The following is a 57,671-nucleotide window of genomic DNA, read 5'->3' as shown; positions in this document are numbered from 1 at the left end:
TCGGCGAAGAGCCGGCCCATGCCGGTTAGGTCCCACTCCAGGTCGGCCGGCGGTTCTGCTGCCAGGTGGTCGCGCAGGTCATCGATCAGGGTATTGAGCTCCCGCGCCCCGGTGGCGTTCAGGTTGAGCATCAGCCGCGCCTGGCTGTAGTCCCTGTCCACCACATCGAACAGGTCGCGGCCGTCGTGGATGAAGAGGTACTGGGCGATCAGGGCCTCGTTATCGGGGATGCGCCGGTAGTCCGGATCCTCTTCATGGAAGGCCCAGTGCATCTCGGCCACCAGATCGGGCAGAGAGAGGCTGTAGTCCACCTCCGGTCGCTCGTCGAGCCACTCCTGGACCTGTGCCATGGCTTCCAGCCGCTTCGGGTCGAGCAGGCTGTCCACGTCCGGCCCCTTGAAGATGACCTCCAGGGGCATGACCCCGGAGAGCTGTCCTTCGATCCGGTGGGTAGCCTGGGTCAGCGGATGATCGTCGGCGAAGAATTCGTAGAGGTCGGTCTCCACCTCCACCTGGCGGATCATGGGGATGGAGACCACGATGACCAGGGCGGTGACCGCGAGGATGGCCCCGGGTCGGCGCACCGCCCAACGGGCGGTGGTGGCGGTGAAGCGGTCCAGTCCTGCCATCGCCCCGCGACGCCTGACCCACGGGCCGCGGTCGAAGCGCAGGACCAGGGCCGGGATCAGGAAGAGCACGCACAGCGCCCCGAAGACCACGCCGAAGGCGGCGATCAAGCCGAAACTCTCAATCGGACGAATCGGACTGACAGTGAGCGACGCCAGGCCCACTGCCGTGGTCAGCGCCATGAATAGCGTGGGGCGGGCCACATCCCGGAGGGCAGCGCGCACCCGGTCCGGCCCCACTGCGCCCCGTCGGGCATGGTGGAGCACCGCGTTGAAGAAGTGCATCAGCATCGCGACCGTGAGCGCCGTGAGTAGCGGGGGTACGATGGCCGTGATCAGGGTAAAGGGTTTGCCCAGCAGCACCAGCAGGCCCATGGCGGCCCCGGTGACTGCGCTGATGGTGGCCGCTGCCAGGATCAGGACCAGGATGCGGCGGAAGAGGAACCACAGCAGCAGGAGGCCGATGCCCAGGGTGCCGGGGACCAGTAGCATCAGGTCGTTGATCATGGACTGGAGCTGCGCCACGTCCAGGGCGATGTGTCCGCCGATGGCGGTCAATTGCGCCTCGAGCCCGTGCTCTTTGATGCCCGCCCGCATGCGCTGCTCGAGTTCCAGGCGCTGCAGGCTGTCCTCCAGGGCGTGGGGGCGGGCAAGGATGGCTAGCGCCGAGCCGTCCTCGGCCACCAGGAAGCCGGGTGCGAACGTATCGCCGGTCACCCGCTCCCGCCAGTGCTCGGCGGTCCGTTCGTCGAGTTCGTTGACGCGGATCAGCCGCTCGACGGCGAAACCGTCCACCGTGGCCCGGATGTGGTCGTTGGTGGTGGGGGCGAGGACACGCTCGACGGTGAGTGCGGCCTCCAGGTCCTCCACCAGGGCGTGCAGGCGGCCGAGGAAATCCGCTTCAAAGAGGTCATCCCCCTCGAAGAGCGCCACCAGTAGCTGCTCCTGGGGGAAGATATCGCGGACCTGTTGATCCGTGACAACGGCGGGTGCCTCTTCCGGGAAATAACTCTCTGGGGCGTTGTCGATCTGCAGCTGCAGCAGCAGGGGGCCGGGCAGCAGGACCAGAAGGGCCAGGAGGATCAGGGCCAGCCGCGGGCGGTGGAGCATCCATTGCATGCCGTCAGTGTCCTTTAAAACTGGCCGCGCCATCCGGCGACAAGCAGTCGGCGATCCCGGTAGAAGCCGCCCAGGCTGTCGTCCTCGCCGCCCATCCAGTGCCCGCCGAAGAACAGCTCATTTGGCTCGGCGGCGATCCAGGCCAGCTCGGGGTTGAGGTAGTTGTCGCGCCGGTTGATCGCCGCCGAGAAGCGCAGGCGGGCTCGCCACTCGTTGCGCAGGAAGAAGTCCTCGATCTCGCCGTTGATGTAATAGATCTCATCCGGATCTAGCGCATCTTCGGCGTCTATAAGGTGCTCGCCGAGCAGCTGGACGGTCAGGCGCAGATCGTCCCGTGGGGTGGGGAAGCCTTCGGTGCCGATGACCCAGTCGAAGCCCTCGGTCTTGTCGTAGGCAAAATCCTCCTCCCGGGTGATGGGGACATCGCTGAGCCAGGCCGCCTCGATGCGCCAGGTCCAGCCGCCGGTGACAAAGCCGAGATCGCCGCCGACCACCCAGGTCATGGGGTGCTCGGCATCAAAAGTGACCGAGGGAAGGGGGTCGTTGGGGTTGAGTGCGCCCAACTCTGCCTGGCTATCGTCACTGAGCCGGTAGTACGGCTGCGAGTGCCGCACCCGCTGCAGCGTGGCGGCGAAGTCCACGGATTGGCCGTCCCGGCTGATGCGCAGCCCGCCGCCGCCGCGGCCAGAGGGGGCGTCCCCGAAGTCGGCGTTCTGGATCAGTGTGCTCAATGGCGTTCCGTTCGGGAGTTCGGCCTCCGGGTCGAGTCCGAGCAGACGTCCAGCCTCACGGTCGACCGGGTGCCAGATGCTGTCGTCGTCAGGCAATTCGGCCTCACGGAAGCCGATCAGCCCGACGAGGTCGAGCTTCCAGGGGCCCTGGAAATACTCGAGCCGGGCAGCCGGGCTGGCACGCCGACGGTCGGCGAGCTCATCCAGGGCGAAGCGGGTGAGGTCCTTGGTGCTGAGGCGGTCCGTGGGCGGGGTCTCATCCACCCGGCCCCAGAGGATTTTCTGCGTCCCCAGGGTCATCTGCCAGTCCATGGCCCGGTAGCGCAGGAAGTTCTCCCCGTAGTCCAGTTCGGCGGTCGAGACGGCGGGATATTCGCCACCCTGCTGTGCATAGGCGTCGATGCGAGCGCCCAGGCGAACTTCCCACTGCGTGCCGATGGAGCGGTCGGCGCGCAGAACACTGCGGCCGTGGGCAGTCCAGTCCTGCGGGCGGTCGCCGGAGGTCAGCGCGCCGAACTCGAGCAGCCCGCTCTCCAAGCGAAAGCGCCAGTCGTCAAGCAGCCCTTGCGCCGGCCGCGTGCCGCTTTCCGTGTCTTCGGCATCGGCGTCACTGGCCTCTGCGTTCTCTTCCGGCGCATCGAAGCGCAGCGTCTGCCCCTGGACCGCGCTTGTGGGCCCCAGGAGTGCAACGACGAGCAATCCGACCAGCCATCGGCCCGGGTTAGGGCCGGAAGGGGCGCTCGCGGCTCGGGTTCGACAGGACACGACTGGTGAACAGATCCTGCGGGAGGCCTTGGTCATAACGGGTGTCATCCACTTCGAGGACGGTCTGGGTGCCCTGCTCCAGGTGGCTCATGGTGCTGCGGGTGACGGTCCAGTAGCCGTCGATCTTCTCCAGCTCCTGGACCTCAAGCCGCTTGATCGGATCCTCGCCGCCGCGGTAGAAGTCGATGCGCAGCTCGACCAGGGTGTCAGGATCGATCCAGCGCAGGCGTCTGGAGTAGGTGGAGTTGTCGGCCTCCACCGGCTTGCTCTCCAAGAGCCAGACCTCCCGGCCGCCGTAGGTGTCCGTGCCGATCAGCCGGTGTTCATCTTCCTCCGGGCGGCGGTCTTCCAGGTCTTCGAAGTACAGATCCGACTGGACGAAGCTCGAGCCGCGGTTGTCGCCACTGACACGCCGAACCCGATCGGCCGCCGGGAGGTAAAGCCATTGGTCACTCTCGCCGTCGGCGTGATTGTGGACGAGCAGGGCCGTGTCCTCGATATTGGCCGGCGAGGTGAAGCGGATCAGGCTCCAACTCTCGCCATCGGCACCATCGAGTCGGTACTCGAAGCTCTCCCGAACCCGGTCCCGGCTACGTTCGCCCGTGAGGGTCATGCTGCCGCGGGTGACCAGATCGTCGCCGTCCGGTCGGTCGAAGACGGCCTGGGCGAGTTCCTCGCCGCTCGGGGCTTCGTCCGCCAGTGCCACCGCAGGGGCAAGCATGGCAGCACCCAGCAGGGCCGCCAGAATACGATGCGAAGGCCAGCAGGCTTTCGATAGGGGCATGGGATCCTCCATTCAGCGACCAGCTTGAGCGGCTTGGTGGTCGTTCCGCATGGCGGCCAGGCGCCGGAGGGCGATCCGGATCATCAGCCGCTGCAGGGGGTTGCGGTTGCCGCCCGGGCGCCAGGTGCGGGCCATGCGCTGCGTATAGGCGTCGAAATGGAGCCCGTGCGGGGCCCAGCGAATCGGGCCGCGGTTGAGAACGACCTTGAGCACCTCGGTACCGATGACCCCTGCACACAGCTCGCAGGCCATGGGTGTCGACGGCCCCCGCTGCGCGGCGAGATCCACCGCCGAAGGGTCGGCCAGATAGTGCATGTGCAGCCGGGCCGGGGCAAGTCCAACCATGAACCGCACGGCAAGCTCCTCATCGCTGAGCCCGCTGCGCAGGTCGAAGTAGTCATCGAACGACAACCCCTCGGGGTCGAAGCTTAGCAGGGCAACGCCCATCCCCAACGGTGCTGCGGTCACCGCCGGGATGCCGAGCGCGGCGGCCCGGGCGAAGACCAGTCGCCGTGTCTCGAAAGCGAAGAAGTCAAGGCCATCGACATAGACGTCGGCGCCGTCGAGAAAGGCGTCTACGTTGTCGGCGTCAATGCCGCCAGGGAAGGTGGCGACGGACAGCTCGGGGTTGATGGCCAGGGCCTGTTCCTGGAGGACATCAAGCTTTGAGCGGCCGAGGCTGTCCATGGTGGCGCCGGCCTGTCGATTGAGGTTGTGCAGCTCAAACTGATCGTAGTCTGACAGGCTGAAACCGCCGATGCCCAATCGCGCCAGCGTGAGTAGGTGACTGCCTCCGACCCCTCCCAGTCCGGCGATGGCGACTCGGGCTTGGCGCAATCGGTTGAGTTCGGCGGGGGTGACCCAGCCGATGGTGCGTTTGAACGCAGTGGCGTAATCGAATTCCGTCAATGCGATCCCCTCTCCAGTGCGCGTTGGGCTACCGCTCGGTTTCGAGTGCCGACGCCTGCTGGAAGCTGCGCAGCGTCGGGATCTGCTTCGTGGCCATGCGGAATAGTGGCGAGAGCAGTTGTTCGGACTGCTGGATGTTCTCAATGGCCTCGGAGAAGCGGATGTGAAAGGGGGCACGCCAGCGCCCATGGTAGTAGAGGGTCTCGCCGATCTGCCGGAAATGCAGACCTTGCCGGCCGGAGTGACGGGCGAGTTGCGGCTCCATCATGGCGTAGGCGTGTTCCTTGCCGGCGAGCTGAACGATCCGCGCCGACGCCATGAACAGGCTCACCGCGGCCAGCGGGAAGGTCCGTGGGTGGTTTTCGATCGCGGCCAGTGCATCCAGGTCGCCGTAAGCGGATTTGCCTTCGCCGTGGCGTCTCCGGAAGTCGCTGTGCACCGCCAGGCGCGAGATCTCGCAGATCGACACCGGGTCGTGGGCTGCCGGGTGATCCGGATCCTCCGGGTTGAGGGAATCGCGGCAGTTGTGGACCAAGGGCAGTTCCGGGTGCGTGGCGTTGGCGTCGACGTGGACGATGCGGACATGGCCGGCGATCCGGTGCAGGGACGGGTGGTCTGGTGGCTCATAGCGAAGCAGGCAGTGCCAGGACTGGTCTTCGAACTCGTCCGTCTCCCGCTGATCGGGGTAGTTCTCGGGGGCATCGAACTGCAGCTCAGTGCAGTAGACGTCGTAGCGCAGGCGTTGTGCCTCTGCGAGCTCCTGCGGGTTGCCGGCCAGGGTCAGCCGGAAGAGCTCCTTGAAGGCAGTCGTTATGGGCGTGTGTCCCGGCACGTCACGCATGGCTGGCTCCTTGAGTGGCCGCTAGAGTGTTGGGGTTTTTCGGACACTATAGCGCGCCCGCTACCACGGCGCATCGCCGAGGGCAGGATGCCCCACCGCGGCGTGGTGGAACGGTTCAGCCAGCGGTGGGCGCATCCGCTGCGGAAGCCGGGGTTGCCGGTAGCCGCGTCCGGAGAGGCTGGTCCAGTGCCGGGTGGGTGCCGCTGGGTCTGATCAACGCGGACGCCCGCCGATACGCCGGCTCCTCCTGCTGATGTCCCGGGTATCCCTCCTTGCATTGCCAGTGCTCCAGCCCCCTCCCAAGCGGCCCCAAGCCATTGCCGCATGGGTAACGCAGACCGCGGTGGCAGCATGGCTCGCCAAAGCGCTTCAGCGGGAGCCCTCGATGGTTGAGCATCCGCCGCAGTCCCGGGCGGACCAGGAAAAGCAGCTGATCCAGGGCATGCTCTGTAGCCGCCTGGTGGGCGGCCCGGCAGAGCCGGAAGAGCGCGGTTTGTGAGTGCCGCGGTGCGCTGTGTCGCACGATCAGGCGAGACACTTCACCTCTGCGCTCATGGGGGACGTCCTCTGCCAGCGAGCACATGGCCTCGATGGGCCGAGGCCGGCCCGAGGGAAGCAGTAGGCGAAAGGCTCCGAACCACGGGGCGTGGGGGCGGCGCTGACGGATCAGGAAGTGCAGCGCGTGCCGATCGTGTTCGTCGGTCTCAAGCCCGTTAGGGAACGCCTCCGGGGGCTCGAAATTCCTCTCCTGACAGAACACAAGATAGCGGAGCCGGAAGTGCTGTCGCCGGGTCTCGGGCGTATCGGCCAGAATTACATCATAACTGTGTGGTTGTTGCACAAATCCGTTCCTCAGAGGCCACCGAGATAGACAGCTCAGGCGCACCGTCCATTGCAGAGTCCATCCCGTTATAACCTCTTAAAAATCGAGGAAATGCGCCAGCGTGTCTCGCCGACAATATCAGATCTCAGCGCCGGGCCGAAATCGCCTCAGTTGTCAGAATCACGTCGGCGGGCCAATAAACTCCAATCCGTAGGCTTTTTGCCCAACGTAAGCGACTCGGGCGGGTCGGGGCCGGCGGCCGCTCATGCGGATGCGGACGATATCCCGCGGTGCGAGTGGTCGACCGATCCGCTCTGGCTGCTCGACCCGGATTTGGGCTCCCAGGCGGGAAAGGTCCCGTATCTCGCACGGGATCTCGGTTTGGTGAGCATGAAGGCTCCCTTGGGCACGGACCCGGTGCCTAGGCAGCCGCCGACGCTCTGACGTCGCGGTGGACGCTGGTTGCTGCGGGGAAGCGTCGGGCCTGGATGGGCGCTCTGATGGGTAGAGGATGTCCAGATACGGGGTACCGATGAGCAGTTCCCGGTGTCTGGGTGTTGCCGACTGGGTATAGATGGTTGCCTGCGCGCGGTTTTTGACCGGAGGCGCCCCGGCCCGATCGATCAGTTCCGCAATCAGCAGGCGCGACAGGCTGCGGTAGCTGCTGATTGTCGCCACGTCCTGATAGATCTGCTCATGGATCTCTTCCAGCGAGCCGGGCCACCGGTCCCAGGGCTGCTCCTTCAGCAAGGGCCACCAGAAATCGGCAAGCTCCTCGGCGACTTTGATGTGTGACATCCCTTCACTCCCCGCGGTTTAAACGGCCCCGTTTAAGTGTGCCTGCAAGATTACTGCCGATCAGGGGCGTGGACCAAAAATCAGGCGCCTACGCGGTTCACCGGGCCGGAGAGCCCTTCCCCTAAAGGTTGTGCGTAAGTTATCTTGACACCTCTTTGAGGAAAGCTTGGCGGCGGGTGGCCCGCGCCCTCAACGGAGCAAACGCCAGCGAAGCTGGCTGGAGTGGACGCACATGGAGCAGGTCGTCCAGGAAATCCTGCATCAACTGAGAGCGACCTGGCGCCGGCGGTGGTGGATCCTGCCCATCGCCTGGCTCGTCTGCATCCCGGGTTGGGCCTACATCCACACCATCCCGGATACCTACCAGGCCTCCAGCGAGGTCTACGTCGATACCGATTCGGTGCTGGACCCGTTGCTCAGCGGCATGGCGGTGCGCCCGGATTCCGAGCAGCGGATGAGTATGATGACCAGCACCCTGCTCAGTCGGGATAATCTCCGGGAGATTGCCCGAGAGGCGGATCTCGACGTCCTGCTGGGTCGGGACGATCTGGACGCCGTGGTCGGAAGCCTGCGCGGCATCGATCTGCGCGGGCGGGATGAGAACATCTACACCATCTCCTTCTCGCACCGGGATCCCGAGGTGGCCTACCGCGTGGTGCGCGAGACCGGCAACCTCTTCATGGAGCGGGGGCTGGGCGATCCCCGTGGGGACCTGGTGAGTTCCCGGGAGTTCATCGAGAACCAGCTCGGGCGGTACGCCGAGGAGTTGCGGGCCAAGGAGGAGGAGATCGAGCAGTTCCGGCGCGAGCACTCGGAGGTGCTGGTCGCCGGTGGGGACTTCTACAGCCGCCTGGAGGCGGAGCGGGAGAGCCTGGAAGAGGCCGAATTCGAGCTCGACCAGGCACGGAGCCAGTACGAGCACCTTGTGGCTCAGCTTGAGGGCGATGGCGACCAGCCTGGGTTGATGCAGCCGCGTCAATACGAGAATCCGGAGCTTGATCGTCGGATCAGCAACCTGGAATCCGAGTTGGACGAGATGCGCCGTCAGTACACGGACGCGCACCCGGACGTGAAACACACGCGGCGGGTCCTTGAGGATTTGCGGGAGGAGCGCGAGCAGCAGGCGGCGGAATTCAGCGAGCAGCTGCTGGCCTCGCCGGTGGATCGGGTGGGCCTGGGGGACGCCGACAATCCCTTGCAGATGGATCTGGCCGAGGCGGAGAGCCGGGTCGCTTCGCTGGAGACCCGCGTCGACGAGCGCCAGGCGCGGGTCGATGAGCTGGAGGCCATGGCCGATGACGTCCCGGAGATCCAGTCCGATTACAATCGACTGACGCGGGATTACGAAGCCCTGCAGAGCAGTTATGATCAGCTCCGGGATCGCTTGGAGCAGGCGGTACTGGCCGGGGAGATCGAGACCGGCACCGATTCGGTGGACTTTCGGGTGCTGGAACCCCCGCAGCAGCCGGGAAGCCCGGCGGCGCCCAACCGGCCGTTGCTCGCCAGTGCGGTGCTCTTCTTGGGGCTGGCTGCGGGGACCGGTTTCGCCTTCCTGCTAGCGCAGATCCGCGGGACCGTGGCTTCGCCGGGCAAGCTGGGCGAGCTTGCCAGCCGGCCGGTGGTCGGGCAGATCAGTCGGGTGCGGACGCCGGCCCATCGGCGGCGCCGGCGTATGGAGATGGTGGTGTTTTTCTCGGCAACCAGCGCGCTCTTTGTGGCCTATGGTGTAGTGGTCGGGATCGTCTTTACCTAGGAGGGTGTGGGCCGATGAGCATAATCGAGCGGGCGCTGGAGAAGCGGCGGGGCAAGCAGCCCCAGCGCGCGGTGGGCGAAGAAGCGGACGAGGGTCAGGAGCTGCAGGGGGCTGCGGAGCAGGCCTCGGGTGCCCGCGGGGACGAAGCAGCCGGTGCGGTTTCGGCGAGCCCGGCTCAGCCGACCGCGGCCCGCCGCAGGGGCGCCGGTGAGTCGACGATTGACCGCCCTGCGGATCGGACCATCGATTACGGCTGGCTGCGCCATCAGGGCATCCACGTCCCCGGCGATGGCCGCAGCGGGCTGGAAGAGGAGTTCCGGCTGATCAAGCGGCCGCTGCTGGATAACGCCTTCGGCCGGCACGGCACGCCAATGGTCGATGGGGGGCGGCTGATGATGGTTACCAGTGCGATTCCCGGGGAGGGTAAAACCTTCACCACCATCAACCTGGCCCTGAGCATGGCGCTGGAGGTGGACCGGACGGTGCTGCTGGTTGATGCTGATGTGGCGCGTCCCAGCGTGCCGCGGGCGCTGGGGTTTGAGGCCGACCTCGGCCTGATGGATGTGCTGACGGACCCCGATGTCAGCCTGCCCGACGTGCTCCTGCGCACGGATATCCCCGATCTGACCGTCCTCGGCGCCGGTCGGCCCCACGGCCGGTCCACGGAGTTGCTGGCCAGTCAAGCCATGTCCGACCTGCTAGCAGAGATCCACGCCCGCTACCCCGATCGGATCATCCTGTTCGATTCCCCGCCGCTGCTCTCGGCCAGTGAGCCCAGTGTGCTGGCCCGCCAGATGGGACAGGTGCTGCTGGTGGTCGAGGCCGAGAGCACGGCGCAGACGGCGGTGACCCGGGCTGCTGAACTGCTGGAAGGCTGTGACGTGGTACTGACCATGCTCAACAAGGCGACGGGCTTCGGTGGGCTGGGTTACGGCGGCTACAGCTACGGCGGCTATGGCGGGTACGGCGCCTACGCCAGCGAGGTCCAACGGGGCGCTGCAACCGGATCCGGCGGCCGTGTCGCTGAGGGGGGCTAGGCCGCGGTCGCGGGCGCTTGCCGGCGTCACCGCTGCCGGGTTGGTGCTGATCCCGGGGGGTGCTGCGGCGAGCACGGAGTGGACGTTCACCCCGCGCATGACCATCGGTCAGGAGTGGACCGACAACGCCGATTTCGCGCCGCGCGGAGGGGAGGAGTCGGATTTCATCACCCTGGTGCGGCCGAGTTTTACGCTCACCGGCGAAGGTGCCCGGGCGCAGCTCAATCTCAACTACAGCTGGAACAATCGCTTCTACTGGGACGATAGCGACCGCGACAGCAGCACCCACAATCTGTCCGGCAGCGGCAACGCCGAACTGGTGCGGGAGTCGATCTTCGTGGACGGATCGATCCGCCGCAGCGTGCGCGCCGAGTCCGCTTTTGACCCGGTGACCCCGCGGGATCAAGAGGAGACCACCCGTTACCGCATCAGCCCCTACTGGGTCTGGCGGATCGGCCGCTTCGCGGACCACGAACTGCGTTACGTCTTCGATGAGGCTCGCTATCACCGCTCGGACCGCGAGCCGCAGCAGGTCCACCGGGTGCGCTATCGCCTCGACAGCGGCCCCATGTTCGGCCGGACCTTCTGGCAGCTCAGCTCGGAGCGTACCTGGGACCGCTTCGATGACCCGGCGCGGGCCAAGGTAGATCGCTTCTTCAATGAGGCCACGCTGGGCTACCAGGTCACCCCCTCGCTGCGCACAAGCGTCTCCGGCGGCGATGGCTGGAATCGAGTGGAGGATCAGCCGCGCCGTGATACCCAGAACTGGCGGGTCAACGCCGACTGGGGCGTCACCCGCAACACACAGCTGCAGGGGAGTTACGGGCAATTCAAGGATGAGATCGACGACGAAGATGAGACCAACCGTCGCGAGCAGCGGTCGCTGAGTCTGGTTCATCAGGCGCCGCGCTCGACCTGGCGACTTTCGTACTCCGAGGCGCGCACCGACGGGCTAGCACGTGCCGCTGATTTCGCTCGTGCGGAGGTGGACCCGTTCCCTGGTGCCGAGGAATCTGGCGTTGTTGATGTTTTTGAATTTTTTGAGCCTAGAGAGGATGAAGCGCTTACTTTTACTGAGACATGGCGCGGCAGCTGGGATTATTCGACCGGACCCAACACGTTCCGCATACAGATCTCCCGGCGCAAGACGGATCAGGATTTCGAGTTGGATAGCGAGGCGATTAGGACTAGGACGGTAGCGGTCGACGACGATTTGATTCCCGTAGCCCAGGGATTGATTGATGCAGAAAGGTTAACGGATGTCGTCGATCGGGACTGGAGGGTGACGGGCAGCTGGAGCTGGGCCTTTGGTGCGCGGACGCAGGCCAATCTGCGCGGGACTCTGCGTCGCTTGGAGGGGAGTACGCTTCAAGTCATCGAGGTGCCAAATGGCGAGGAGTCATTTGATGTGGCGGAGCAGGAGCGAGAAACGGACGAGTGGCGGGTCTCGCTGGGACTCTCGCGCTCCATCGGACGCCGGACCAGCGGTAACCTCGACTTCAGCCACCGGCAAAGCCGCCAGCAGGTTGACGACCAGGACGACGTACGCCGCCGCGAAAACCGAATCAGCGCCCGGCTGACCATGGAGTTCTGAGCCCCCTATGTACGAAGACTTTTACGGTCTGCGCGACAAGCCGTTCGCCCTCAGCCCCGACCCCCGTTTCTTCTATGCCAGCAAGGGCCATCGCCGTGCCATGGCCTACCTCGAGTACGGGGTCCAGCAGGGCGAGGGCTTTATCGTCATCACCGGCGAGGTGGGGGCCGGCAAGACCACCCTGGCGCGCAGCCTGCTCGGCGGCATCGTGGACCGCCCCTTGGTCGCCGCCCATTTGGTGAGCACGCGCCTGAGCGCCGACAACCTCCTGCGCCTGGTCTGCCTGGCCTTCGGCATCGAGGACCCGCCGGAGAATAAGGCCGATCAGCTGCGCGCCCTGGAGGCGTACTTGGTCCGCATCCGCGGCCGCGGTCAGCGCGCGTTGCTGGTGGTCGATGAGGCGCAGAACCTGGGCGATGCGGCGGTGGAGGAGCTGCGCATGCTCTCCAACTTCCAGGGCGAGGAGGGCGGACCGCTGCTGCAGAGCTTCCTGCTCGGCCAGCCGGAGTTCCGCCGCCTGATGCGCAGCGAGAACATGCAGCAGCTGCGCCAGCGGGTTATCGCCACCTACCACCTGGGCCCCATGGACGAGGAGGACACCCGGGCGTACATCGAGCACCGCCTGCGGGAGGTGGGGTGGACCGATGACCCGAGCTTTTCGGAGGGCGCCTGGCAACGGATCTACGACTACACTCGAGGTATCCCCCGGCGGATCAATACGCTGTGCGACCGGCTTTTGCTGATGGGGTATCTCGAGGAGTGCCACGAGTTCTCGGTGCGCGAGGTCCAGTCGGTCATCGATGAAGTGGAGGCGGATCTTGGCGAAGCCCAGGCGGACGACACCGCCGCTGCGGACACGCCGGGTCAGGGCGAGGGCAACGGCGCCGCTGTCGAGTCGGCGACCCTGGATCAGCGGCTGCAGCGCCTGGAGCGCTACCTGGGCTTTACCTATCGACAAGTTCAGCAGGTCCTGACCGTTCACCGAGAGGATTACCAGCGGCTCGATCAGCGTCTGGAGCGCATGGAGCGCTATCTGGTCTCGAACTATCGGCTGGCCCGGCAGATCGGTAGCACCGTCAAGCGCATGCTGGGGGTCCGCAACGAGGCGGAGTGACGGGGTTCGCCGGGATGAAGCCCGGTGTGTCGGGCGAGGGAGCGAAGGAGAAGGGGGCAAAGCCCCCGGGGGGGGATCGTCGATGCAAGCCCGCGGACAAGTCCGGGCCAACGCCCTGACCGTGGATGTCGAGGACTATTTCCAGGTTCTGGCCATGGCGCCCTACGTGCGCCGCGACCAGTGGGATCGCTGGCCGTGCCGGGTCGAGGCGAGCATGGATCGGCTGCTGCAGCTCTGCGCCGATCACCGGGTCTATGGCACGTTCTTCACCCTCGGCTGGGTGGCGGAACGTTACCCTCACATCGTCCGACGCATCGTGGCCGCCGGGCACGAGCTGGCCAGCCACGGCTACGGCCATGAGCGCGTTTGGGAGATGGGTCCCCGGGCCTTTCGCGAGGACCTGCTGCGGGCCCGGCAGTTGCTTGAGGATATCGGCGGGGTGGCCGTGACCGGGTATCGGGCGCCGGCGTTCTCCATCGGGCCGCGGACCCCCTGGGCCCGGGAGATCCTGCTGGAGACCGGACACACTTACAGCTCCAGTGTCTACCCCATCCGCCACGATCACTACGGGGAGCCCGATGCGCCGCGCCAGGCCCACTGGCCGGATGGCCCCGGCGGTCTGTTGGAGATCCCACCGGCGACGTTGCGGGTCTTCGGTCGGCACCTGCCGGCGGGCGGTGGCGGGTATTTCCGCTTGCTCCCGTACCGCGCGTCGCGCGGTGCGCTGCGCTGGATCAGCCAGGTGGAGGGCCAGCCGGCGGTCTTCTACATCCACCCTTGGGAGCTGGATGCCGAGCAGCCGCGCATCCCCGGGATCGATCTGCGCACCCGGTTCCGCCACTACCTGAACCTGGGGCGTACCGAGGAGCGGCTGCGGTGCCTGTTCCGGGATTTGTCCTGGGATCGCATGGATCGCGTGTTCGCCGCCGAGCTGGCCGGCTCGCGGGACTGGCCGGCGGGCCAGGAAGTCGCGGCACAGGCGGTCTGACCCCTGGAAATGGAGGAGAATGCCACATGGCAGTGCGCGTAGCAGCGCTGGAGGACGGGGACGAGGCCCGCTGGGATGCCTTCGTACTGCGCTCGTCCGAGGCCACCTTCTTCCATCGCAGCGGCTGGGCGCGGGTCCTACGGGAGGTCTTCGGCCATGCCACGCAGTACCTCTTTGCCGAGCGCGACGGCGAGGTGGTAGGGGTCCTGCCGCTGGCCCGGGTGCGCAGCTGGCTCTTTGGGGACGCCTTGGTCTCCACCCCCTTCTGTGTTTACGGGGGCCTGGCTGCGGCCGACGAGGAGGCCCGCGCCGCGCTGGATGAGGAGGCGCAGCGGCGCGCGGAATCCCTCGGGGTGGAGCACCTGGAGTACCGCCACCGGGTTCCGGTCCATACCGACTGGCCGCGGCGGGACGACCTCTACGCCACCTTCCGCAAGGCGATGGAGCCGGACGAGGAGGCGAACTTTCAGGCCATCCCGCGCAAGCAACGGCGTATGGTCCGCCAAGGCATCAAGGCGGGGTTGCAGGCGGACTGGGAGACGGATCTGGATCGTTTCCACGATATCTATGCGCGCAGCGTCCACCGCCTGGGGACCCCGGTCTTCCCGCGCCGCTACTTCCACGCCCTTGCCGAGGTCTTTGGCGACGACTGCCGGGTGGTGACCGTCCGCCGCGAGGGCCGCCCGGTGACCAGTGTGCTCAACTTCTACTTCCGCGACGAGGTGCTTCCCTACTACGGGGGCGGGCTTGACGAGGCTAGGGAGGTGGCCGGCTACGACTTCCTCTATTGGGAGGTCATGCGACGGGCCTGCGCCGAGGGGTATCAACTCTTCGATTTTGGACGCAGCAAACGGGATACCGGCGCCTATCACTTCAAGCGCAACTGGGGGTTCGAGCCCCAGCCGCTGACCTACGAGTATCGGCTCTATAAACGACCGGATGTGCCGGATCACAATCCGCTCAACCCCCGCTATCAGCGGGCCATCCGGATCTGGCAGCGGCTACCCCTGGCGGTGGCCAATCGACTCGGACCGCTGGTGGTCCGCAACCTCGGCTGAGGAGGGGGGCGTGGGGGATATCCTCTTTTTGGTGCACCGGCTGCCGTGGCCGCCGAACAAGGGCGACAAGATCCGCTCCTACCATGTCCTGCGCCACCTGGCCCGCCACCACCGGGTGCACCTGGGGACCTTCGTGGACGATCCGGCGGACTGGCCGTACCTGGAGCAGGTACAGGCGTGTTGCGCCGATATCTGCGCCCGTCCCTTGCCCCGCCGCCGGGCCCAGTTGCGGGCGTTGAGCGGTCTGCTCAGTGGCGAGCCGCTGACGCTGCCCTGGTACCGGGACCGGGGGTTGGCGCGCTGGGTTCGCCGGATCCACGAGGCGGTTCCGCTCACCGCGGTGGTGGTGTTTTCCTCTTCTATGGGCCAGTACCTGCCTGAGGGGGACGACGGGCCGGTGCGGGTGGTCGATTTCGTCGACATCGACTCGGACAAGTGGCGGCAGTACGCCCAGCGGCGGGCGTGGCCGATGGCCTCGGTCTTTGCCCGGGAGGCGCGGCGGCTGCTGGACTACGAGCGGCGCCTGGCCGCGGCCAGCGATGCCAGCGTCTTCGTCTCGCCGTCGGAGGCGGAGGCGTTCCGCGGTCTGGCCCCGGAGGCGGCGGCCGCCGTCGTGCCGATGGGCAACGGGGTGGATACGGGGTACTTCGATCCGGGGGCGGTCGGTCCGAGTCCGTACCCCGAGGGGCAGCGGCCGCTGGTGCTCACCGGGGCCATGGACTACTGGCCCAACGTCGACGCCGCCTGCTGGTTTGCCCGGGAGGTCCTGCCGCGGGTGCGGGCGCAGGAGCCGACGGCCCACTTCTATATCGTCGGCAGCCGTCCGGCCCCGGCGCTGGCCGCCCTCGACGGGCAGCCCGGTGTCACGGTGACGGGCTTTGTCGATGACGTGCGGCCGTGGATCGGGCACGCGGCCGTGGCCGTGGCGCCGCTGCGGGTGGCGCGGGGTATCCAGAACAAGGTGCTGGAGGCCATGGCGCTGGCACGGCCGGTGATTGCCTCGCCGGAGGCGCTGGAGGGGCTGCAGGTGGATCTGGACGCCGAGGTGGTCCGCGCGGCCGCGGAGCCCGGGGTGATGGCCGAGGCCGTCTGCCGTCAGCTGGCGGCAGACAGTGAGGAGATCGGCGCGGCGGCTCGGCGGCGAATCCTGCAAGACTATACCTGGGAGCGGCAATTGACGCGGCTCGATCAGTTGCTGGCCGGCGGTACGCGCGCCGGCGTGCCGATGGAGGAGGTTTCTGCGGTGGGGGTGAGCCATGGACGCTGAGACGGCCTCCGCCGCTGGCGTGGGCCAGCGCTCGGCCTGGAAGCGGCACCTGGCAGCGCTGGCGGTCGCCGGGCTGGTTCTGGCGGTGGCGTTCTTCCCTACGTACCAGTCCATTGTCGGGATCTGGTCGCGCTCGGAGACGTTTGCACACGGCTTTCTGATCGTGCCCATTGTGCTGTTCCTGGTCTTCCGGCTCCGTCACGAGCTGGCCCGGGTGATGCCCGAGGTTCAGCCGCTGGCGCTGCTGCCGGTCCTAGGGCTGGTGCTCGGTTGGGTCCTCGGGGCCCTGGTGGACGTGGATTCGGTCCGCCACTTCGCCGCCGTCCTGCTGATCCCGGCACTGGTCTGGCTTGTTTTAGGCAATCGGGTGGCCTGGATCCTGGTCTTCCCCTTGGCCTACCTGCTCTTCGCGGTGCCCTTTGGGGACTTCCTGGTCCCGCCGCTGATGGATGTCACCGCCGATTTCACGGTCTGGGCGGTGCAGATGAGCGGTATCCCCGTCTACCGGGAAGGGCTCAATTTCGAACTGCCCACCGGTCGCTGGTCGGTGGTCGAGGCTTGCAGTGGCGTGCGCTATTTGATCGCCACCCTCGCCCTGGGTACGCTCTACGCGTACCTGGTCTACCGCAGCTGGACGCGTCGGCTGCTGTTCGTCCTCGCCTCGGCGCTGGTGCCGATCATCGCCAACGGCCTACGCGCCTATATGATCGTGATGATCGGCCATCTCAGTGGCATGGAGCTGGCGGCTGGGGTCGATCACCTCGTCTACGGTTGGATCTTCTTCGGCTTCGTCATTGCGCTGCTCTTCTGGATCGGGACCTTCTGGCGGGAAGACGATCCGGGAGACGCACAAGCGCGGCGGAGTGCTCGGGCCGCTGACGATGTGGTGGCTGGGGAAGGTCCGGTGCCATTCCGCGCCGGTGGCCGGCTGTGGTTGGTGGCTGTGACTGGCATCGCCCTGGTGGGCGGCGGGCCCTTGTATGCGCACTGGATGCATGAGCGCGACCTGGGTACCGTGACCGGGCTCCAGGCCGACGGTTGGGCCGCCTCCGGCTGGGAACCGGCCGAGATGAACGCCTGGTTGCCGGGCTATCGCCACGCCCGGGAGACAGCGTCGGAGAAATTCGTCGATGACGAGGGGATCCCGGTGGGCATCCACGTGGGTTACTACCGGGAGCAGCACCGCCACGGCAGCATGGTCGGCTGGGAGAACACGCTGGATGGGCGCGATCGCGACGGTTGGAGCCGTCGGGCCGCTGGCCGGGGCGAGGTGGACGGGTGGACCCGGCCCGCTCGGTATGAGCTCTCCGGCCCGGGCGAGCGGCTGCTGGTCTGGCGCTGGTACTGGGTGGATGGGCATCTGACGCGTAGCGCCCACGAGGTCAAGTTCCGCGAGTCCCTGTCGAGGCTGTTCGGCGGTCGGGACGACGCCGCGCTGCTGGTCCTCTACGCGCGCTACGATGCCGACCCTGCAGAGGTGGAGCCTGCCCTGCGACGTTACGCCGAGCAGGCGCTGCCCCGGGTGCTCGATACCCTTGAGGAGGTGCAGCGGCATTGAGTGTTGAGGGCGAACGATTGGCGAGGGATGGACGGGATCGGCGGCCGCTGGTGGTGCACATCCTCTATCGTTTAGACGTGGGGGGGCTGGAGAACATCCTCGTGGAGCTGGTGCGCAACAGCGCCCCGGACTCATACCGGCATGCCCTGGTCTGTCTGGCCGATTACGATGAGGACTTCCGCCGCCGCCTGCCGTCGGAGGTCCCGGTCTATGCGCTGCACCGGCCGCCCGGGTGGGGGATCGGCACCCTGGTCCGGCTCTACCGCCTGCTGAGGCAGCTTCGCCCGGATGTCGTGCACACCTCCAACCTCGCCGCCCTCGAGTGTCAGCCCGTGGCCGCGCTCAGCGGGGTCCCCGCCCGGGTGCACGCCGAGCACGGCTGGAACATCACTGATCTCCACGGTAGCCGCCATCGCTACCGGTGGCTGCGCCGGGTGTTGAGCCCCTGGGTTCACCGGCACGTGACGGTCTCCGGCCATCTGGCCGAGTACCTGGTCGAGCGGGTGGGGGTGTCACGGCAGCGGGTCCGCCACATCTACAACGGGGTGGATACCCGGCGCTATCGGCAGAGCGATGCGGACGTGGGGGCGGCATCGGAGGGCGCGCACCCCGTGGTGATTGGTACGGTGGGGCGGCTGTGTGCGGTCAAGGATCAGGGCACGCTGATCCGCGCCTTTGCGCGGTTGCTGGAGCATGCCCCGGCATCCCCGGCCCCGCGTCTGGTGCTGGTCGGCGGTGGCCCGGAGGCGGACACCCTGCGCGCCCTGGCCGACGAACTCGGCATCGCCGGGCAGGTCGAGTTCGCCGGCAACTGTCCGGCAGTGGCCGAGCGTTTGGCGGGGTTCGATGTCTTCGTGCTCCCATCGCTGGCGGAGGGCATTCCGGTAACCGTCCTCGAGGCCATGGCCAGCGGCCTGCCGGTGGTCGCCTCGCGGGTGGGCGGGGTGCCGGAACTGGTGCAGGACGGGGTCACCGGTACCCTGATCCCCCCGCAGGATCCGGAGCGGCTCAGCGAGGTGCTCCGGGGGTATCTGATCGATGCGCAGCGCCGCCGCGCCGAAGGGCGCGCCGGCCGGGAGCGGGCCGTGGCGCACTTCTCGCTGGAGACGATGGTGGCCGCCTACGAGGGGCTTTACCGTGAGCTGTTGCCCGGCGCGCCGGAGCATCTACCGTTGGCTGGAAAGGACTGATCCGCGGTGTGTGGGATTGCCGGCATTCTGGATCGTGGTCGCGGCGGGGGAGATCCGGGGCAGGAGGCCCTGATCCGGCGCATGACCGATACCCTCAGCCACCGGGGACCCGACGCCGCCGGGGTGCACTGTGAGCCGGGTATCGCTCTGGGGCACCGGCGGCTGTCGATCATCGACCGGGCCGATGGCCAGCAGCCGCTGACCAACGAGGACGGTCGGGTCTGGACCGTCTTCAACGGCGAGATCTACAACCACGCCTACCTGCGCGAGCGACTGCAGGGGCTGGGGCACCAGTTCCGCACACGCTGTGACACCGAGGTCATCGTCCACGCCTGGGAGGCCTGGGGGGAGGCGTGTGTCGAGCACTTCCGGGGCATGTTCAGCCTGGCGGTCTGGGATGGTCGGGAGCAGACGCTCTTCCTCGCGCGTGACCGACTGGGCAAGAAGCCGCTTTGCTACGCCGAGCTCGCCGACGGGCGGGTGCTCTTCGGCTCCGAGATCAAGGCGCTGCTCGCCTGTCCCGATCTGCCGCGGGATCTCGACGCATCTGCCGTGGAGACTTACTTCGCCTACGGCTACGTGCCGGATCCGCAGAGTATCTTCGCGGCGGTGTGTAAGCTGCCGCCGGGGCATACGCTCACGTTCCGCAGGGGCGAAGGGCAGGCGCAGCCGCGCTGCTACTGGTCGCCGCGGTTTACTGGCGACTCCGATCTGAGTCCCGAGTCGGCCGTCGAGGAGATGCGTGATCGGCTGCGCGAGGCGGTGTCCGTGCGCCTCGAATCCGAGGTCCCCCTGGGTGCCTTCCTCTCCGGTGGGGTGGATTCCTCCGCCGTGGTCGCCTCGATGAGTGAACTCGGCGGTCAGCCTGTAGACGCCTGCTCCATCGCCTTCGGGGATCCCCGCTACAACGAGGCGGATCACGCCCGCAGCGTGGCCACTCATTTGGGGCTCAACCACCACCTCTACGAGCTCAGCCCGGAACGTTTTGACCTCCTCGATGAGCTGGCGCTGCTCTTCGATGAGCCGTTTGCCGATCCCTCGGCGCTGCCGACCTACGAGGTCAGCCGGGTGGCCCGGCAGCACGTTACTGTCGCGCTCTCCGGGGATGGCGGCGACGAGGTGCTGGCCGGATACCGCCGGTACCGGGGGTACGCCCGCGAGGCGCAGATCCGTGATCGGCTGCCGGGCTCGCTGCGCCGCGGGCTCTTCGCCCCGTTGGCGCGCTGGTATCCCAAGGCCGACTGGGCGCCGCGGGTCTTTCGGGCCAAGGCCACCTTCGAGGCCCTGGCTGCAGACCCGGTGGCGGGCTATCTGCGCAGCGTGGCGGTGGTGGACGATGCGCAGCGTCAACAACTGTTCTCCGATCAACTGCGTGGCGAGCTGCAGGGCTACCACGCCGCGGAGGTACTGCGCCGGCACGCCGCCGACGCCCCGAGCCACGATCCGGTGGCCTTCGTCCAGTACCTGGATCTAAAGACCTGGTTGCCCGGTGACATCCTGACCAAGGTGGATCGGGCGAGCATGGCCCACGGCCTGGAGGTCCGCGCGCCTTTGCTCGATCACACTTTGGTGGAATGGGCCGGCGGGCTACCGACGGACTGTAAGATCCGCCAGGGGCAGGGCAAGTGGTTGCTCAAGCGGGCGGTGGAGGATTGGTTGCCCAGGGAAGTCCTCTACCGGCGCAAGCAGGGGTTCGATCTGCCGGTGGCGGAGTGGTTCCGCGGGCCGCTGCGGGATTCCTTGCGCCAGGCACTCCTTGGCGAGCGGCTGGCCGATAGCGGCTTCTTTGATGTCGACCGCCTGCAGGCGCTGCTCGATGAGCACCAGTCGGGGCGGCGCAACCACGCCCGCCCCTTGTGGGCGCTGCTGATGTTCGAGTCTTTCCTGCGCAGATCCCTGGAGCGCTGAGGTATGTAGGCCAGTTGGGCACACGGTCTGAAATCAACAAGGAATGTCGAGTGTGAGGATCCTCTACCACCACCGCACCCGGGCCGAGGATGCCCAGGGCATCCACATCCAAGCCCTCATCGAGGCCTTCCGCGCCCTCGGGCACCGGGTCGACGTGGTCGAGCCCGGTCCCGCCCGCCGTCGGCGGGCCAGCGACAGTCGGCCGGTGGCGAGCGCGTCGGGGCAGGCGACTGGGGGGGCGACGTCGGGCGTCGAGGACGCCGAGGGCACCCCGACGCTGGCCGGTCGGCGGATCCCCCATTGGCTCTATGAGGTGCTCGCCCTGGCCTACAACGTGCCGGCAGCGCTCATGCTGCTCCTGCGTTGCCTGCCCCGACGCCCGGATCTGATCTATGAGCGTTACGCGCTCTTCTCTTGCGCGGGTTTACTGGTGGCCCGGTGGATCCGGCGCCCGCTGGTGCTCGAGGTCAACGCCCCGCTGAGCCTGGAGTTGCAGGAGCACGGCGATCTTGTGCTGCGCGGCCCGGCGCAGCGGATGGAGGACTGGCTCTGTCGCGAGGCGACCCGGACCGTGGTGGTCAGCCATTCGATGGCGGAGATCTTCGCCGACCGCGGGGTCCCGCGGGAGAAACTGCTGGTTATGCCCAACGGGGTCGATAGCCGGCGGTTCCATCCAGCGGTGGATGGCTCGGCCGTGCGCAGCCGGTATGGCCTGGAAGGGTGCCGGGTGGTGGGGTTTGTTGGCTGGGTGCGGCCCTGGCACGGGGTGGATGGTCTGCTCACGGCCATGGCCGATCGCCTGCGGGGCGGGGCTGCCGAGCGGGTGCTGATTGTCGGCGACGGGCCGGCGGTCCCCGCATTGCGGCGTCAGGCCCGGGCCCTGGGGATCGAAAAGGCGGTGATCTTTACCGGGCCGGTGGCTCAGGAGGAGGTCCCGGCGCACCTGGCGGCGCTCGATATCGCCGTGCAGCCGGATGTGACCAGCTACGCTTCCCCCATCAAGCTCTTCGAGTACCTGGCCATCGGACGGGCTGTGGTGGCACCGGATCGGCCCAATATCCGCGAGGTGATCGAGGAGGGCGCCAGTGGTCGTCTGTTCCCGCCGCGGGACTGGGAGGCGTTAGGGGCGGTTCTGGCGGAGCTGCTTGATGATGCCGAGGCGCGGCACTCGCTGGGCGAGGGCGCTGCGGCGCGCATCGAGCAGGGGGGATATCGGTGGGTCGATAACGCACGCCGGGTCCTGGAGGCGGTGGACGACGGGAATCAGCGGCATGTCGTGGCGGGGGCCTAGGTCTGTGCAGGAGCCTTCCGGCTCGGATGGGGGTGCGGGCCCGCGGGTTGTCGTGCTCACCCGGGTCTACCCCAACGCGGCGCAGCCGACCTTCGGCGTCTTCGTCCAGGAGCGCATGGCCCGTGTTGCCCGGCACCTGCCCCTGGTGGTGGTGGCGCCGGTGCCCTGGTTCCCCGGGGAGGGACTGATCCGCTACTGGCGGCCCTGGTTCCGGCCCCGGGTGCCGCGCCACGAGCAGCGCGAGGGGATCGACATCCAACACCCCCGCTTTCTCTGCATCCCCGGGGTGGGCAAGAGCCTGGACGGGCTGTTCCAGGCGCTCGGGGTCCTGCCGACCCTGCGGCGGCTCCGTCGCGCCGGGCAGCTGGATCTGATCGATGCGCATTTTGTCTACCCCGATGGCGTGGCGGCGTGGCTGGCGGCGCGGTGGCTCGGTTGCCCCTACACCATTACGTTGCGCGGGACCATCCTGCGTATCTCGCGCACCCGGCTGGCGCGCTATCAGGCCCGCCGAGCGCTGCGCGGGGCGGCCCGGGTCTTCTCGGTCTCCGACTCGCTGCGCCAGGTTGCCCTGGCCATGGAGCCCGATCGCGTCCCGGTGGAGGTGGTGCCGAACGGGATCAACCTCGATCTCTTTTATCCGGAGGACCGGCGGGCTTGCCGTCAGGCGCTGGGTATCCCGGCCGATGCCCGGGTGCTGATCACGGTGGGGACGCTCAACGAGCGCAAGGGTTTCCACCGGGTCATCGAGCAGCTGCCGCAGATGCTCCAGGAGCAACCGGATCTTTACTATCTGGCCGTCGGCGGGGGGAGCCCGGACGGCAACGATGAGCGCCGTCTGCGGGCGCTGGCCGAGAAAAAAGGGGTAGCCGACCGGGTGGTGTTCACGGGTCCGGTCCCGCCTGAGCGGCTTCGTTACTGTTATTCGGCGGCCGATCTGTTCGTCCTGCCGACCCGTTTCGAAGGGTGGGCGAACGTCTTTCTGGAAGCCTTCGCCTGCGGCCTCCCGACGGTCGCCACCGATGTAGGTGGCAATCGCGAGGTCGTTTCCAGCGACACCCTGGGCCGGTTGGTACCGTTCGGGGATGGCCCGGCCCTGCGTCGGGCCATCCTCGATGCGCTGAGCCGGGAGTGGGATCATGCGGCGATCCTGGCATATGCCCGGCGGAACAGCTGGGCCGAGCGCATCCCGGTGCTGGTGGCGCGGCTGCAGCAGGCCGCGACTAGCCGATCAGCCCGCCCAACCCACCCCCGCTGTAGAGGCTGAGGGCACCGAAGAACGCGATCATCAGTCCGATAAGTGCCAGGGTGAAGACGGTGATCTCCCGGCGCTGACGGCGGTATCGGGTCGGGGTGCGGACGCGACTGACCACCCCGAGCACCGGTCGTCCGGTGAGCCCGGCCAGTTGCGCCGGGGCGGCCACCGTCCCGCGGATCTGCGAGATCAGGAAGGCGACGCCGGTACCAGCGCCGAGCCCGAGCAGGAGTACGCCACTGGCCAGCAGGGGGCGGTCCGGGGCCGCGGGGCTGTTGGGCCGTTGCGGTGGCTCCAGGACCCGGAAATCCACCGCCGCGGTCTCGGTCTCCACCGTGCCGGTGAGCACCGCGCGTTCCCGAGTACTGAGCAGTTGCCGGTAGCTCTGTTGAAGGACCTCTCGATCCCTTTCCAAGGAGGCGAACCGGGATTCGATGGCGGGCACCTCGTCCACTAAGGCCTCAAGATTGGCCACGCGGCGCTCGTGTTCCCGTACCCGGGTGTCCATGGCGGCGGCCCGGCTCTCGGCCTCGGCCAGGGCCAGGCGCAGTGGGTTGTCGACGCCGGAGAGCTCCAGGCCGCCCTCGCTCATGGCGAGCTCGACGTTGTTGCGCCGCTCCTCCTCCAGGTCCTCGAGGATACGCCGCGTCTGCACGACGTCCGGATGCGAGTCGGTGAAGTGCCGGCGCATCTCATCCAGTTGCGATTGCAGGCGGCTGATCCGTTCATCCAGGCGGGGGTCGCTGAAAGTGCTCTCGGGTGGCAGGGAACTGCGCCCCTCGTCCAGACGCGCCTTCAGAGTCTCCACCCGGCGCAGGTGCTCCTCACGCTCCAGGCGGGTCTGCTCCAGCGCCTCCCGGGCCCGCTGCAGGCGTGCGTAGTAGTCCCCGCCGACCCTGAGCAGGGCCACGTGCTCCCGCTTGAAGGCCTCGATCTCCTCTTCCTTGTCGCGCAGCAACTGGGCGTAGCGCGCCAATTGCCGCTCGATGAAGTTCTGGGAGCTGAGCAGGTCGGTGCGGGAGTCGCCGAGTCCTCGCTCCATGAAGAGGTTGGAGGTCTCGCGCACCACCCGGTAGGCGACCTCCGGATCCCGGTGCGCGAAGGAGATGGTGTAGATGTTGCCACGCCCCTGGCTGCGCAGCTGGATGCCACCTCGCAGCGTGTTGATCAGGGCCTGCTCGTTGTCCTGGCCGAGGAGGACATCCAGGTCCGACTGCCGGGCGATCTCGCGGAGGTTGTCGTTGCTCAGCAGGGTTGCGGACATCATCCGCATGCGCTGATCGGTGTCCGGGCGGACGGTCATGCCGCGCAGCAGCGGGTCGAGCACGGACTGCGTGTTGACGTAGACGCGGCTGGAGGACTGGTAGACGTCGGGGAGGGTGTGGATGTAAGCCCAGCCGCCCAGGCAGATGACCCAGGCGAACGGAATGATCCACCAGCGGCGATGCCAGATCGCGCGCAGGTACTGAATGATGTCCTTATAAAGCTGCTCCAGCCCCACGGCCTGCTCCCCCACGTCGGACCTCGGCCTGCGGGCCGAGTCGCGGCGGTTCCCGCAACCGCCTCAATAGGGGAGTATAGCCTCCGTACCCGAAATGGGGGAGGCCAAAATCAGGAAGGCGATCAACCTTCCGCCGGCTGGTAGCCGGCGGAAGGTGACTGGTTCCCTCGAGAGAGGACGCGTTACTTGTCCTCGTCCCCGGGGGAGGCCTTGTCGGAGAGCTTCTGCGAGTACTCACCGAGCACTGGCACCTCCCAATCCTTGCTCTGGAAGGCGTTGAAGGCCATGAACAGCAGGCCGATCAGACCCACCCAGAACACCAGGGGCATGCCGGCGAAGGCGGCGTTGAGGATCGCCACGCAGATCCAGACCACGGCGATGACCGCGGAGATCGCCAGGGACTGTGCGGCATGGAAGCGCACGAACGGGTCCGCGCGATCGAGCAGCAGGAAGATCGCCCCCGTAACGGGACCGCCGACGTAGGAGAGGCCGGCTGCGAAGTGGCGCGGCAGCCCGGAGTTGCCGAGGAAGGCCTCGGCGCTATCGCTGCTGCTCTTGCCGGAATCGGAAGCCGCCGAGCTCGCCGTTGTGGAGCTGCTGGTGGTCGAGGCGGAGCTGCTCGCCTTGCTGCTGGCAGTGCTGCTCGTGCCCTTGCCGGCACTGCCCTGCTCGGCAGCGGTCTCCACCGTGCCGGACTTGGCAGCTTCGGACTTGGCGCTCTCGGACTTGGTGGTGCCGGCCTTGGCCGTGCTACCCGTGGATTTGGTGGTGCTGCTCTTGGTGCTCGTTTCCGAGGTTTTCTTGGTCGATTTGTCGTTCATGTCCTCGCTCATTCTGGACACCTCCATGAAAAAGCCCGATCAGGGCGAATCATACCCCCGGCCCGTCGTTACAATACCGAGGAGCGATAACCTCCGCAAACCGCAGTTCCGGGCCGCCCCCTGTTGATTCCCGCGGGTAACCACCATTGCGCGCGGCCCATCGGTTGCCTTTGTGCAACAGGATGTTAGGCGAAACCCGGGGGGTTCCACTGATCCATCATGCGCTCTCTTGCCACATCCAATCGTTTCGACATCAGCGCCGAAAAGCGTTTCAGAATCTGATATCCGAAAGCCGGATCCGCCTCGCAGCGCGCTATGATTGCAGCGCCGTCGAACTCCAGCAATTCGGTTTTATCCTCGGCGCGGGCGTTGAAATTCCAGCGGTACGGGGGAATCAGCCAGGACCAGCCAAGGATCTGATCGGCCCCCAGGTGCTGGACCTCCAGCGTGGGCCCGCTGATCGCCGGGACCTCGAGCACGACATCACCGGAGCGGATCAGGTAGAAGGCGCGCGCGGCGTCGCCGTGGCGGAACAGCACCTCATCCCGCTCCAGGGTGCGAGGGCTGGCGCATTCGGCCAGGAACTCCACGTGGGCGCGCTCCAGCCCCTCGAAGAACTCCTGATCGGACAGGATGTTGGCAATCGTTGCGGGCATGGTGCGTGCCTCCTGGGGCGGATGGTCCGCCGCCGCCGGCCCCGCGCCCGGCCGATCGACGGGAACGGCTCAGCTTGCAATCCGCGATGGCTCCGGCCATCGGCGCTCTTCGCGCTCCCCACTGTAAAGGTAATCGCGTGTCAAAGGCACTGCGTCTTGCTGCCGCGCCAGCTGCAGCTGCAGGACCATCATGCCGCGCCAGCGGAAGGCGGCTTCGCTGACCGCCAGGTAGAATTCCCACATGCGGCAGAACGACTCACTCTTGGCAGCGGCCACGCGTCCGCGGATGCGCTGGAAGCGTGCCTGCCAGTTGGCCAGGGTGTAGGCGTAGTGCAGCCGGAGGACCTCGATGTCCGTGGTGCGAATGCCCACGCGCTCCACCGAACTCATGACCTCGGAGGTGGCCGGGATATAGCCGCCGGGGAAGATGTAACGCCGGATCCATGGGTTGGTCACGCCGGGCGGATTGAAGCGCCCGATGCTGTGGACCAGTGCCACACCGTCTTCGGTGAGCAGTCGGCGGATGGTGTCGAAGTAGGTGTCGTAGAAGGGCACCCCCACGTGCTCGAACATGCCGACACTGACGATGCGCTCGAACGGTCCGGTCACGTCGCGGTAGTCCTGCAGCCGGATCTCGACGCGGTCGGCCACGCCCGCCTGCCGGACGCGTTCCTGCGCCAGGCGCTGCTGCTCGCTCGACAGGGTTAGGCCCACCACTTCGACCTGTTCATGGCGGGCCAGGTGGATCGCCATCGAACCCCAGCCACAGCCGATATCGAGCACGCGGTCGCCGGGCCGCAGGCACAGCTTGCGGCGGATGTGGGCGGCCTTGGCGCGCTGCGCCGACTCGAGGTCCATGTCCGGATCCTCGAAGTAGGCGCAGGAGTAGTGCATATCGGCGTCCAGGAAGTTCTGGAACAGCCAGTCGTCCAGGTCGTAATGGGAGGCGATGTTCCGCCGCGCCGCGGCCGCCCGGTTCCACTGTTGCAGCGGGCGCGCGGCCCACAGCAGCCAGGCCTTGACGCCGCGGGCGCGTGGTGGCGGGAAGTTGTTCAGCAGCACCTCGAGGACGCCGAGCAGCCCGCCTTCACCGGGGCTCCAGTCGCCGTCCATGTAGGTCTGGCCGAGCATGAACTCCGGATCGAGGGCGATGCGCCGCAGGGTGCGCCGGCGGTGGATGTGCATCACCCCGTGCGGCGGGCCGCCGTCCCCGTAGGCGCACTGCTCTCCGTCGTCATAGCGCAGCTCCAGGGTCCCGCGACGGATTCGTCGACCAAGTCGTTGTTCTACCCATTTCATCGACACGACTCCATGATGTCTGTCTGGGCGACCCGGTTCCGGAGGCCGGACACACGGCACTCCTCCCAGTTTGGCTCAGGAATCCAAGGGTGTTGCAGGGGGTGGCCGGGACGCAGGCGCGCACCCCCGTGCGCCGTATCGCCGCGCCTAGCGGCGCAGTGCGCGTCGGGCGCGGACGAGGCTGCGGTACCAGTCGCGCCGGGGCAGCGGCACCGGCGTCGGGCGGCGGCTGAGCAGGCTCACCTGGCTGGCCTGCTCGCTGAGCTGTTGCCCGCGGGAGATGGTCGCCAGAACCCGCTCGCGGGCGCCGTAGGTCTCGGTCAGGAACCGCCTCCCGTCCTCGGTGAGTTCCACGTGGTAGTGGCGGACCAGGGCAAGTGCCAGCTGCTCAGCGGAGCGGCTCAGGTCCTCTTCGACGCTGGCGGCCATCGCCTCGCCGAGGTCGCGTTTCTCCCGGGCGCTCATGCCCGGCTCGAGGCCGCCAAGGTAGCTCGCGTTGGTGGCCCCCAGGCCGCGTTGGACCTCGGGCCGGGAGAGCTGGATGTGCGGTTCCAGGGCCAGCGCGGTCTCAACGGCCAGGTGCCGGGCTCGGTGGGGGGTCAGATCGCGCACCTGCTCGCGGGGGCGGCGGGGCTGCGCGTCGCTGCGCAACCACTCCAGCCCTTCGTCGCGCAGGTGACGCATGATCTGCTGGCAGACGGTCTGCCGGGCGTCTTCGTCCAGGGCGACCGTCCGCTCGACGATGCGCAGGCCCCGGCCCCCCCGGCTGGTGCGCAGTCGCTGCGGATCCCCGGGCAGGGTTCCGGCAAGGTCGTTCCAGCGCTCGGTGGCCTTAAGCAGTTCCGCGTGGGCAGTGCCTAGGGTGACCAGGGCCTCTCGGGCCGAGCGGTACAGCGACAGCGCCGTGCCCAGGGTGTCCGCGGTGCGTGCCAGGCGCTCGCGGCTGGCCCGGTCCAGGGCCCGGCGTTGCTCCAGGGCCTGCAGACGGTCGATGCGCATCTGCAGGTCGTCCATGGCGGCCATGACGCGTTCCAGCAGTTTATTGGAAGGCAACTCTTCGGGGACCAGCTCGTAGGGCAGGGCGTCGGCCTCGATCAGCCAGGCGGCGAGTGCGCGGATGCGGTTGTCGCTGGCGGCCTGGGCCAGGCGATAGCGGCTGCGTGCGGTCTCCAGGGTCTCCAGGGCGCGGGCAAGCTGCCATCGCCCGCGGTAGGTGAACGTGAGGATGGGGATCTCGCGGCCGTTGATCAGCTCGAAGGCCAACCCGAGCATGTCCTCCACGTCGCCCATGGTGATCAGCAGCGGGTTATCCTCCTCGAAACCCGCCAGTACGCGTTCGATAAAGGCCTCGTTGCGCGCGATGCCGGCTCGCAGCTGGGGCACTTCACCGAGGAAGCGCTCGCGCAGGGCGCTGGCGGCCAGTGGGGCCTCCGGCCGGATCTGCTGGTACGCGGTATCGAAGAGTTCCTCGTGCTGGGCGTTGAGGTCCCGGATGCGGGTGAACAAGCCCGAGCGGCGGTAGCTCTCAATACGCGCGAGGACCTCGCCGAGCTGGCGATCGCCGGTGAGGTCCTGGCAGGCCAGGCCGATCCCGGCCGGTGAGAGGTCAACCCGGCGCAGGAGCTGGCGGGCTGCTTCGCTGCGGCGCGCCTGGCCGCTGAGGCCGGCCACATGAAGATCCCGGCTGGCCAGGATCAGGTCGCCGAGGTGATCGATGGTGCTGGATACATCGGCCTGGGCGCGTTCCTGGGCTGGCCCCCAGGTGCTGTCGTAGACGATCTTGGCCAGCAGGCCGATCAGGCCGGAGAGGATGGTGAAGGTCGTGAAGTAGATCAGCAGCTGGGTGTGGGGGGGATGACCGTAGGCGACCCAGTAGCCGCCGGTCAGCCCCAGGCCGGTGACCGGGCCGGCGGTCCAGGCCAGGCTGAGCAGCGAGCGGGAGATGCGCACCCGGCGCACGGCGCGGGACCATTGCTCCAGGCGCTCATTGGCCTCCCGATCCAGCGAAACGCCACGAGGCTGCTCGTCAGCTGACGAACCGTCGGGCGGCTTTTTCTTCCAGCGCAGCAGCGACACCGGGGCGACTTAGCGGAATTTCCGCTCGTACTCTTCGAGCAGGGGCGCGGCCAGATCCAGCGGGATGGCGTAGCTGATGCCGCTGGGCTCGCGTACGGCCGCCTCGCGCCCGCCCTGGACAAAGACCTTGTTGAGCACCGCATAGACCTGCCCGGTGGCCGTGTCGTAGACCGGGCTGCCGCTGTTGCCCGGGTAGGCGGTGCCGTCGAGCTGGAAGACCATCGGCGGTTGCTCGCGGCGCAGACGGGCGACCTGGCCGGGATCGAGCTGGTCATCGCGCTGCGCGGGCAGCGCCAGCGGGGTGCGGGCCGAGATGATCGCGGTGTGCGTGACGGGGTAGAAGCCGATGACCATGCCGATGGGGAACCCGGTGTAGGCCACCTGGTTGCCGGGGCGCAGATCGTCGGGGTTGCCCAGGCTCAGTGCCGGCAACGGATCGCCGTCGATGCGCAGGATGGCGAGGTCGTGGGCCCGCGAGTGGGCCACCGTCTCCGCGGCACGGACCTCCGGCGAGCCCGGTTCACCAACCAGCACGATCAGTTGTTCGCGCCGTTCCTCATCCAGGCGCTCGGGCAGTACATGCTGGTTGGTCAGCACTGCCTTGCCATCCGCGATCACGAAGCCGGTGCCGCGGAAATCGACCCGCGGGTTGCGGGTCGGCGCATGGGTGCCCACGCCAACCACGGACGGGGCGATGGTCTCGATCGTATCCGCGAGTTGATCCGCGGCTTGGCTGGCGGGTGTTACGGCATAGGCGAGGAGCAGCATGGCAGCGAGGCTGAACAGCCAAGTGCGGTCAGCGCGGCGGGGGCTTCGCGTCATCCTTGCTGGCTCCCAAGAGGGTTTTATGAACGTTTGAGCGGACGCATCGTCTACCGTCGAGCAAAGCCGCCGCGGGTAGCATAACACCTGGCTCGAACGAGGCGAGGCACGACTAGACTCAGGATAGCGCATACACGCGATTGCTGACCCAACCGCTGAGGTCGCCCGCCGTGAACAAACTGACTGGACTGCGTCTCGGCCTCCTCTTCGGGGACCCGCGTCTGCCCTACGCCTACGGCCCCTACGGACGGATCGGCCCCGAGGAGCTGGCGGCGGCGGAGGAGGCCAAGCGAGTGCTGGCGGCCCTGCCCGGAGTGAGCCTGCGCGTTTTCGATGACCACGAGCGGCTGATCGATGATCTGCGTGACCATCCGCCGGACCTGGCGGTGAACTTCTGCGACAACGGTTACCGCAACCGCCTGGAACTCGAGGCCAGCATCCCGGCACTGCTGGAGATGCTCGCCATCCCCTACACCGGGACCACGGCTACGGCCATGGGGCTGGGGCGGGACAAGGGGGCGGTGCGCGCCCTAGCCGCCGGACTGGGGGTGGCGGTGCCTGAGGAGTGGCTCATCGATCTGCGCGACCCGCGCCCGGTGGTGCCGAAGCGCTACCCGGTGCTGATCAAGCCGAACGACAGCTGCGGCAGCATCGGCATGGAGCCCGATTGCGTGGTGCGGGACGCCCGTCAGGCGCGGGCCTATCTGGGTCGTCTGGCTGGATCCGGGGTGGTCTGGGCGCTGGCCCAGGAGTTCCTCCCCGGGGCGGAGTACACGGTGGGGCTGGTCGGCAACCCGGCCACCGGGCTGTCGGTCCTGCCGCCGCTGGTCGTCGACTATTCGGCGCTGCCCCTGGAGCTGCCGCCGATCCTCTCCTACGGCTCCAAGACCGACCCCGAATCCGCCTACTACCGGTCGCTGCGCTTCGCCCCGGCGCAACTCGACGAGGCCAAACGGGTCGGGCTCGAGCAGGCCGCGCGGCAGCTGTTCGCGCGGCTGGGGGCGCGGGACTATGCGCGGGTGGATTTCCGTGAGGATGCCGAGGGGAAGCCGCGGCTGCTCGATTTCAACAACCACCCCTCCTGGGGGCCGGAGGGGAAACTGGCGATGATGGCCGGATATGCCGGCTTCAGCTACGCCGAACTCCTCGGGCAGATCGTCCAGGCCGCCGTGGAGCGCTACGCCTCCGGGGGGCGGCCGCTTGGTAGCCCGGTCTAGAGCAGCTGGCGCGGGATCCACTCGTCGTAGTCGCGGTGGAAGATGCGTGCCCCGTTCTCGAAGACCTCTAGCTCGGCGCTGACCCGGAAGTGTTCGGCGGTAGCATTCATGCGGGTCTGGCAGGTCACCCGCACGTCCCAGTCCTCGCGGTGTAGGCGGGCATCGAGGTCGATCAGGGCCTGGGCCGACAGGGGATCGGTCTCGTTGATGCGGAAGGTGCGCCGGATGGTGTGGCCGACGGTGAGATCGATCTCCTCGAGCCGCGCCAGGGCAGCACCCTCCAGATCGGCGGCGTCGCCGAAGGTGCTGTAGATCGTCTCGTTGGTGGTCAGATCGTGCGCTACCGTGCGGTGCGGATCGACCCACTCGAGTGCCGTGGGTTCGGCGCCGGGGCCGCGCTCAGGCGGTGCGAAGGGGGCCAGGGATCGATCCAGGGCGCTGGGCGGGCGTTCCGGGAGCTCGAGGGTGCTGGCCCCGGTATGGACCGTCAGGGCCACGGGCTCGGGCGAAGGCCAGATCAAGGGCCAATAGGTGGTGGAGATGCTGAGCCGCAGGGTGTGGCCGGCCGGGAAGGCGTAGGCGATGTCGTTCAGGGTGATCCGCACCCGGTACCGCTCGCCGGGCTCGAGCGGTCGCGGCTGCTCGTGGCCGTCGCGATGGCAGAGGTTCAGCGCCCCGTAGCTTACCCGGGATGAGGTGCCGTCCGGGGCGACGTCATTGAGGCGAATCACCGCCATCGCCACCGGGCGGTCCACGGACAAGACCAGGTCCACCCGGGGTGCACCAAGGATCTCCAGCCGCCGGGGGAGCGGGTCCGAGTCGAAGACCAGGGACTTGCCGTCATCCTCGCGCTGGTCCAGGGGGCCCTCGCCCTCGGCCCCGTAGCCGTAGAACTCGCCGCCCTTGAGCCCGGTGGTTTGCGGCGAGCGCACGCGCACCGCGTCCTCGGGATCGTCCGGCGTCTCACCCAGGGCGCCGACGTTCAGGTGCCATCGGCGGGCCTGGATGCGCGGCGAGGGCCATTCGGTCTCGGCCACCCAGCGGCCCGGTCGGTACTCCAGATACGGCGAGGGCGGCACCCACTCCTCCAGCCAGACCCGCAGCATGGGCTCGTCCATGATCCCCGTCTCGATGCCCTTGAGCCAGTGGTCCCACCAGCGCACGGCCTCCTGGAACATGCCGATCCGCGGCCCGGGCACCGCGGCGTGGGGAAAGGCATGGGGCCAGGGGCCGATCAACCCCTTGCGCGGCGCGCTCAGGCCGGCCATCAGCCGCGGGATGGCGTTGACATAGCCATCCGACCACCCGCCCACGGCGTAGACGGCGCATTCGATGGCTGCGTAGTCCTCGCAGACCGAGCCGTGGCGCCAGTAGCCGTCACGATGGGGGTGCTGGAGCCAGACCGCCGGGAACAGGCGCAGGCTGTCGAGTCGCTGCTGCCACTGTTCGCGCCAGTTGGCGCCGGCGATGGCCGGGTCCGGTGGCCAGGCCGCCAGGCTGAAGAAACTCGAGCCCCAGGTCAGGTTCTCATTGAGCAGGCAGCCGCCCTTGTAGTGGGCGTCATCGGCGTAGCGGTCGTCGGTGGAGCACATGGTGAGGATGGCGCGCAGTCCGGGTGGACGCCGGGCGGCGACCTGCAGGGCGTTGAACCCTCCCCAAGAGAGGCCCATCATGCCGACGTTGCCGTCGCACCACGCCTGTTCGCGGATCCAGGCGATGGCGTCCACCGCATCGTCCTGTTCCTGCTCCAGGTATTCGTCGAGCAGCACCCCCTCGGAGTCGCCGGTCCCGCGCAGATCCAGGCGGATGGAGGCGTAGCCGTGGCCGGCGAAGTAGTGGTGCAACGGCTCGTCGCGCAGACGGGTGAAGTCGCGCTTGCGGTAGGGCATGTACTCGAGCACCGCGGGGACCGGGGAGCGCTCCGCGTCCTCGGGCAACCACACCCGCGCCGCCAGGCGGACCCCGTCGCGCATCGGGATCCACAGGTTCTCGATGACCCGGATGTTCTGCGGGAACGCCTCGACGATGCGCATGGTTCAGTCGTGGCCCCGGTTGTGCCCGGCGAAAGCCGGTTCCATCCGCCCCGCTGCCGGACGCAGGCCATCCAGGCCTGCCTCAAGCAACCGTTCGGTGGTGCGCACCAGGGTTCGCGCCACCCGGCAGGTGGTCTCGAGGGAGACGGATTCATTGGGTGCGTGGGCCTGGTCGATGTCCCCGGGGCCGTAGATGACGGTCGGCACCCCGGCCAGGCGAACCCAGCCGGACATGTCGCAGCCGTAGGGGGCTGCGGCGATGCGCGGCTCCTGGCGGAACTCTTCCTCGGCGCACTCGGCCAGGGTGCGCACCAGCGGGTGGTCGGCGTCGGTCTCGGCCGAGCCGAAGCCCGAGGCCAGACGCCGAATCTCCGGCGGGTTGCGGGATAGCCAGGGGTCGTCGTGGATCGCCTCGGCGATGGCGTGGCGAAACCGGGCCTCGGCCTCGTCGATGGTCATGCCCAGGGGGACCCCGACGCGGACCTGGGCCTCCAGCGAGTCCATCACCGAGGACGACCAAAGCCCGCCGCGGATGACCCCGACACTGGTGGCGTAGGGCAGCGGGTGGACGGTCATCAGCGGGTGCTGCTCGGCGGCGTTCAGGGCCTGCTCGTCGGCCCGCATGGCCTGGTAAAGGGTGATGAAGTGATCCAGGGCGCTCTCGCCCTGCAGGCGCTTGCTGGCGTGGGCCGATTTGCCGGGTACGCGGATGCGCAGGGACATGGCCCCGGCGTGGGCGATGACCAACTCCGGGATGCCGTGCTGCACCGTCGGTTCGGGGATAATGCAGGCATCGGCGCGCCAATTGCCGCGGATGGCCGCCAACGTGCCGAGCCCGCTGTCCTCTTCAGCCGGGACCGCGGCGAAGATCACCCGCCCCGGGAAGTTGCGCCCCCCTTCGGCGAAGGCCTCGAAGGCGGCCAGTGCGGCCACGAGGCCGGCTTTCATATCCGACGCGCCGCAGCCGAAGACCCGGTCGCCCCGGGTGACCCCGGAGAAGGGCTCGTCCTGCCAAAGGCCGTAGTCGCCTGGCGGTACCACATCCACATGCCCGGTGAGCAGCACGCTGGGACCGGGCTGATCGCCCCGGACCACGCCTACCACCACCGGCGCCCAGGCCCGCTCGACCTCGTGGCCTGGGTAGCGGGGATCGCGCTGCAGTGAGGCGATGCCATCGTTCCAGTAGTCGATCTCAGCGTCGTACTGTTGCAGCCAGTTGGCGATGCGAGCGACCGCCCCATCCTCCTCGCCAGTGATCGAGGGGATGCGGATCAGGGAGACCAGTCGCTCGTGGATGCGCGCTTCGTCGAGGTAGGCGGTACGGCGGACCATGCGTGCTCCGCGGTTTCGGGGGCTACCATGGAGTATATGCACCTGAGACCGACTTCACCCGACGATCTTGCTTTCGTGCGCGCCGTGGAGGGCGCCACGGAGAACGCCGCATTCGTCGAGCAGTGGACCGTGGCCGAGCACCAGGCCTGCATCCACGCCCCGGGCTGCGCGCACTGGATCCTGGAGGCCGGGCGGCCGCGGCGGGCGGTTGGGTATGCCATCCTGCAAGACGTGGATCACCCCGACGGCGTAGTGATGCTGCGCCGGATTGCCATTGCTGGCAAGGGCCGCGGTTACGGCCGCCGGGCGGTGCGGGCCTTGATTACGCACGTCTTCGCCGAGCTGGGGGCGCAGCGCCTGTGGCTCAGTGTGCTACGCAGCAATCGCCGGGCGCTGCGCCTGTACCGCGACCTGGGGTTCGTCGATGACCCACGAGGCTTGCCGGCTCCCGGCTCGCGCATCCTGATCCTGGAGCGCCCGGCGGCCCGTCAGTAGTTGGTTTCTAAAGGCTCCGAGAAGCGAAAATCGAGCTGCTCCATGATGGACCGGAACTTGTCGTGGAGGTGCTGTTCGTCCTCGCCACCGATGAACAGCTCGGCGATCTCGTAGCTGTAGCTGTCCTGCCCGCGCAGCTCGGAGAGCTGCGTCCCCTCGGCGACCTGGATGTGGATGGACAACTCCGGGTGGGTGCGTTGCAGGGCGTGGATCTGCTCGGCATCGGGGACCCGCAGCACGCGGGCGTCCCCGTAGACGCGGGGCATGAACTTGGCCGCCATGGGGAAGCGGCCCTCTGGCCGCGGAAAACGCGGGCGCCGGCCCAGGCTGATGTCGATGGCGACCTCATGGTGGGAGGCGCCGGTGGCGATCTCGAAGATCGGGCAGTGGGACTTGGAGATCCGTGGATTGACCTCGAGCAGCCAGATCTTGTCCACGTCCTCGTCCCAGAAGAACTCCATGTTGAACGGCGTCTGGTCTAGCCCGATGTGCTTCAGCAGTCGTCGGGCGTAGTCCTTCATCCGCTCCTGGACGGGGATCGGGAGGCTGGAGGGGTACTGGTAGCTAACGAAGCTGACCTGGTTGGCTCCGCGCAGGGAGTCCAGGATGGCGTAGACGACGACCTCGCCGTTGAAGACGTACCCTTCCAGGGTGCAGAGCCGGCCCTGGATAATGCCCTCGGCCAGGGCCGTCGCGCCGCTGCCGGACCCCGGCAGCCGCTCCGGGTGCTCAACGCGTTCGGTGAACGCCTGGAACGGTTCGGCGAAGACCGGGATGCCCCGGGCGATGGCATCGATGGCCGCCCGGAACTGGGTGTCGCTCTCCACCCGGAAGCCGAGCAGGGACGAGAAGGCCACCGCCGGTTTCAGCCAGAACGGGTAGGGCAGCTTGAGCGTGGCCAAGGGGTCGTCGGCGTACGGATCGATGGCCTGGAACGGCGGGGTGCACTCCGGCACCGCCGCCTCGCAGGCCAGCCGGTTCCAGTATTTGTGCTCGCAGAGCAGCACGCTTTCCAGCGACGGGGTGGGCAGGCCGTATTCACGCCTCAGGACCGGCAGGATGGAGGTCGTCGGAAAGTCCCAGTGGCCGATGATCGCGTCCACCCGCGGTGCCTGGTCCAGAGTGCGGCGGGCCTGATCCAGGATGGCGGGGATGTCGTAGCGCTTGGGGAGGACGATGGCGCTGTAGTCGGCCAGCGGGTGGAAGGCGTAGTTCGCACTGCCTCGTACGCTGTTCAGGTGCTGGAGATGGAAGTCGTCGAGCCCGACGACGAAGATCTGCTTGCGATCGTCCATGGCGACCCTCAAACGGACGTGCCCCATTGCACGGTTCCCTAGGAGGGAGCGTAGCCGAGAATCGCTGTGTTGCAGCGGTCAGCCGTCGTCGGCCGCCTCGATGCGTTCGAGCCGGGTGCGCTGGGCGTGGTGCTCGCTGCGACGGTCGACGGTGCGCACGGGCAGGCCGGCCCAGCCCTCCGCCATGTACCAGCGCACCGCCCGTTGCTGGCCCGGCTGCTGGCGGGTGAGACGCACCGTGCGAAAGGTGCCCGGGTGTGCGCGCACGGTCTGCCGGCCCTCCACCCGGAAAACGACCTCTTCCACCTCACCCTGCTCATCGACCACCTGGTGGCTGATCTGCGTATGGCGCGTCCCCTCCAGGGCCTCTTCCATGACCTGCCAGCGGTGGGTCAGCGGGTCGAGTGCATCCGGGGGCACGGCGATCTCGTCCGCCTCGACAGCGGCCTCGTCATCGGTGAAGCGCGCCGCCAGGGTGACTTCCTCTTCCGCGTCCTCGAAGGCGGTCTCGGGGTCATACGCCTCGTCGGTCTGGAAGACGGTCGCGGTGCGGACCTCGTAGGTCTCTGGGCGGGCGACATCGCCCTCGAGGGTGCCCTCGCTGATCTCCCGGGTGCGGCGGATGCGCCGATCCCCCGGGTGGTCGGCCTGGGCCGGGCGCTGGCGGTGTTCGCGGATGCGCTCCAGGCGGAAGGTGTCGTCCGCTTCGAAGTCCCAGGTCAGGGTTTCGTAGCCGCGCCACTGCCCCCCGTCCTGGATCCAGTAGCGCGCGCTCCCGCTCTCGGGCAGTTCACCGGCGGCGGCGATGGTGGAGCCGAAGCCGACCAGTACGGCGGCTGTAACACCGAGGCGGTGGCGTAACCGGGCGGGCTTGATAGCAAGCATGGGCTGCGTCGTGTCGGTTTGCCTGTCCCTGTTGTCGGCAGGTGGAGGGTGGGGATGAGGGTGCGAGTTGACGCCGGGATCAGGAGTGCGCACAGTCAGTCGGGATGTTGCACCGCGGCGCGCGGGTGCGCGCGACGCCAATAGAGGGGTAGGCATGAAGATCCTGGTCACAGCCAAGCGGGTGATCGATTCCACCGTCCGGGTGCGTGTGCGCCCAGACGGCTCCGGCGTGGACACGGCCAACGCCAAGATGGCTATGAATCCGTTCGACGAGACGGCGGTCGAGCAGGCGGTCCGGTTCCGGGAAGCGGGTGCGGCCAGCGAGGTGCTGGCGGTCACGCTGGGGGATGCGGGCAGCGAGGAGGTGTTGCGCACTGCCCTGGCCTTCGGCGTCGACCGCGCGCTGCGGGTGGAGAGCGACAACCCCTTGGAGCCCCTGGCGGTCAGCCGGGCGCTGGCGGCGCTGGTCGAGCGTGAGCAGCCCGACCTGGTGCTCATGGGCAAGCAGGCCATCGACGACGACAGCAACCAGGTGGGGCAGATGCTGGCGCAGCACCTGGGCTGGGGGCAGGCCACCTTCGCTTGCGCCATCCACCCCGAGGGTGAGGAGTTGCAGGTGACCCGCGAAGTCGACGGCGGGCGGCGCACCGTCGCGGTGCGGCTGCCGGCGGTGGTGACCACCGAGCTGGATCTCAATCAGCCGCGCTACATCAAGCTGCCGAACATCATGAAGGCCAAGAAGAAGCCGATTGACCGGATATCGCTCGACGACCTGGGAGTGGACGGGGCCTCGCGCTTGGAGTTGCTCGGGGTCGAGGAGCCGCCGCCGCGGGCAGCGGGTGAGCGCGTGGCGAGTGTGGCCGAGCTGGTCGACCGCCTCAAGAACGACGCACAGGTGATCTGAGATGAGTGTGCTGGTCTTTGCGGAGCACGACGGTGCCGGTGTCACCGAGGCGACACGGCGGGCGATCACTGCCGCTGCCAACCTGGGGGCGCCGGTGGATGTGGTGGTGACCGGCGGCGAGGATGCGGCCGGGGTCGCCGACTCGCTGGCTATCCAGGGGGTCGGCCGGGTCTGGCTGTGCCTCGGGGCGGCCTGTGCCGATCAGCTCGCCGAGCCGGTTTCGGGGCAGCTCGCGAACCTGGTGCGTGACGAGGGCTACCAGGCGCTGGTGGCGGCTACCAGTACCCAGTCCCGGGACCTGTTGCCCCGTGTGGCGGCGGCGCTGGATGTGCAGATGCTTTCGGACGTCGTCGCTATCGAGGACGCCGAGACGTTCGTCCGGCCGATCCACGGGGGCAGTGTGCTGGCGCGGATGCGCTGCCGGGAGCCGGTCCGTGTGCTCACGGTGCGGGCCACCCGGTTCGATCGGCCGGAGGCCGGTGATCCGCCGGCCGTAGAGCGTCTCGAAGCGCCCACGGAGCCAGGACCGACGCGCCTGCTCGAGGAACACGGCTCGGCCTCGGATCGTCCCGAGCTAACCTCCGCTCGCGTGGTGGTGGCCGGCGGCCGTGGCGTGGCCGATGTCGGCATCGAGGCGCTGGAGGCACTGGCCGATCAGCTCGGTGCCGCCATCGGGGCCTCACGGGGGGCTGTGGAGGCCGGCCTGCTGCCCAATGAGGCGCAGGTCGGGTTGACCGCCAAGGTGGTGGCGCCGCAGCTGTACATCGCCGCTGGGATCTCCGGGGCGATCTACCACGTCTCCGGGATGAAGGATAGCGGTGTGATCGTGGCGATCAATCACGACCCGGAGGCCCCCATCTTCGAGGTGGCCGACTACGGGCTGGTCGCCGATCTGCGGGAAGCGTTACCCGCGCTGCGCGAGGCGCTGGAGCAGTCATGAGCATCTACCGTGCACCGACGCGCGATCTGCGCTTTGTCATCGAGGAACTGATCGGCCTGGAGCGCCTGTCCGGCCTGGAGGATCTGGAGGAGGTGACCCCGGATCTGCTCGAGGCGGTCCTCGAGGAGGCCGATCGGCTGGCCAGCGAGGTGTGGGCCCCGCTGAACCGTGTCGGCGACCGTCAGGGGTGCCGGATGGATGGGGGGAGCGTGCAGCTGCCCGAGGGCTTCACCGAGGCCTACCAGGCCTTCGTAGAGGGCGGCTGGAACGGTATCAACGCTCATCCAGACCACGGGGGTCAGGGGCTGCCGGAGCTGGTGGCCACGGCGACCCAGGAGATGTGGCATGGCGCCAATATGGCCTTGGCCCTGGCGCCGATGCTCTCGGCGGGGGCGACCGAGTTGCTCCACCGCCATGGCGACGAGACCCTGCGCGGGCTTTACCTCGACAAGCTGGTCAGTGGTGAGTGGAGCGGCACCATGGATCTCAGCGAGCCCCGGGCCGGGTCCGACCTGGGGCAGGTCCAGTGCCGTGCCGTGCCGGACGGGGAGGCCTACCGCCTCTACGGTCAGAAGATCTACATCACCTGGGGGGAGCACGAAGCCGCCGAGAACATCATCCACCTGGTGCTGGCCCGTACGCCGGACGCGCCCGAGGGCCATCGGGGGATCTCGCTGTTCCTGGTGCCCAAGTACCGGGTGGAGGCCGACGGCTCGCTCGGGGCGCGCAACGATGTGCACTGCACGGCGCTGGAGCACAAGCTCGGCATCCACGGCTCGCCGACCTGCACCATCAGCTACGGGGACGGCGAGGGGGCCGTCGGCTACCTAGTCGGCGAGCCGTGTCGCGGCCTCAACCACATGTTTACGATGATGAACGAGGCCCGCCACAAGGTCGGGGTGCAGAGCGTCGGGGTCTCGGAGCGCGCCTACCAGCAGGCGCTGGCGTTTGCCCGGGAGCGGATCCAGGGGCGCCGGCCCGGGGGCAAGGCGTCGGTGCCCATCCTCCACCACCCGGATGTGCGGCGCAGCCTCATGGCCATGCGGGCGCAGACCGAGGCCATGCGTGCTTTGGCCCTGCTGACCGCGGCGGAGATGGATGTCGCCGGTCACGGGGCGGACGAAACGAGGCGTCAGAGCGCTCAGCGCCGGGTGGATCTGTTCACTCCTGTGGTCAAGGCCGTGGCCAGCGAGCAAGCCGTGGAGATCACCTCCCTCGGTATCCAGGTCCACGGTGGCATGGGCTATGTGGAGGAGGTCGAGGCCCCGCAGTTGCTCCGGGACGTGCGGGTGGCGGCGATCTACGAGGGCACCAATGGGATCCAGGCCCAGGATTTCACCCTGCGCAAAGTGCTCAAGGACGGCGGCGAGACCCTGGAGTCGGTGCTCCGCGAGGCGGATGAGATCGTCGAGGCGCTGCGCCGTGATACCGAGCTCGAGGCCTTGGCCGGCCCGCTGGACGATGCGCTGGCCACGCTACGCGAGAGCACGGCGCGGTTGCTGCGGGACGGACAAGACGATCCGTTGGTGCCCCTGACTGCGGCCACCCCCTACCTGATGCAGGCCGGTCTGGTGCTGGGCGGCTGGCTGATGGCGCGGGCGGCCGTGGTTGCGCAGGCCCGTATCCGGGAGGGAAGCGGTGACACCGGCTTCTATACCGGCAAGGTGCATACCGCGCGTTTCTATATGCGTCACATCCTGCCACGGCTCCACGGCTACACCCCGGCGATTCGGGGTGGCAGCGACGAGCTCGAGGCGATCGGCGACGGCGACTGGTGAGGAGGAAGCGGCTTGGAGCAGGAGGAACTCGAGCGCGAGACGCTGGCCTACGATGTTGTTGTCGTGGGCGCCGGTCCGGCCGGGTTGGCGGCGGCCCTGGAGCTGGCCCGCGGTACCGGTAACGGCCCGGCGCCTTCGGTCTGCGTTCTGGAGAAGGGGTCTGCGGTTGGCGCGCACCTCCTATCCGGTGCCGCCATCGATCCGCGCGGCCTGGATGAGCTGCTGCCCGACTGGGCGGAGCGCGGCGCGCCGCTGCGCCTGCGCGCCGCTGAGGACACCTTCCACTGCCTGACACCACGTTACGCGCTGAGACTGCCCACGCCACCGCAGATGGACAACCGCGGGAGCTACGTCGGCAGCCTCGGTGAGCTCGGGCAATGGCTGGCGGACCAGGCCGAAGCGGCCGGGGTGGAGATCTACCCCGGGTTTCCGGCCGCCGAGGTGCTCTACGACGCGCAAGGTGCGGTCTGCGGCGTGGCCACCCCGGATATGGGGCGCCAGCCGGACGGTACGCCGGGCCCGGGTTTCGAGCCGGGCGTGGAGGTGCGCGCTCGGCAGACGGTGTTTGCCGAGGGAGGGCACGGGTCACTGACCCAGCAGGTGATCGGGCGTTTCGACTTGCGCCGGGATGCGCAGCCGCAGACCTACGGCCTCGGTTTCAAAGAGATCTGGGAAGTTAGCCCCGAGCGGCATGTGCCGGGGCGGGTCGCGCACACCATCGGCTGGCCCCTGGATCAGTTCACTTACGGCGGCAGTTTTCTCTACCACCTGGACGATCGGCGTGTGGCGATCGGGCTGGTGGTGGGGTTGGACTTCGAGAACCCTTATCTGTCGCCCTTCGGGGAGTTCCAGCGCTTCAAGACTCACCCGTCGATCCGGCCGCTGCTCGAAGGCGGTCGGCGCATCGGTTACGGGGCACGGGTGTTACCGGAGGGGGGCTGGCAGAGTCTGCCGCGGTTGAGCTTCCCCGGTGGGGTCCTGGCCGGTGATGCGGCAGGGTTCGTCAATGTACCGCGCATCAAGGGCATCCACACCGCGATCAAGTCTGGCATGCTCGCTGCCGAGGCGGTGCGCGCCGCCCTGGAGGCGGATCGGGTGCAGGCCGATGATCTCGATCGCCGGGTCGGCGACAGCTGGGTGAGCGACGAGCTCCGCGCCGTGCGCAATATCCGTCCGGCATTCCGCTGGGGGCTGCTGCCCGGGTTGGCTTATTCAGCCCTGGATACCTACCTCCTGCGGGGACGGGCGCCTTGGACGCTGGGGCACGAGCCGGATCACCAGGCCCTGCAGCCCGCCGCGCGGTCGAGGCGCAAGGAGTATCCCCGGCCCGACGGGCGGCTGACCTTCGATCGGACCGCCTCGGTGTTCCTCTCCGGTACCCATCACGAGGAGGGGCAGCCCTGCCACCTGGTGCTGCGTGACCCTGCGCTGGCGCTGCGCGTCAACTGGGCGGTCTACGCCGGGCCGGAGGTCCGCTACTGTCCGGCGGCCGTCTACGACTACGACACGGATGCGGCCGGCCAGCCGCGACTGCGTATCGATGCCATCAACTGCCTGCACTGCAAGGCGTGCGATATCAAGGACCCGCCCCAGAACATCCGCTGGGTGGTCCCGCAGGGCGGGGACGGACCGAACTACCAGGGGATGTGACACGGGGCGAGGGTCCTGGGTGCGCGACAGTCCGTGTGGATGGCGCCGGGGCCCTCTATACTCCTGAGGCTGAGGTTATCCGCGGGCGCCGGCCGGCGCCTGATCTCTCCCGCTCAGGATGCCCTCCATGACCAAAGACCCCAGTCCGTCGCGCCAGGATGAAGCGGCCCGGCTGTTGCGAGAGCGGGCTAGGAAGCGCATGGAGACCACCCCCGGAGCAGTCGACATCGATCGGACGCTGCCGGCCACCCCGGAGGCGTGGCGTGAGGAGTTGCTGCTGCTGCAGATTGAGCGCGATATCCAGGCCGAGGAGCTCCACCGCACCAGGGGCGAACTGGCGCGGGTCCGTGCCGGCTACCGCGATCTCTTCGAGCACGCCCCGGTGGCTTATCTGTTGCTGGATGAGGACGGAGTGATCCGTGATGCCAACCCCCCGGCCGCGGAACTGCTGGGAGCCGCCTCGGCACCGGAACTCGAGGGGCAGGCGTTTGCCGAGTTTCTGGCCCCTTCGGCGCTCGAGCAGTGGGCGCGGTGCCGAGCGGCGCAGAGTGCGGGCGGGGCGGCGCGGGCGGCGACCGAGCTGGGGCTTCATTGCGATCAGTGTCCCCTGCGCCGGCTTGTGCGTATGGAGTGCGTCACGGAGGTAGCGTGCACCGAAGGGGGTGGCGTCCACGGCCTGTTCGCTCTGATCGATTTGACCGAGCAACGTCAGGTTGAGGAGGATCGCGAGGCCCTGATCGATCTGGTCGAGGCGTCCCCGCAACTCCTCGCGGGGCGTCTGGGCGTCAAGCCGGTGGATGATGCGGAGGGCGAGCCGACGCCCTGAGCGGCCGCCGAGCCCCGGCTTGCTCGATTGCTGCAAAAATCATCTGCGCACGGCGCGGCGGTGCTATTCCGGCCGCGTCCGAGCAGATAGACTGCGGGGTAGCTCGCCCGGGCGGTCCCACGAAGGCACGACGTCTGCCGGCCGCTCCGCAAGGCGGGCCGACCCATCATGACCCGCCATCGGAGCACCCCGCCGCATGAGTACTGAGAAGGACCCGACCAAGGGCTACGTCGCCATTCTGGGCTGGAGCATCAACTGCATCGATGCCCTCGACCGGTTCGACCGCCGTTACGTCATTGTCGCCCCGGAGTGGGCCGAGGAGTATGCCCGGGAGCACGAGATCCCCTTCATCGCCTGGGATTTCGAGCGACTCAACGACCGGTCCATGGAGATCGCCGAACGGCTGCATGAAGAAGGCGTGGATGTCGCCATCCCGCTGTTCGAGGAGACCGTCGAGTGGGCCGGTGCCATCAACGCCGTGCTCATGGGGGACCCGCGGCTGCACGGTCAGGCGGTGCTGTTCCGGGACAAGGCGCTGATGAAGCGCCGTGCTCAGCTCGGCGGGATCCGCGTCGGCATCTTCGAGGAGGCCCACGATCGCGACGACGTGATCCGCTTCCTCAAGCGCGTGAACCAGACCTTGCTCAAGCTCGACGGCGACCCCAACGACCCGATCCACCTCAAGGCCTTCGACAAGGCGGGTTGCCTCGGGCACCGCGTCATCCGCACGCCGGACGAGGTCGACCTGATCCCCGAGGAGGAGTTCCCGGTGCTCATGGAGAGCCACCTGGACGGCTGGGAGTTCGCCGTCGAGGCCTGGATCCACGACGGCAAGATCCGCTTCCTGAACATCTCCGAGTACGTCACCCTCGGCTACTCGGTCTTTGTTCCGGCCACCCCGGAGCTGGAGAGCTGGCGGGATCTGATCACCCGCGAGATCGAGAAGCTGATCAAGACCTTCGACATCCGCTTCGGCTTTATCCATCCGGAGTACTTCGTGACCAGCGATGGGACGATGTACTTCGGCGAGGTGGCCTACCGCCCGCCGGGGTTCAAGGTCTTCGAGCTGCTCGAGCGCGCTTACGGGTTCAACGCCTACCAGGGGATGGTGCTGGCCTTCGATCCGAAGACCACGGAGGAGGAGATCACCGACTTCTTCCCCCGCGAGGTGGTGGATGCCAAGGGCTATGCGGGCTGCTTCGGCGTCTATCCGCGCCGTCGGGTGGTTAGCCGCCTGGAGATCCCGGAAGAGACCGAGCAGCATGAGTACTTCGAGTACCACGAGCTGACGCCGCCACAGCAGGAGGTGGTCACCAAGCGCACCGCCTTCGGGACTCACTGGGGGTTGGTCTACTTCTTCGGGGACAATCCCCACCGGCTCCGGGATCTGCTCAAGCACCAGGAGGAGCTGGACTTCTACGTCTGACGTCGCATCGGACCGGGGCGCCCCGCCGCTCGGGCGGGAGCGCCCCGGGCGGCTCGTGGGCGACGGTGCCGGGTTCCGGGGTCAGTGGATCGCTCGCCCGGCGGCCCAGCTGTTGCGTGCGAGCGCGATGACCTCGCTGATCTCCTCTTCCGGCACTGGCGGGTCCAGGGCCTCCTCCCGCGGGTCGTAGTGGAAGATGTAGAGCCGGGACAGGAACTGCTCGAAGGGCAGGGACGATTCCCCGTGGCGTTCGCCGTTACCCTCGGTGGAGACCATCACCCCGTTGCCCCAGTCCTGGGTGCTGTCGTTGTTCGGGTTGAAGAAGTAGACGCGGACCACGCCGTCCGGGTCCGTGGAGACGCGCTCGATGGTGATGGCGTGCCAGCCGACGAAGGCACCGCTGCTGTCGGTGACCGCCACCCCGGCGGGCTGGGGGTGGATCACCGGGTTGTTGCCGTTGTAGCCGGGGTGGTAGCAGCCGTAGAAACGGCTTGCAAAGCCGCGCAGATCGGGGAGGGCGCCGGTGGCGACATCGACGGCGATCGAGAACCCCCGCCCGACCCACCAGCCGTGGAATTCGGGGTTCACCCAGCGGTGGGGGTCCTCGCCGCGTCCGGCGCAGCGCCGCCCCATCTCGTGGTAGATGGCGTCCAAGTGAGGTACGGCCACCGCCGAGACCGGGTCGATATCCTCCAGGGGCGCCTCCGGGTAGCGGGCGAGCAGCTCCGCGGAGGAGAGGGCCTGGCCCTCGAAGTGGGCCACGACATCGTCGTCGCGGGCGGCCCAGGCGACAATCTGCAGCAGATAGTCGGGGTCGTTGCTCGACCACATGGACAGCGCCCGTGCCGATTGACACGTGGGGCTGTTGCCCTGACCCAGGCCGCGCGGCTGGCCGAGGACGCTGATCGCCCCGGCGAGCAGGAAGGCCTCCGGCGCGGCCGAGGCGCCGGGGATGCGATCGACCAGCCGCTGCCGGGCGGCGGCGCAGAGCGGTAGATGGATCTGGCGCCAGAGGGCCGGCGCTACTGGGCCGCTGTAGAGGATGCCGCGCTCGAGCAGGCCCGCCAGGCCGTAGACCGCCTGCGCGGTCTCGGACCAGATGGCACGGCGGATGAGCGTGTGCACCAGTTCCGGGTAGCATCCGAGCGCATCGATCCCGGTGCTGCTCAGGCCCAGCGCGCTGGGGAGGAGTTCGGGCGACTGCTCCAGCGCAAAGTGCAGGAAGACCGGGTGGTAGGGTGAAACCAGGCCGGTGTCGTGCATGGCGCGCCCCAGGCCGAGTGCCTCGTTGCGCAGGGAGGTCTCGTCCATGCTGGCCAGCCGCTCCTGGTAGACGGCCAGACCCGGGTCCTCCTGGCAGCCACGTGTCGGCCCGTAGAGCGCGCTGATCAGGCGCTCCGCGCCTCGGGCGCGGGCTGCTGGCACCCCGGGTTCATCGCTGTCCAGGTACACCGCCACGCTGGTGATCATCTCCTTGACGTGCCCGACGACCACCGGCCGCTGGGCGAGGATGCGCCAGATCTCGCCGATCAGCTCCTCGATGACCTCGCCGAAGCCGACCTGCTCGGCGATGAAGCGCTGGTGGCGCTGCACCATGGGCAGATTGCGGCCCAGATGCACCCGCTCGGACTCGCCGACCGGCCCGAAGATCAGCCGCAGATTCAGCGCCAGGACCCGTGCCAGGAACCGTCGGGCCGTGTCGGCGTCGAGCGTTGGATGACTGGCGGTGCCCTCGGCGATGGCCACCAGGCGCAGTTCGCTAAGGCACTCCAGGATCAGCGTCTGGTCCCGGGCGAGCTTCAGGGTGTTGGCGGCCAGGGTTGGCTGGAGTTGCTCGGGGTGTTCCCAGTCGCTGCCGGCGAAGACGCCGGCCTCGGTCAGCGCCCCGATCCGCTGGTAGAGCGCCGGGACGCCGTCGGGGTGGGTGAGCAGGCGGCGGGTCGCCTCGAGAACCTGCGCAGCGTGAGTGAACTTGGCGAAGCTCGCGGTCCGGGCCAGGCGCTCGCAGGCGTCATCCACCCGTTGAGTCAGGCGCTCCAGCGCCTGCCCGGTGTCGTCGGGGGTATCATCCATGCGGGAATAGTGGACCGGCCGCCACGGTTTGTCCAACACCGTTTGGCCCGGGGTGAGGTCTCGGGCTAGCCCGGCCATGCGCGCCAGGCGTGGGCCGGGCCTAGGGCTGGCCTGCGATCAGTGCGCGATGCGCAGCTCCTCGCGGCTGCCGCCGTCCTGTTCCCACTCCTGGATCCAGCGCGGGGTGCGTCCACGGCCGGACCAGGTCTTGGCCGGGTCCCGCGGGTGGCGGTATTTGGCAGGGACACGGCGGCGAGGTTTTTTGTTGTGCCCATTGAGGTCGCCGAGCGCCTCTTCGAGTTTGACGCCGTATTTCGCCGCTACCAGGCGGATCTCTTTTTCGGCCTCTACAACGCGGTTGCGATCCCGCTGCTCGCGTTCCCTGGCAATGCGTTTTTCGAGGGTGTCGAGTTCTTCGTCCGTGAACCCCTCCAGGTTGATGGCTTCAAGCTGTTTGCTGGTCATCGGGTATCGGCTCCTTACAAATGAGTGCCCGGGGGCTTTTCGGGTCCGTCCCTTGACCGGGTGCTTGAGTCCTGAGGCGTCGTTTCGTTGAGAGCGATTCAAGCCTGTAAACAAGATACCAGATCCTTTTCAGGAATCAATTCGTCGCTCTTCTTCGGATGGCATCCCTACCTTTTCCGTGTAAACCCGATGAGTCAAAATCGGATAAGCGCTGGCATCTGCCCCGTTGGTTTCGGGTTGGATCGCGCCGTTAAGAGGCGTAGGGTGGAATCGCCGATCCATACCGAAAATAATGAGGTGGCTGGCATGAGTGGAATCGACAAGAGTCGTCGCACGTTCCTCAAGGGTAGTGCCGTGGCGCTGGCGGCGCTGCCGCTATCAACCCTGCTGCATCAGCGCAGCGCCCGAGCGGAACCGAGGGCCGAGGATGGCCACGCCCACGACTACGTCAACGAGGCCGCGGACGCCTCGGGCCATCCGCGCTACGAGGAAGGGCAGCTTTGCGAGAACTGCGCCTTCTGGGGCGAGGCCGTCGAGGATGGTTGGGGGCGGTGCACCCACCCGGACTTTGACGAGGTGCTCGTCAAGGCGGAAGGCTGGTGCTCCGTCTACGCACCAGCCTCCTGATCCGGGGTCGCCGTCACGTGGGGGTAAGCCCGGCCACCGGCGGCTGCCACGCGCCCGCCCGGGAGGGTGTGGCAGCCGCGCCGGGCGCCCCTGCGGCGATACGCAGGGGGCGGCGATGTGGCGAGGCGTGCTGACAACTGCGGCATAAAAAATGCCCGCGGTGCGGGCATTCAGGGAAGCGGGGGTATCGGGAATCTAGAGATTGGTGGAGGCGGCGTCCACCACAAAGCGTCTTCAAGACACTGAATCAACTGTCAAAAAAGAAGACGATTGTGACCCGCTACCCGCACCAGCACCCGCACGCGTCCAATGCCAAAAGCCAACCGCGGCATGAGGACGCACCCCATGAAAACCGACAACATCACCCTGCAGAGCATCGGCGAAGCCACCCGCGCTAGGCTCGCCAAGGATCAGCCGGACTACCGCGGCATCACCAGCGAGATGCTGGGGGCCAAGCAAATGGCGCTCGCCCTTGGCGACCATCGGGCCGCCGCGCTGGTGGATCGACTCCATGCCGAAGTTGCCGCCGCATGGCAGGAGAGCCATACAACCGGCTAAGTCGAGGTCCCTGGGCGTTTGCCCTCGGTCGTCGAGTGCGGCTGTTACCAACCCCGCAAACTGACCTACCGCAGCGGAAGCAGGTCGGCCAAAGACGGTGGCCATTGCTAGCGGTGAGGGGCGAGGGCCTGGGCGCCAGGACACCCACGTGTAATGGGTAAGTCTCCCCCGGTCGACGCTGCCACTCTCGTGCAATGGGGGCGCCGGTCTATATCTCGTCGATACGGCATCTCTCCTTGCGAGCGTACCCGGGGCAAGAGTCAGGCGCTTGCTCGGGCAGCAAAGTCGGCCCAGACGGATCCATGCGCCGCGGATCCGCTGGTACCGGACCTTTCCCCCCTGGGCAAGAGACGGTCTAAGCCGTTGGTCCTGCGCGGCACCACCGCAAGGACCGGCGCAACGGCTTCAACGTCGCCCCCGGCACTCAGCCGGGGAACACCCCGGCGGGGCAGCTCCGGCGGGATGACCACGCGGATGCTTCAACATCACCCCGGCACACAGCCGGGGAACACCTGGTTTCGCCGGTTTCGGCGCGGGTGCCATCGGCGCGCTTCAACGAAACCCCGGCACGCGGTCAGGGAACACCCAACGTGCAGTTCGACCGCGCCATGGATGCTGTGATGCTTCAACATCACCCCGGTACTCCGCCGGGGAACACGGGTTCCTCGCCCGCTGCGGCAGGCGTAGGAGTCATGGATACTTCAACTCCACCCCGGCTGAGGGCCGGGGAACACGCGCAGGGTCTTGGTGGCGATGTTCTCCAGGATCCCCGGACTTCAACTCCACCCCGGCTGAGGGCCGGGGAACACACATTCCGCGAGCCAAGCTCGTTGAACGTGACTTCCTCACTTCAACTCCACCCCGGCTGAGGGCCGGGGAACACCGCTCGCCGCGGGTTTCGCAGTAAGACCGCTCAGTCATACTTCAACTCCACCCCGGCTGAGGGCCGGGGAACACATGTTGCCGAAACGATCACCGATCCGTGTTTCCATCGAACTTCAACTCCACCCCGGCTGAGGGCCGGGGAACACCGCATAGGGGCGCGTATTTGCACTGACCCGTACTGCACTTCAACTCCACCCCGGCTGAGGGCCGGGGAACACCGGCAGCATCTCCGCGCTGGAGGCCCACGGGCTCTAACTTCAACTCCACCCCGGCTGAGGGCCGGGGAACACGGTGACCGTAGGTAGTTTAGGCCGGATGCCTGCTTTGTGCTTCAACTCCACCCCGGCTGAGGGCCGGGGAACACGGGCGATGTCGGTGAGGGCCTTGGCTCTCAGGTCGTGGCTTCAACTCCACCCCGGCTGAGGGCCGGGGAACACATGCAATGACGGACGAAGTGAACCACCCGGCTCACTAGCTTCAACTCCACCCCGGCTGAGGGCCGGGGAACACCTGGCCGAGGCCCAAGACCTGACCACCGAGTCCGGGCGGGCTTCAACTCCACCCCGGCTGAGGGCCGGGGAACACACCGGCGGCCGCGCTCCATCCATGCGTCGTCGAGAACCAGGCTTCAACTCCACCCCGGCTGAGGGCCGGGGAACACGTTGTCCGCATCGGCGATCCGGCGTAAATACTGAATGAGCTTCAACTCCACCCCGGCTGAGGGCCGGGGAACACACAACAATTTGGCGTCGTCATACGCTAGCGTGAACATGCTTCAACTCCACCCCGGCTGAGGGCCGGGGAACACGGAAGTGCGCGGCGTGGTCACGGTTTAACGGAGGCTGCTTCAACTCCACCCCGGCTGAGGGCCGGGGAACACGGCAACACCACGGTTACGGTTGAGGATTCCCAAGGCGCTTCAACTCCACCCCGGCTGAGGGCCGGGGAACACCACCGTAGCGCCGGCGGTGACAACGACGATGCTGGCGAGGCTTCAACTCCACCCCGGCTGAGGGCCGGGGAACACTCCGCGCGATTGAGCCGGGCGCGATTATCGTAGCCGCCGCTTCAACTCCACCCCGGCTGAGGGCCGGGGAACACGGCACACTCTTCGCACACCCTGTCATCATCCGCCGTCTGCTTCAACTCCACCCCGGCTGAGGGCCGGGGAACACCGGCCAGCTCGTAAATCGAGCGGATATCATGGAGCGCCAGCTTCAACTCCACCCCGGCTGAGGGCCGGGGAACACAAATGCTCAGGGAGACTTGACAATGGACGGACAGAACGCTTCAACTCCACCCCGGCTGAGGGCCGGGGAACACGACAATTACCGCCATTCGTGATAACCTTGGGGTTATTGCTTCAACTCCACCCCGGCTGAGGGCCGGGGAACACTGTGCAGGAATGGGTGCAGGAAAACCGAGAGCTGATCCGACGCTTCAACTCCACCCCGGCTGAGGGCCGGGGAACACAGCACCTTTCAACCACCGGACCTGAAGGGTCTCTGCGACCAGGTTTGCGAGTGGTCCGCTCCTCGGGACGCCTGTCACTCCTGATTGGCCCTTCGATCCGCACCTCACCCCTACCTAACCTCCTGCCTCAGCTCGCCTTTCGCCGCTGCGAGCGCTCCCCGGGGTTACTGGCAGCACTGAACTGCTCGCAATGGGTCAGCAAGCCGAGCCCACTGCCTTCACCCGCCCCCAGAATGAGCGGCCCGGCGACGCGCTTCTGGAACTCCACGGTGAGGAACTTGCGCGGATAGGAGCGTAAGTAGTGCGGTAAGGCCACGCTCCGTGCCGAGCAGACCCCCGGCAGCTGGGGCGCGTCATCAATCCGGACCCGACGCACGGCCTCTTGGGGAATCCCCGCGTGCCGCAGCATCCGGCGCACCGCCTTCTCCGGGCGGGGGCGTCCGCGGCGTGTGTCGAACCCCGGGAAAATCACCGGTGTCGCCGCCGACCAGACCCTGGCCGAATCCGTGAACCGCCAAAGGAGCTTGTCTTCCCTGGGCTGGGCAACAGGTGCGAGCAGCCCCTGGATCTCGCCGGAGTCGGCATCAATCAGTTCCGCCGAGACCATCCGCAGGACCACCGCGTCCCAGATCTGGGCATCTACCGCGGGCGGGGCTGCCAGCACCACGCGTCGGATCCGGCCATCGGCCCAGTCGTGTGCGACGTTGGGGATCGCAAGCGCCTGGATCTTCCCAGGGCCGCCATGACCCATCAGCGATTGAATCGTCGTCTCATCGAGCCCCGCTTGCTGAGCAGCCCGGTGGACCGCATGGCGGACCATCCCCGTGACACGCATGGCCTGCGCCCCGGAAACGGCCAAGGGACCAGCGTCATCGGGCAGCCGAAGCGTGAAGGCCTGCCAGCGCTTGGCGGGCGGCACCAGCGGGTCCTGATAGGTCGCGAAGGCAACCGGCGGCTCCCGGGAGCTACTCACATGCGGCCCCCGGATCCGGCCCAGAGCACCCTCGTGGAGCGCATCCATCCGCTCAATCTCGCCGGGGCTTGGCACAGGCATCATTTCGTTGCCGAGGGTCTCGTCAGGGCGCCACGCGTAGCCCCACTGAGGCCGCGGACTCTCTAGCCACTCGGCGTTGGCGTATGCGAGATCGATCCCCTGGCCGAGGTGCGTGAGGCTGTCGGCGAGTTGCTCGAAGGCTTGTGGGTCCGGGTCGGGCTCCGGAAAGTGCCAGCGGTATTCCACCGGCCCGGGGACCGACCACCCCTGTCGAAGACGCATCGTCTTCAGGGCGCTGGTCTTCTTCCGGGCCTGTTCGGTGCGGCCTTTGTGGTAAAGCCCCAGCACCACGTCGCCATCGTTATTCGGAACGGCGGTGCGCACGGGCTCCAGCCGCTCGGCCGCTGGCCCGAGGATCTGCGGAGGATCGAGCTGTTCAAGGCGGGCCAGAGCTTCTCGTCCGCGCTGTCCTGGGCCACCAGGACGGCAAGCAGCAGCGAGGAGCGCACGGAACACCCGGGCTGGGCTTGGCGGCCACTCCTCACCGTGATAGCTGCCCTGGCCCGGCCCCGCAGCAAGCCAGTGGATTGTCAGATGCAGGACCGGCATGTCACTCGTCGACCCCCTTCTTGATAAGGCTCTTGCCGGCCTTGGGATCGAACTGCGCCTCACGCACCGGCGTCTCCCCAGTCGCGATCCCTAACTCAGTCGCTGCAGGCAGGGCGACGTCCTCCAAGAAGCTCCGTACGGCTCCCTCATTCAGTTCAAGCGCGTCGCGGGAGCCATCCTTGCGCACGGCCTCGACCCTCGGAGCATCGGATGGGATTAGCCAGCACCCGGTACGCAGGTCATAGTCACGGCCACCCATCCAGTAGCCACCGAGCGCGAGCCCCAGGATGTACTGACCCAGGCCCGTGCGCGCGCGCTCCAGGTTGCGACAGGCCCCAAGGTGGAGCGACATGTTCTGGCGAATCTGCCCATGGACCACGACTCCGCCGTGCTGCTCGACGGACGGTGTAGGCGCAAAGCCGACCTCTGCGCCTTTCCTCCACTCCTGATCAGTCAGCCCCAAGTCCTCGCCATCAAAGGTCGCCGAGAACTGCGCTGAGCGGGTGAAGACATCCACGTCCCAGGCGTAGATCTCACTGCGTATCATGCGCGGGATTCTGACCCGGGTGTCCCGGCTATCCCATGCGCCGTAGACCAGTGAGGTCGGCCCAAGCTCTGCGATGGGCAGCGGATCTCCAGCCTCGTGCGCTTCGAAGGCTGCGCGAATCTCATCGCGCAGGTCACTGGTGCGGATCGCGGCATCCGCAAGGCGGTGCGGAAGATCGGTCAACGACACGGTGCGCTGCCCGGCGGTGATGGTCACCGTGGGAACGGTATGGGCCAACTCCCCGGTGAAACTCGCCTCCATCCGGTTGGCCTGGCTCTGGACGGTATCGAGTGTGGCCACCCAGCGACCGTCTTTAAGCTGATTGACCGTGTACGGGGTATCATGCCGATGCTGTTTGGTTTTTGGGTCCGGCGGATAGGTCGCCGGGAAGATCGGCACCTCCCAGCCCTCCATCGGTTCCAGTCCCTGGGTCACGTTGAGCGCGACAACCTGCGTGTCGTTGATCAGTTCCGCGATGCTCGCCATGGTCACTCCCTTATCACTCGCGCGGGCTTGAGGTACTTGTTGCTGCCTGAATCGGCTATCTCGGTCTGCCATCCACCGACGCTGAAGCTGCTCGCGCCGGCCAAGGCGATAGGGGCAAGGGCTCCCGGAACGGGGCGCCAGAGGTGGTAGCGAAACCCCTCGGCGCGGCTGCCTTGCACCGGGAAGCGCTGCAGTCCCACGAAGGCCAACAGCTCCACGAAGGGGCGGCAGAGATACTTCAGTCGGGTGTGCTCGTTCACCGACCAGCCCAGCGCCAGGCTGTCCCAGGTGCCCTCTGGGTCCACGCCGAGCCGTCCCGTCGTCGGAGCCCGATACGAAAGCCACTCCTGCGGATCGCCCTCGCGGGCTGCCTGGACAAGATTGGTCAGCACGGTGGTCGCCGTCTGCTGCCCGGCCCAGAACTTGAACCCGGGGTTGAGGCCGTAGGGGTACTGGAACCAGTCCAGCCGCAGTCCGCCGATCCAGACGGCATCATCCTGCTCACACGGATCCTGCTCGATCAGGGCATGCACGGATGTCTCGGGCCACGGCCCTTGGAACTGCCATGAGCCGCCATCACCAATCTGGGTGAACCCGCTCTTGCTCTGCGGGTCCTCCTGGGCCGCCAGCCAGGCAAGCGCCGCGCATGCCAGCACTTCGCCCGGGTTCGTTGGATCGATGGGGTAGCACTGCTGCTCAGTCATGCTGCGGCCCTCCCTGATCCGCATAACCACTGGAGACCCAGGCATCAGCGCACTTCAGAAGAGCCTCCAACCAGGCCAACCCCCAGGCACCGAAATGTCGCTGCAGTCGGGCGTAGCGGTGCTCGGCATCTTCCGCCAGCCGCTGTGAGATCCCGTCGGGCAGCTCGGGATCCCACTGCCGCCGCAATGGGAATCCGGGTCGGCCATGACCATGGTGGGCTGCGATCAGATGCAGGGTGAGGTCTCGGGAGAGATCCGATGAGACCGCGAGCTCGCGCTCAGCCTTGCCGAGCGACCCGAACTCATGGCGATACCCGCCCAACAGCCCCGGACGGAACTGCCCCCGCGGACTCTTGGCCAACGGCTTTGATCCACGGTTGCCTGCCGCCCGCTGCCAGATGCTTGAGGCCTTGCCATCATCATGGCGCGTCCCGGCCTCGCGGAGGGCCTCCACCATCCAGTCCTCCAAGCCGAGCGCATGTCCAATCCGGGCGGCCGCCTCGGCAACCCGGTGGTTGTGATCGGCCAGATCCTCCTTTCTGCGCGCCAGCCGGGTGAGATCGGACTCGGCGTTGAGGGCCAACTCTCCGGCCTTGCGGCGGGCGTAAACCCACCAGTGCGGCTCAGCCTCCTCGTCATCCTCATCATGCAGCGCGATTCGCCACTGCACGGCTCCGGCAACCCACTCGGGCAGATCGGCCGGGGGTTCATCACCGTGCTGCTCAAAACGCAGCCCCTCGTCATCGTCAGCAAGATCGGAGACGCTCTTGCCAGCAGCCTTCGGCTCCAGGAATCCGGCCTCCGACAAACTACCGACGCGGGCGGGCAGGACCAATGTGGCGTACTCGAGCGAGCGCTGCAGACCCCGGCTATCCGCGGTCACCTCCAGAAGGGACGTGGCCCCATCTGAACCGAACAGCAGACACTGGAACGGGCCGACCCTCTTGGCGATCTGCGCAAGATCTCCCGCAGCGGCATAGGCCGGGACCTTGAGCAGCTCCCGCGGACGGGGTGGGAGCATGGCCAGGGCATCCTCACAGGCACTCAGCCCGCGCTCCATGAGCCGCTCCAGATCCGAGCGCCAGAACAGCTGAACCTCGGCCGCATCCTGCTCGTCGGTGATACCGCGCAGGTAGGGCTCAACCGGTGGAAGCGCCATGCCCGCACTGGTCGCCGCCAGCAGTTCAACGCGATCCGCCTCCAAAGGCACCAGCCCGGGTGCCGGAGAGGAGGCATCCCGAATGACATCGACTGGCAGCCCCAGCAGATCCTGAGGAGCCAATCGCTGCAGCCCCTGGAGCTGTTCCAGTGTCCGCGCACAGGCGGCTGCAAAGCGGTTTTTCCAGTCGTCCTTGTCGGCCTTGTAAGTGGTGTCGGCTCCGGTATAGACGATGGCCACGGAGCTGTGACTACGCCGGCCGGAACGATTCAGCCGGCCAAGGCGCTGGATCAGCGAGTCCATGGGCACCAAGTCCATGACCATGTGCTCGGCATCCAGGTCGACCCCCACCTCGGCGGCTGCCGTCGCCACGAGGTAGACCGGACCATCGAAATCTCGCGACGCTTGCGGGTCCCTAAAGCACCGCCAGAGCGGGCGCTGCGTGAGCTGTTCACGCTCAGCACCACGCAGGGTGCCTGTCAGCAGGCCCACACGCTCCTCTCCGCCCTCTCCGAGGGCCTTGACCAGGTCCCCATAGAGCCGCTGGGCCTCCCGCGCCGAGCGACTGAAGACCAGGACGGTGCCTTTTTCATGCGCCAGCGCGCACTCCAGCATCTGCTCGCGCCACTGTGCGGTGCCCTCGACCTCGTAAAGGGTCGGGTACTTGGCAGCCTGCAGACGCGCCCCGAGGACCGGGTGCGCTTCGTCAGTGGATTCCAGGGCAGCCCCCTGGCTCTCCCGCGGCGTGGCAGACATGGTCAAGGTCCGGAACCTTGCCCCTACGGTTTCTGCATGGAGATCCTCGGCCTGTCGCAGCGTCTCGGCGAAGGCGGGACTCAAGTGCGACTCATCGAGCAGCACTGTGGTATCGACCCCAAGAAGCCCCGCATGGAGCGAGCGCCGACTGCGGCCATCGCCATACCCGGAGAAGAGCAGCCGCGAGCCGACCATATCGACCGTGCCCACGAGCACAGCAGGTTTCGCCGGGTCGAGCCGCCACTCGCCAGTATCGAGCAGGCCACCGCGCAGCGTACCGACTTCCACCGGTGCTGCCCCTGGACGCTCGAACGCGGCCAAAGCCCCCAGCGCGTTACGCAGCTCGGGAATATCGGCGAAAGCCTCGATCCATGCCTGAAGCTCTGCAGTGGTCTGATCCACGATGGCGCGTCGGTCGACGACATACGCCAGACGACGTGGAAGTGGCGCCCCCTGGGCCAAAGCGATCAAGTAGAGGAGTACCACCGAGGTCTTGCCAGCGCCTGTTGGGAGCGTCAGCTCGGGGGGGACGACACCTTGAGCTAGCTGGTCATAGCAACGCTGCTGCCAAGGGTAGGGGGAGCGGCCAGTGATCGTCTCGAACGGTGGCGTGGCGTGGGACAAAGCGATTCCCTTCTGTCGATGGCGCGGACGCTTTTAACGAGATGCCGACCCTCCGGCCAGCTCCGTCGGTACTAACACGTTTGGTTACTCAAACATAAGGCAGCGACATCCTGTGTCGCGGTGTTTCGCGAGTTCGGGAGTGTATCGCGGCCAGTTTCTGGATACCCAGTGGGTGTACCGCACCCGGTTGCCTGGACACCCGGTAAGCATAATCACGCCGTGTACCGCACCCGGTTGCCTGGACACCCGGTAAGCATAATCACGCCGCCATCGGCATGGTTTCCAGGTAGTCTGTACGAACCTGCGCCGGCGACCGGAACCCATGGCGCTCCAGCAGCCAGCCGTG

General features: G+C 67.5%; 44 protein-coding genes, 1 pseudogene and 1 CRISPR repeat array (1 of these 46 running past the window's edge). Of the genes and pseudogenes, 22 read left to right on the top strand and 23 right to left on the bottom strand.

The genetic code is table 11. The features are described from left to right. The 7 genes and pseudogenes from CCR79_RS08270 to CCR79_RS08245 all read right to left on the bottom strand — a co-directional run. Positions 1 to 1,745, bottom strand: partial view of an efflux RND transporter permease subunit gene (locus tag CCR79_RS08270; RefSeq protein WP_201170756.1) — the 5' portion only. 511 nt of this gene lie to the left of the window's left edge; 1,745 of the gene's 2,256 nt are visible here — the first part of the coding sequence; its start codon is at positions 1,743 to 1,745; its stop codon lies beyond the left edge, outside the window. Between the two features lie 14 nt (positions 1,746 to 1,759). Next, positions 1,760 to 3,175 (bottom strand): hypothetical protein, encoded by a 1,416-nt coding sequence (locus CCR79_RS08265; RefSeq protein ID WP_201170754.1) that lies wholly within the window; start codon positions 3,173 to 3,175, stop codon positions 1,760 to 1,762. Positions 3,176 to 3,197: 22 nt separating this feature from the next. Then, entirely contained in the window at positions 3,198 to 4,025 is an 828-nt protein-coding gene (locus CCR79_RS08260) for an outer membrane lipoprotein-sorting protein (protein ID WP_201170752.1), read from the bottom strand. Between the two features lie 12 nt (positions 4,026 to 4,037). Beyond that, complete coding sequence (locus tag CCR79_RS08255) at positions 4,038 to 4,934, bottom strand: ThiF family adenylyltransferase (protein WP_242510867.1); 897 nt, start codon at positions 4,932 to 4,934, stop codon at positions 4,038 to 4,040. A gap of 28 nt (positions 4,935 to 4,962) precedes the next feature. Continuing rightward, positions 4,963 to 5,775: a PEP-CTERM/exosortase system-associated acyltransferase gene (locus CCR79_RS13655; RefSeq protein ID WP_242510866.1), complete on the bottom strand. Its 813-nt coding sequence runs from the start codon at positions 5,773 to 5,775 to the stop codon at positions 4,963 to 4,965. A 523-nt stretch (positions 5,776 to 6,298) separates the two neighbouring features. Continuing rightward, positions 6,299 to 6,535: pseudogene (locus tag CCR79_RS13950) on the bottom strand (GNAT family N-acyltransferase); the annotation flags it as partial. 243 nt (positions 6,536 to 6,778) lie between these two features. Further along, positions 6,779 to 7,396, bottom strand: a complete 618-nt coding sequence (locus CCR79_RS08245; RefSeq protein WP_201170745.1) for a PilZ domain-containing protein — start codon at positions 7,394 to 7,396, stop codon at positions 6,779 to 6,781. Positions 7,397 to 7,628: 232 nt separating this feature from the next. On the opposite strand from CCR79_RS08245, the gene CCR79_RS08240 reads away from it, so the two are divergent. The 12 genes from CCR79_RS08240 to CCR79_RS08185 all read left to right on the top strand — a co-directional run bounded on the left by CCR79_RS08240 (position 7,629) and on the right by CCR79_RS08185 (position 23,421). Continuing rightward, on the top strand, positions 7,629 to 9,149 hold the full coding sequence (locus CCR79_RS08240) for an XrtA system polysaccharide chain length determinant (protein ID WP_201170737.1): 1,521 nt from the start codon (positions 7,629 to 7,631) through the stop codon (positions 9,147 to 9,149). A 14-nt stretch (positions 9,150 to 9,163) separates the two neighbouring features. Further along, the gene (locus CCR79_RS08235; RefSeq protein ID WP_201170735.1) at positions 9,164 to 10,186 is read left to right on the top strand and encodes an XrtA-associated tyrosine autokinase; all 1,023 of its coding nucleotides are present in this window, start codon (positions 9,164 to 9,166) and stop codon (positions 10,184 to 10,186) included. A 43-nt stretch (positions 10,187 to 10,229) separates the two neighbouring features. Further along, positions 10,230 to 11,780, top strand: a complete 1,551-nt coding sequence (locus tag CCR79_RS08230; RefSeq protein ID WP_201170733.1) for a TIGR03016 family PEP-CTERM system-associated outer membrane protein — start codon at positions 10,230 to 10,232, stop codon at positions 11,778 to 11,780. A gap of 7 nt (positions 11,781 to 11,787) precedes the next feature. Then, positions 11,788 to 12,894 (top strand): XrtA/PEP-CTERM system-associated ATPase, encoded by a 1,107-nt coding sequence (locus CCR79_RS08225; protein WP_201170732.1) that lies wholly within the window; start codon positions 11,788 to 11,790, stop codon positions 12,892 to 12,894. Positions 12,895 to 12,976: 82 nt separating this feature from the next. Further along, complete coding sequence (locus CCR79_RS08220) at positions 12,977 to 13,882, top strand: XrtA system polysaccharide deacetylase (RefSeq protein ID WP_201170730.1); 906 nt, start codon at positions 12,977 to 12,979, stop codon at positions 13,880 to 13,882. Positions 13,883 to 13,908: 26 nt separating this feature from the next. Beyond that, complete coding sequence (locus tag CCR79_RS08215) at positions 13,909 to 14,940, top strand: FemAB family XrtA/PEP-CTERM system-associated protein (protein ID WP_201170728.1); 1,032 nt, start codon at positions 13,909 to 13,911, stop codon at positions 14,938 to 14,940. A 10-nt stretch (positions 14,941 to 14,950) separates the two neighbouring features. Further along, positions 14,951 to 16,207, top strand: a complete 1,257-nt coding sequence (locus tag CCR79_RS08210) for a TIGR03087 family PEP-CTERM/XrtA system glycosyltransferase (protein ID WP_201170726.1) — start codon at positions 14,951 to 14,953, stop codon at positions 16,205 to 16,207. Further along, the gene (xrtA, locus tag CCR79_RS08205; protein ID WP_201170724.1) at positions 16,197 to 17,765 is read left to right on the top strand and encodes an exosortase A; all 1,569 of its coding nucleotides are present in this window, start codon (positions 16,197 to 16,199) and stop codon (positions 17,763 to 17,765) included. Before CCR79_RS08210 ends, xrtA begins: the two co-directional genes overlap by 11 nt. Further along, the gene (locus CCR79_RS08200; RefSeq protein ID WP_201170722.1) at positions 17,762 to 18,955 is read left to right on the top strand and encodes a TIGR03088 family PEP-CTERM/XrtA system glycosyltransferase; all 1,194 of its coding nucleotides are present in this window, start codon (positions 17,762 to 17,764) and stop codon (positions 18,953 to 18,955) included. Before xrtA ends, CCR79_RS08200 begins: the two co-directional genes overlap by 4 nt. A 6-nt stretch (positions 18,956 to 18,961) precedes the next feature. Then, positions 18,962 to 20,863 carry an XrtA/PEP-CTERM system amidotransferase gene (locus CCR79_RS08195; RefSeq protein WP_201170719.1) on the top strand — a complete coding sequence of 634 codons (1,902 nt, stop codon included), beginning with the start codon at positions 18,962 to 18,964 and terminating at the stop codon, positions 20,861 to 20,863. A 43-nt stretch (positions 20,864 to 20,906) separates the two neighbouring features. Further along, the gene (locus CCR79_RS08190; protein WP_207190334.1) at positions 20,907 to 22,154 is read left to right on the top strand and encodes a glycosyltransferase family 4 protein; all 1,248 of its coding nucleotides are present in this window, start codon (positions 20,907 to 20,909) and stop codon (positions 22,152 to 22,154) included. Positions 22,155 to 22,158: 4 nt separating this feature from the next. Beyond that, complete coding sequence (locus CCR79_RS08185; protein WP_345941488.1) at positions 22,159 to 23,421, top strand: glycosyltransferase; 1,263 nt, start codon at positions 22,159 to 22,161, stop codon at positions 23,419 to 23,421. On the opposite strand, the gene CCR79_RS08180 is transcribed toward CCR79_RS08185, so the two are convergent. The 6 genes from CCR79_RS08180 to CCR79_RS08155 all read right to left on the bottom strand — a co-directional run bounded on the left by CCR79_RS08180 (position 23,378) and on the right by CCR79_RS08155 (position 30,584). Beyond that, positions 23,378 to 24,904 (bottom strand): XrtA system polysaccharide chain length determinant, encoded by a 1,527-nt coding sequence (locus CCR79_RS08180; protein WP_201170859.1) that lies wholly within the window; start codon positions 24,902 to 24,904, stop codon positions 23,378 to 23,380. The genes CCR79_RS08185 and CCR79_RS08180 overlap by 44 nt on opposite strands. 188 nt (positions 24,905 to 25,092) lie before the next feature. Continuing rightward, entirely contained in the window at positions 25,093 to 25,743 is a 651-nt protein-coding gene (locus tag CCR79_RS08175) for a DUF4870 domain-containing protein (RefSeq protein WP_201170713.1), read from the bottom strand. Positions 25,744 to 25,916: 173 nt separating this feature from the next. Further along, a complete protein-coding gene (locus tag CCR79_RS08170) occupies positions 25,917 to 26,387 on the bottom strand; it encodes a Crp/Fnr family transcriptional regulator (protein ID WP_201170711.1) in 471 nt (156 codons plus the stop codon). A 69-nt stretch (positions 26,388 to 26,456) separates the two neighbouring features. Then, entirely contained in the window at positions 26,457 to 27,686 is a 1,230-nt protein-coding gene (locus CCR79_RS08165; RefSeq protein WP_201170700.1) for an SAM-dependent methyltransferase, read from the bottom strand. A gap of 147 nt (positions 27,687 to 27,833) precedes the next feature. Next, positions 27,834 to 29,762, bottom strand: a complete 1,929-nt coding sequence (locus CCR79_RS08160; protein WP_238635698.1) for a hypothetical protein — start codon at positions 29,760 to 29,762, stop codon at positions 27,834 to 27,836. Positions 29,763 to 29,771: 9 nt separating this feature from the next. Then, the gene (locus CCR79_RS08155; protein ID WP_201170698.1) at positions 29,772 to 30,584 is read right to left on the bottom strand and encodes a S1 family peptidase; all 813 of its coding nucleotides are present in this window, start codon (positions 30,582 to 30,584) and stop codon (positions 29,772 to 29,774) included. A 170-nt stretch (positions 30,585 to 30,754) separates the two neighbouring features. On the opposite strand from CCR79_RS08155, the gene CCR79_RS08150 reads away from it, so the two are divergent. Beyond that, positions 30,755 to 31,801: a D-alanine--D-alanine ligase gene (locus CCR79_RS08150; protein ID WP_201170697.1), complete on the top strand. Its 1,047-nt coding sequence runs from the start codon at positions 30,755 to 30,757 to the stop codon at positions 31,799 to 31,801. Here CCR79_RS08150 and CCR79_RS08145 read toward each other — a convergent pair. Continuing rightward, on the bottom strand, positions 31,798 to 33,834 hold the full coding sequence (locus tag CCR79_RS08145) for a CocE/NonD family hydrolase (protein WP_201170695.1): 2,037 nt from the start codon (positions 33,832 to 33,834) through the stop codon (positions 31,798 to 31,800). The genes CCR79_RS08150 and CCR79_RS08145 overlap by 4 nt on opposite strands. Before the next feature lie 3 nt (positions 33,835 to 33,837). Then, the gene (locus CCR79_RS08140; RefSeq protein ID WP_201170693.1) at positions 33,838 to 35,166 is read right to left on the bottom strand and encodes a M20 family metallopeptidase; all 1,329 of its coding nucleotides are present in this window, start codon (positions 35,164 to 35,166) and stop codon (positions 33,838 to 33,840) included. A gap of 27 nt (positions 35,167 to 35,193) precedes the next feature. Here CCR79_RS08140 and CCR79_RS08135 point away from each other — a divergent pair, with 27 nt between their 5' ends. After that, positions 35,194 to 35,661: a GNAT family N-acetyltransferase gene (locus CCR79_RS08135; protein WP_207190333.1), complete on the top strand. Its 468-nt coding sequence runs from the start codon at positions 35,194 to 35,196 to the stop codon at positions 35,659 to 35,661. Here CCR79_RS08135 and CCR79_RS08130 read toward each other — a convergent pair. Together CCR79_RS08130 and CCR79_RS08125 are read right to left on the bottom strand one after the other, a co-directional pair. Next, positions 35,655 to 36,956: an ATP-grasp domain-containing protein gene (locus CCR79_RS08130; RefSeq protein WP_201170689.1), complete on the bottom strand. Its 1,302-nt coding sequence runs from the start codon at positions 36,954 to 36,956 to the stop codon at positions 35,655 to 35,657. The genes CCR79_RS08135 and CCR79_RS08130 overlap by 7 nt on opposite strands. A 78-nt stretch (positions 36,957 to 37,034) precedes the next feature. Continuing rightward, entirely contained in the window at positions 37,035 to 37,841 is an 807-nt protein-coding gene (locus CCR79_RS08125) for a DUF3108 domain-containing protein (RefSeq protein WP_201170687.1), read from the bottom strand. Between the two features lie 154 nt (positions 37,842 to 37,995). Here CCR79_RS08125 and CCR79_RS08120 point away from each other — a divergent pair, with 154 nt between their 5' ends. The 6 genes from CCR79_RS08120 to CCR79_RS08095 all read left to right on the top strand — a co-directional run bounded on the left by CCR79_RS08120 (position 37,996) and on the right by CCR79_RS08095 (position 45,365). Beyond that, positions 37,996 to 38,745, top strand: coding sequence for an electron transfer flavoprotein subunit beta/FixA family protein (locus CCR79_RS08120; RefSeq protein WP_201170683.1), 750 nt, complete (start codon positions 37,996 to 37,998; stop codon positions 38,743 to 38,745). 1 nt (position 38,746) lies between these two features. After that, complete coding sequence (locus CCR79_RS08115) at positions 38,747 to 39,685, top strand: electron transfer flavoprotein subunit alpha/FixB family protein (RefSeq protein WP_201170680.1); 939 nt, start codon at positions 38,747 to 38,749, stop codon at positions 39,683 to 39,685. Beyond that, the gene (locus tag CCR79_RS08110) at positions 39,682 to 41,463 is read left to right on the top strand and encodes an acyl-CoA dehydrogenase (RefSeq protein ID WP_201170677.1); all 1,782 of its coding nucleotides are present in this window, start codon (positions 39,682 to 39,684) and stop codon (positions 41,461 to 41,463) included. The genes CCR79_RS08115 and CCR79_RS08110 overlap by 4 nt, the downstream gene beginning before the upstream one ends. Before the next feature lie 12 nt (positions 41,464 to 41,475). Next, positions 41,476 to 43,113: an electron transfer flavoprotein-ubiquinone oxidoreductase gene (locus tag CCR79_RS08105; RefSeq protein WP_201170675.1), complete on the top strand. Its 1,638-nt coding sequence runs from the start codon at positions 41,476 to 41,478 to the stop codon at positions 43,111 to 43,113. Between the two features lie 127 nt (positions 43,114 to 43,240). Beyond that, on the top strand, positions 43,241 to 43,939 hold the full coding sequence (locus CCR79_RS08100; RefSeq protein ID WP_201170673.1) for a PAS domain S-box protein: 699 nt from the start codon (positions 43,241 to 43,243) through the stop codon (positions 43,937 to 43,939). Positions 43,940 to 44,135: 196 nt separating this feature from the next. Continuing rightward, on the top strand, positions 44,136 to 45,365 hold the full coding sequence (locus CCR79_RS08095; protein ID WP_201170671.1) for an ATP-grasp domain-containing protein: 1,230 nt from the start codon (positions 44,136 to 44,138) through the stop codon (positions 45,363 to 45,365). An 81-nt stretch (positions 45,366 to 45,446) separates the two neighbouring features. Here CCR79_RS08095 and CCR79_RS08090 read toward each other — a convergent pair whose 3' ends face one another. Together CCR79_RS08090 and CCR79_RS08085 are read right to left on the bottom strand one after the other, a co-directional pair. Further along, positions 45,447 to 47,438, bottom strand: coding sequence for a hypothetical protein (locus tag CCR79_RS08090; protein ID WP_201170670.1), 1,992 nt, complete (start codon positions 47,436 to 47,438; stop codon positions 45,447 to 45,449). A 117-nt stretch (positions 47,439 to 47,555) separates the two neighbouring features. Further along, complete coding sequence (locus tag CCR79_RS08085; protein WP_201170668.1) at positions 47,556 to 47,903, bottom strand: H-NS family nucleoid-associated regulatory protein; 348 nt, start codon at positions 47,901 to 47,903, stop codon at positions 47,556 to 47,558. A gap of 306 nt (positions 47,904 to 48,209) precedes the next feature. Between CCR79_RS08085 and CCR79_RS08080 the strand changes: the two genes are divergently transcribed. After that, positions 48,210 to 48,530 (top strand): high-potential iron-sulfur protein, encoded by a 321-nt coding sequence (locus CCR79_RS08080; RefSeq protein ID WP_201170666.1) that lies wholly within the window; start codon positions 48,210 to 48,212, stop codon positions 48,528 to 48,530. A gap of 345 nt (positions 48,531 to 48,875) precedes the next feature. Further along, the gene (locus CCR79_RS08075) at positions 48,876 to 49,088 is read left to right on the top strand and encodes a hypothetical protein (protein ID WP_201170664.1); all 213 of its coding nucleotides are present in this window, start codon (positions 48,876 to 48,878) and stop codon (positions 49,086 to 49,088) included. Positions 49,089 to 49,786: 698 nt separating this feature from the next. Continuing rightward, positions 49,787 to 51,446: a CRISPR direct-repeat array (repeat unit 36 nt; unit sequence GCTTCAACTCCACCCCGGCTGAGGGCCGGGGAACAC). 127 nt (positions 51,447 to 51,573) lie between these two features. Here the strand turns inward: CCR79_RS08075 and csb2 are convergent. From csb2 to cas3g, 4 genes are read right to left on the bottom strand one after another with little or no spacing between them, the layout of a single operon-like run. Continuing rightward, positions 51,574 to 53,049 carry a type I-G CRISPR-associated protein Csb2 gene (gene csb2, locus CCR79_RS08070; RefSeq protein ID WP_201170661.1) on the bottom strand — a complete coding sequence of 492 codons (1,476 nt, stop codon included), beginning with the start codon at positions 53,047 to 53,049 and terminating at the stop codon, positions 51,574 to 51,576. A 1-nt stretch (position 53,050) separates the two neighbouring features. Further along, positions 53,051 to 54,082: a type I-G CRISPR-associated RAMP protein Csb1/Cas7g gene (gene cas7g / locus CCR79_RS08065; protein ID WP_201170659.1), complete on the bottom strand. Its 1,032-nt coding sequence runs from the start codon at positions 54,080 to 54,082 to the stop codon at positions 53,051 to 53,053. Between the two features lie 2 nt (positions 54,083 to 54,084). Then, complete coding sequence (locus CCR79_RS08060; protein ID WP_201170658.1) at positions 54,085 to 54,786, bottom strand: hypothetical protein; 702 nt, start codon at positions 54,784 to 54,786, stop codon at positions 54,085 to 54,087. Then, positions 54,779 to 57,325 (bottom strand): type I-G CRISPR-associated helicase/endonuclease Cas3g, encoded by a 2,547-nt coding sequence (gene cas3g, locus CCR79_RS08055; RefSeq protein ID WP_201170657.1) that lies wholly within the window; start codon positions 57,323 to 57,325, stop codon positions 54,779 to 54,781. Before cas3g ends, CCR79_RS08060 begins: the two co-directional genes overlap by 8 nt. Positions 57,326 to 57,671: the final 346 nt, after the last annotated feature.

Origin of the sequence: Halorhodospira halophila, assembly GCF_016653405.1 — a bacterium.
Classification (GTDB): Bacteria; Pseudomonadota; Gammaproteobacteria; order Nitrococcales; family Halorhodospiraceae; genus Halorhodospira; species Halorhodospira halophila_A.
The sequence above is the reverse complement of the archived record's forward strand: the minus strand, read 5'-3'. Positions and strand labels throughout refer to the sequence as shown.

Bases quoted from the DNA above. Each gene is read 5' to 3' on its own strand.
- CCR79_RS08085 (WP_201170668.1), bottom strand. From the start codon at position 47,903: ATGACCAGCAAACAGCTTGAAGCCATCAACCTGGAGGGGTTCACGGAC.
- CCR79_RS13655 (WP_242510866.1), bottom strand. From the start codon at position 5,775: ATGCGTGACGTGCCGGGACACACGCCCATAACGACTGCCTTCAAGGAG.
- CCR79_RS08175 (WP_201170713.1), bottom strand. From the start codon at position 25,743: ATGAGCGAGGACATGAACGACAAATCGACCAAGAAAACCTCGGAAACG.
- CCR79_RS08165 (WP_201170700.1), bottom strand. From the start codon at position 27,686: ATGAAATGGGTAGAACAACGACTTGGTCGACGAATCCGTCGCGGGACC.
- CCR79_RS08095 (WP_201170671.1), top strand. From the start codon at position 44,136: ATGAGTACTGAGAAGGACCCGACCAAGGGCTACGTCGCCATTCTGGGC.
- CCR79_RS08110 (WP_201170677.1), top strand. From the start codon at position 39,682: ATGAGCATCTACCGTGCACCGACGCGCGATCTGCGCTTTGTCATCGAG.
- CCR79_RS08120 (WP_201170683.1), top strand. From the start codon at position 37,996: ATGAAGATCCTGGTCACAGCCAAGCGGGTGATCGATTCCACCGTCCGG.
- CCR79_RS08260 (WP_201170752.1), bottom strand. From the start codon at position 4,025: ATGCCCCTATCGAAAGCCTGCTGGCCTTCGCATCGTATTCTGGCGGCC.
- CCR79_RS08170 (WP_201170711.1), bottom strand. From the start codon at position 26,387: ATGCCCGCAACGATTGCCAACATCCTGTCCGATCAGGAGTTCTTCGAG.
- CCR79_RS08190 (WP_207190334.1), top strand. From the start codon at position 20,907: ATGTCGAGTGTGAGGATCCTCTACCACCACCGCACCCGGGCCGAGGAT.
- CCR79_RS08090 (WP_201170670.1), bottom strand. From the start codon at position 47,438: ATGGATGATACCCCCGACGACACCGGGCAGGCGCTGGAGCGCCTGACT.
- xrtA (WP_201170724.1), top strand. From the start codon at position 16,197: ATGGACGCTGAGACGGCCTCCGCCGCTGGCGTGGGCCAGCGCTCGGCC.
- CCR79_RS08140 (WP_201170693.1), bottom strand. From the start codon at position 35,166: ATGGTCCGCCGTACCGCCTACCTCGACGAAGCGCGCATCCACGAGCGA.
- CCR79_RS08115 (WP_201170680.1), top strand. From the start codon at position 38,747: ATGAGTGTGCTGGTCTTTGCGGAGCACGACGGTGCCGGTGTCACCGAG.
- CCR79_RS08135 (WP_207190333.1), top strand. From the start codon at position 35,194: ATGGAGTATATGCACCTGAGACCGACTTCACCCGACGATCTTGCTTTC.
- CCR79_RS08155 (WP_201170698.1), bottom strand. From the start codon at position 30,584: ATGACGCGAAGCCCCCGCCGCGCTGACCGCACTTGGCTGTTCAGCCTC.
- CCR79_RS08235 (WP_201170735.1), top strand. From the start codon at position 9,164: ATGAGCATAATCGAGCGGGCGCTGGAGAAGCGGCGGGGCAAGCAGCCC.
- CCR79_RS08145 (WP_201170695.1), bottom strand. From the start codon at position 33,834: ATGCGCATCGTCGAGGCGTTCCCGCAGAACATCCGGGTCATCGAGAAC.
- CCR79_RS08060 (WP_201170658.1), bottom strand. From the start codon at position 54,786: ATGACTGAGCAGCAGTGCTACCCCATCGATCCAACGAACCCGGGCGAA.
- csb2 (WP_201170661.1), bottom strand. From the start codon at position 53,049: ATGCCGGTCCTGCATCTGACAATCCACTGGCTTGCTGCGGGGCCGGGC.
- CCR79_RS08080 (WP_201170666.1), top strand. From the start codon at position 48,210: ATGAGTGGAATCGACAAGAGTCGTCGCACGTTCCTCAAGGGTAGTGCC.
- cas7g (WP_201170659.1), bottom strand. From the start codon at position 54,082: ATGGCGAGCATCGCGGAACTGATCAACGACACGCAGGTTGTCGCGCTC.
- CCR79_RS08240 (WP_201170737.1), top strand. From the start codon at position 7,629: ATGGAGCAGGTCGTCCAGGAAATCCTGCATCAACTGAGAGCGACCTGG.
- CCR79_RS08130 (WP_201170689.1), bottom strand. From the start codon at position 36,956: ATGGACGATCGCAAGCAGATCTTCGTCGTCGGGCTCGACGACTTCCAT.
- CCR79_RS08225 (WP_201170732.1), top strand. From the start codon at position 11,788: ATGTACGAAGACTTTTACGGTCTGCGCGACAAGCCGTTCGCCCTCAGC.
- CCR79_RS08125 (WP_201170687.1), bottom strand. From the start codon at position 37,841: ATGCTTGCTATCAAGCCCGCCCGGTTACGCCACCGCCTCGGTGTTACA.
- CCR79_RS08215 (WP_201170728.1), top strand. From the start codon at position 13,909: ATGGCAGTGCGCGTAGCAGCGCTGGAGGACGGGGACGAGGCCCGCTGG.
- CCR79_RS08075 (WP_201170664.1), top strand. From the start codon at position 48,876: ATGAAAACCGACAACATCACCCTGCAGAGCATCGGCGAAGCCACCCGC.
- CCR79_RS08220 (WP_201170730.1), top strand. From the start codon at position 12,977: ATGCAAGCCCGCGGACAAGTCCGGGCCAACGCCCTGACCGTGGATGTC.
- CCR79_RS08100 (WP_201170673.1), top strand. From the start codon at position 43,241: ATGACCAAAGACCCCAGTCCGTCGCGCCAGGATGAAGCGGCCCGGCTG.
- CCR79_RS08245 (WP_201170745.1), bottom strand. From the start codon at position 7,396: ATGTCACACATCAAAGTCGCCGAGGAGCTTGCCGATTTCTGGTGGCCC.